The organism is Nocardioides aestuarii (assembly GCF_039527245.1).
Taxonomy (GTDB): Bacteria; Actinomycetota; Actinomycetes; order Propionibacteriales; family Nocardioidaceae; genus Nocardioides; species Nocardioides aestuarii.
This window is the reverse complement of record NZ_BAAAJT010000003.1, coordinates 466622-517893: the sequence shown is the minus strand read 5'-3', so window position 1 is coordinate 517893 and position 51272 is coordinate 466622. Positions and strand designations below refer to the sequence as shown.

48 protein-coding genes and 2 riboswitches (1 of these 50 cut by a window edge) are annotated in these 51272 nt (G+C 72.0%); of the genes, 27 read left to right on the top strand and 21 right to left on the bottom strand.

Annotated elements, in window-relative coordinates:
- Positions 1-59 precede the first annotated feature (59 nt).
- Positions 60-710 (bottom strand): hypothetical protein, encoded by a 651-nt coding sequence (locus ABD091_RS20050; RefSeq protein ID WP_343921807.1) that lies wholly within the window; start codon positions 708-710, stop codon positions 60-62.
- A gap of 443 nt (positions 711-1153) precedes the next feature.
- Between ABD091_RS20050 and ABD091_RS20045 the strand changes: the two genes are divergently transcribed.
- The 3 genes from ABD091_RS20045 to katG all read left to right on the top strand — a co-directional run bounded on the left by ABD091_RS20045 (position 1154) and on the right by katG (position 4410).
- Complete coding sequence (locus ABD091_RS20045; protein ID WP_343921806.1) at positions 1154-1696, top strand: DinB family protein; 543 nt, start codon at positions 1154-1156, stop codon at positions 1694-1696.
- Between the two features lie 69 nt (positions 1697-1765).
- Positions 1766-2158, top strand: coding sequence for a Fur family transcriptional regulator (locus tag ABD091_RS20040; RefSeq protein ID WP_343921850.1), 393 nt, complete (start codon positions 1766-1768; stop codon positions 2156-2158).
- A 62-nt stretch (positions 2159-2220) separates the two neighbouring features.
- A complete protein-coding gene (gene katG / locus ABD091_RS20035; protein WP_343921849.1) occupies positions 2221-4410 on the top strand; it encodes a catalase/peroxidase HPI in 2190 nt (729 codons plus the stop codon).
- A gap of 166 nt (positions 4411-4576) precedes the next feature.
- Here the strand turns inward: katG and ABD091_RS20030 are convergent, their stop codons facing one another.
- The 4 genes from ABD091_RS20030 to ABD091_RS20015 all read right to left on the bottom strand — a co-directional run bounded on the left by ABD091_RS20030 (position 4577) and on the right by ABD091_RS20015 (position 11225).
- A complete protein-coding gene (locus ABD091_RS20030; RefSeq protein WP_343921805.1) occupies positions 4577-5596 on the bottom strand; it encodes a ribonucleotide-diphosphate reductase subunit beta in 1020 nt (339 codons plus the stop codon).
- Entirely contained in the window at positions 5596-7938 is a 2343-nt protein-coding gene (locus ABD091_RS20025) for a ribonucleoside-diphosphate reductase subunit alpha (RefSeq protein ID WP_343921804.1), read from the bottom strand. Before ABD091_RS20025 ends, ABD091_RS20030 begins: the two co-directional genes overlap by 1 nt.
- A gap of 124 nt (positions 7939-8062) precedes the next feature.
- A riboswitch (cobalamin riboswitch) is annotated at positions 8063-8277 on the bottom strand.
- Between the two features lie 234 nt (positions 8278-8511).
- Positions 8512-9759, bottom strand: coding sequence for a DUF1501 domain-containing protein (locus ABD091_RS20020; protein WP_343921848.1), 1248 nt, complete (start codon positions 9757-9759; stop codon positions 8512-8514).
- Between the two features lie 5 nt (positions 9760-9764).
- A complete protein-coding gene (locus ABD091_RS20015; RefSeq protein ID WP_343921803.1) occupies positions 9765-11225 on the bottom strand; it encodes a DUF1800 domain-containing protein in 1461 nt (486 codons plus the stop codon).
- A 203-nt stretch (positions 11226-11428) separates the two neighbouring features.
- Between ABD091_RS20015 and ABD091_RS20010 the strand changes: the two genes are divergently transcribed.
- The 13 genes from ABD091_RS20010 to ABD091_RS19950 all read left to right on the top strand — a co-directional run bounded on the left by ABD091_RS20010 (position 11429) and on the right by ABD091_RS19950 (position 24047).
- Positions 11429-12793, top strand: a complete 1365-nt coding sequence (locus ABD091_RS20010; protein ID WP_343921802.1) for a hemolysin family protein — start codon at positions 11429-11431, stop codon at positions 12791-12793.
- Positions 12790-13839, top strand: a complete 1050-nt coding sequence (locus ABD091_RS20005; protein WP_343921801.1) for a hemolysin family protein — start codon at positions 12790-12792, stop codon at positions 13837-13839. The genes ABD091_RS20010 and ABD091_RS20005 overlap by 4 nt, the downstream gene beginning before the upstream one ends.
- Positions 13840-13925: 86 nt before the next feature.
- Positions 13926-14534, top strand: a complete 609-nt coding sequence (gene clsA / locus ABD091_RS20000; RefSeq protein WP_343921800.1) for a cardiolipin synthase ClsA — start codon at positions 13926-13928, stop codon at positions 14532-14534.
- Positions 14527-15393, top strand: a complete 867-nt coding sequence (locus ABD091_RS19995; RefSeq protein WP_343921799.1) for a DUF881 domain-containing protein — start codon at positions 14527-14529, stop codon at positions 15391-15393. The genes clsA and ABD091_RS19995 overlap by 8 nt, the downstream gene beginning before the upstream one ends.
- Complete coding sequence (locus ABD091_RS19990; RefSeq protein ID WP_343921798.1) at positions 15390-15722, top strand: small basic family protein; 333 nt, start codon at positions 15390-15392, stop codon at positions 15720-15722. Before ABD091_RS19995 ends, ABD091_RS19990 begins: the two co-directional genes overlap by 4 nt.
- Complete coding sequence (locus ABD091_RS19985) at positions 15715-16473, top strand: DUF881 domain-containing protein (RefSeq protein ID WP_343921797.1); 759 nt, start codon at positions 15715-15717, stop codon at positions 16471-16473. Before ABD091_RS19990 ends, ABD091_RS19985 begins: the two co-directional genes overlap by 8 nt.
- Positions 16474-16524: 51 nt before the next feature.
- Positions 16525-16911, top strand: a complete 387-nt coding sequence (gene gcvH, locus ABD091_RS19980; protein WP_343921796.1) for a glycine cleavage system protein GcvH — start codon at positions 16525-16527, stop codon at positions 16909-16911.
- Between the two features lie 141 nt (positions 16912-17052).
- Entirely contained in the window at positions 17053-17574 is a 522-nt protein-coding gene (locus ABD091_RS19975) for an FHA domain-containing protein (protein ID WP_343921795.1), read from the top strand.
- Positions 17575-17621: 47 nt separating this feature from the next.
- Positions 17622-18320 carry a transcriptional regulator FtsR gene (gene ftsR / locus ABD091_RS19970; protein WP_343921794.1) on the top strand — a complete coding sequence of 233 codons (699 nt, stop codon included), beginning with the start codon at positions 17622-17624 and terminating at the stop codon, positions 18318-18320.
- A gap of 41 nt (positions 18321-18361) precedes the next feature.
- On the top strand, positions 18362-18835 hold the full coding sequence (locus ABD091_RS19965; RefSeq protein ID WP_343921793.1) for a bifunctional nuclease family protein: 474 nt from the start codon (positions 18362-18364) through the stop codon (positions 18833-18835).
- Between the two features lie 182 nt (positions 18836-19017).
- Positions 19018-19647 carry a MerR family transcriptional regulator gene (locus ABD091_RS19960; protein ID WP_379190036.1) on the top strand — a complete coding sequence of 210 codons (630 nt, stop codon included), beginning with the start codon at positions 19018-19020 and terminating at the stop codon, positions 19645-19647.
- Between the two features lie 66 nt (positions 19648-19713).
- Positions 19714-19820: riboswitch (glycine riboswitch) on the top strand.
- 137 nt (positions 19821-19957) lie between these two features.
- Positions 19958-22720: an aminomethyl-transferring glycine dehydrogenase gene (gcvP, locus tag ABD091_RS19955; protein ID WP_379190176.1), complete on the top strand. Its 2763-nt coding sequence runs from the start codon at positions 19958-19960 to the stop codon at positions 22718-22720.
- Between the two features lie 40 nt (positions 22721-22760).
- Complete coding sequence (locus ABD091_RS19950) at positions 22761-24047, top strand: serine hydrolase domain-containing protein (protein ID WP_343921791.1); 1287 nt, start codon at positions 22761-22763, stop codon at positions 24045-24047.
- A 3-nt stretch (positions 24048-24050) separates the two neighbouring features.
- On the opposite strand, the gene ABD091_RS19945 is transcribed toward ABD091_RS19950, so the two are convergent.
- From ABD091_RS19945 to ABD091_RS19920, 6 genes are all read right to left on the bottom strand, one after another.
- Positions 24051-25442 carry a metallopeptidase TldD-related protein gene (locus tag ABD091_RS19945; RefSeq protein ID WP_343921790.1) on the bottom strand — a complete coding sequence of 464 codons (1392 nt, stop codon included), beginning with the start codon at positions 25440-25442 and terminating at the stop codon, positions 24051-24053.
- Positions 25439-26962 carry a TldD/PmbA family protein gene (locus tag ABD091_RS19940; protein ID WP_343921789.1) on the bottom strand — a complete coding sequence of 508 codons (1524 nt, stop codon included), beginning with the start codon at positions 26960-26962 and terminating at the stop codon, positions 25439-25441. The genes ABD091_RS19945 and ABD091_RS19940 overlap by 4 nt, the downstream gene beginning before the upstream one ends.
- A gap of 10 nt (positions 26963-26972) precedes the next feature.
- Positions 26973-29975, bottom strand: a complete 3003-nt coding sequence (locus tag ABD091_RS19935) for an AAA family ATPase (protein ID WP_343921788.1) — start codon at positions 29973-29975, stop codon at positions 26973-26975.
- Positions 29972-31120, bottom strand: a complete 1149-nt coding sequence (locus tag ABD091_RS19930) for an exonuclease SbcCD subunit D (RefSeq protein ID WP_343921787.1) — start codon at positions 31118-31120, stop codon at positions 29972-29974. The genes ABD091_RS19935 and ABD091_RS19930 overlap by 4 nt, the downstream gene beginning before the upstream one ends.
- A 60-nt stretch (positions 31121-31180) precedes the next feature.
- Positions 31181-31459, bottom strand: coding sequence for a Fe-S cluster assembly protein HesB (locus ABD091_RS19925; RefSeq protein ID WP_343921786.1), 279 nt, complete (start codon positions 31457-31459; stop codon positions 31181-31183).
- An 85-nt stretch (positions 31460-31544) separates the two neighbouring features.
- Positions 31545-32372 carry a formate dehydrogenase accessory sulfurtransferase FdhD gene (locus ABD091_RS19920; protein WP_343921785.1) on the bottom strand — a complete coding sequence of 276 codons (828 nt, stop codon included), beginning with the start codon at positions 32370-32372 and terminating at the stop codon, positions 31545-31547.
- Between the two features lie 203 nt (positions 32373-32575).
- Here ABD091_RS19920 and ABD091_RS19915 point away from each other — a divergent pair, with 203 nt between their 5' ends.
- From ABD091_RS19915 to ABD091_RS19905, 3 genes are all read left to right on the top strand, one after another.
- Entirely contained in the window at positions 32576-34327 is a 1752-nt protein-coding gene (locus tag ABD091_RS19915; protein WP_343921784.1) for a hypothetical protein, read from the top strand.
- Positions 34328-34539: 212 nt separating this feature from the next.
- Positions 34540-34680, top strand: coding sequence for a hypothetical protein (locus ABD091_RS19910; RefSeq protein WP_343921783.1), 141 nt, complete (start codon positions 34540-34542; stop codon positions 34678-34680).
- Positions 34681-34720: 40 nt separating this feature from the next.
- Positions 34721-35152, top strand: a complete 432-nt coding sequence (locus tag ABD091_RS19905) for an OsmC family protein (RefSeq protein WP_343921782.1) — start codon at positions 34721-34723, stop codon at positions 35150-35152.
- A gap of 9 nt (positions 35153-35161) precedes the next feature.
- On the opposite strand, the gene ABD091_RS19900 is transcribed toward ABD091_RS19905, so the two are convergent.
- Positions 35162-35824, bottom strand: coding sequence for a peptidylprolyl isomerase (locus ABD091_RS19900; RefSeq protein ID WP_343921781.1), 663 nt, complete (start codon positions 35822-35824; stop codon positions 35162-35164).
- A gap of 23 nt (positions 35825-35847) precedes the next feature.
- Complete coding sequence (locus tag ABD091_RS19895; protein ID WP_343921780.1) at positions 35848-36900, bottom strand: alanine racemase; 1053 nt, start codon at positions 36898-36900, stop codon at positions 35848-35850.
- Positions 36901-36918: 18 nt separating this feature from the next.
- Here ABD091_RS19895 and ABD091_RS19890 point away from each other — a divergent pair, with 18 nt between their 5' ends.
- The 3 genes from ABD091_RS19890 to ABD091_RS19880 are packed head-to-tail and all read left to right on the top strand — an operon-like array spanning position 36919 to position 38509.
- Entirely contained in the window at positions 36919-37269 is a 351-nt protein-coding gene (locus ABD091_RS19890; RefSeq protein ID WP_343921779.1) for a VOC family protein, read from the top strand.
- Between the two features lie 2 nt (positions 37270-37271).
- Entirely contained in the window at positions 37272-37994 is a 723-nt protein-coding gene (locus ABD091_RS19885; RefSeq protein WP_343921778.1) for a class E sortase, read from the top strand.
- Positions 37995-38017: 23 nt separating this feature from the next.
- On the top strand, positions 38018-38509 hold the full coding sequence (locus tag ABD091_RS19880) for an inorganic diphosphatase (RefSeq protein WP_343921777.1): 492 nt from the start codon (positions 38018-38020) through the stop codon (positions 38507-38509).
- 215 nt (positions 38510-38724) lie between these two features.
- On the opposite strand, the gene ABD091_RS19875 is transcribed toward ABD091_RS19880, so the two are convergent.
- Genes ABD091_RS19875 through ABD091_RS19860 form a run of 4 tightly spaced genes read right to left on the bottom strand, consistent with a single transcriptional unit; the run spans position 38725 to position 43431 of the window.
- Positions 38725-41091, bottom strand: a complete 2367-nt coding sequence (locus ABD091_RS19875; RefSeq protein WP_343921776.1) for an ATP-binding cassette domain-containing protein — start codon at positions 41089-41091, stop codon at positions 38725-38727.
- Positions 41092-41142: 51 nt separating this feature from the next.
- Positions 41143-41553, bottom strand: coding sequence for a VOC family protein (locus tag ABD091_RS19870; protein WP_343921775.1), 411 nt, complete (start codon positions 41551-41553; stop codon positions 41143-41145).
- A 10-nt stretch (positions 41554-41563) separates the two neighbouring features.
- The gene (locus ABD091_RS19865) at positions 41564-41998 is read right to left on the bottom strand and encodes a helix-turn-helix transcriptional regulator (RefSeq protein WP_343921774.1); all 435 of its coding nucleotides are present in this window, start codon (positions 41996-41998) and stop codon (positions 41564-41566) included.
- Positions 41995-43431: a sensor histidine kinase gene (locus tag ABD091_RS19860; protein WP_343921773.1), complete on the bottom strand. Its 1437-nt coding sequence runs from the start codon at positions 43429-43431 to the stop codon at positions 41995-41997. Before ABD091_RS19860 ends, ABD091_RS19865 begins: the two co-directional genes overlap by 4 nt.
- 51 nt (positions 43432-43482) lie before the next feature.
- On the opposite strand from ABD091_RS19860, the gene ABD091_RS19855 reads away from it, so the two are divergent.
- Positions 43483-44724 (top strand): cysteine desulfurase-like protein, encoded by a 1242-nt coding sequence (locus ABD091_RS19855; RefSeq protein WP_343921772.1) that lies wholly within the window; start codon positions 43483-43485, stop codon positions 44722-44724.
- Here the strand turns inward: ABD091_RS19855 and ABD091_RS19850 are convergent.
- Positions 44721-45212 carry a GNAT family N-acetyltransferase gene (locus ABD091_RS19850; protein WP_343921771.1) on the bottom strand — a complete coding sequence of 164 codons (492 nt, stop codon included), beginning with the start codon at positions 45210-45212 and terminating at the stop codon, positions 44721-44723. The genes ABD091_RS19855 and ABD091_RS19850 overlap by 4 nt on opposite strands.
- A 152-nt stretch (positions 45213-45364) precedes the next feature.
- Here ABD091_RS19850 and ABD091_RS19845 point away from each other — a divergent pair, with 152 nt between their 5' ends.
- Positions 45365-45523: a hypothetical protein gene (locus tag ABD091_RS19845; protein ID WP_343921770.1), complete on the top strand. Its 159-nt coding sequence runs from the start codon at positions 45365-45367 to the stop codon at positions 45521-45523.
- A gap of 3 nt (positions 45524-45526) precedes the next feature.
- Here ABD091_RS19845 and ABD091_RS19840 read toward each other — a convergent pair whose 3' ends face one another.
- Positions 45527-47212, bottom strand: coding sequence for a DUF7800 domain-containing protein (locus ABD091_RS19840; protein ID WP_343921769.1), 1686 nt, complete (start codon positions 47210-47212; stop codon positions 45527-45529).
- Positions 47209-48225 (bottom strand): zinc-dependent alcohol dehydrogenase family protein, encoded by a 1017-nt coding sequence (locus tag ABD091_RS19835; protein ID WP_343921768.1) that lies wholly within the window; start codon positions 48223-48225, stop codon positions 47209-47211. Before ABD091_RS19835 ends, ABD091_RS19840 begins: the two co-directional genes overlap by 4 nt.
- Positions 48226-48309: 84 nt before the next feature.
- Here ABD091_RS19835 and ABD091_RS19830 point away from each other — a divergent pair, with 84 nt between their 5' ends.
- Positions 48310-49836, top strand: a complete 1527-nt coding sequence (locus ABD091_RS19830; protein ID WP_343921767.1) for a helix-turn-helix domain-containing protein — start codon at positions 48310-48312, stop codon at positions 49834-49836.
- A 131-nt stretch (positions 49837-49967) separates the two neighbouring features.
- Here ABD091_RS19830 and ABD091_RS19825 read toward each other — a convergent pair whose 3' ends face one another.
- Positions 49968-50228, bottom strand: coding sequence for a TFIIB-type zinc ribbon-containing protein (locus ABD091_RS19825; RefSeq protein ID WP_343921766.1), 261 nt, complete (start codon positions 50226-50228; stop codon positions 49968-49970).
- A gap of 62 nt (positions 50229-50290) precedes the next feature.
- On the opposite strand from ABD091_RS19825, the gene ABD091_RS19820 reads away from it, so the two are divergent.
- Both ABD091_RS19820 and ABD091_RS19815 read left to right on the top strand, forming a co-directional pair.
- Entirely contained in the window at positions 50291-51085 is a 795-nt protein-coding gene (locus ABD091_RS19820; protein WP_343921765.1) for a glycerophosphodiester phosphodiesterase family protein, read from the top strand.
- A protein-coding gene (locus ABD091_RS19815) for an MFS transporter (protein ID WP_343921764.1) crosses the window boundary here: on the top strand, positions 51082-51272 show its 5' portion. Its footprint extends 1183 nt past the window's final position; 191 of the gene's 1374 nt are visible here — the first part of the coding sequence; it begins with the start codon at positions 51082-51084; the stop codon falls past the right edge of the window. The genes ABD091_RS19820 and ABD091_RS19815 overlap by 4 nt, the downstream gene beginning before the upstream one ends.

The following is a 51272-nucleotide window of genomic DNA, read 5'->3' as shown; positions in this document are numbered from 1 at the left end:
CACGAGGGCCGTCACCGCGACACGCGGTGACGGCCCTCGTGGGTTCTGTGCGGTTGCGCTCAGGCGGCGTCGCTGCAGGTGATGGCCTCCTGGTCGGTCACGCCGTCGACCGTGGCGCGGATGGACCGGGCTCCGTAGACCCCGTCAGCGAGGAAGCTGTAGGGGCTGAGGGTGGCCGCGCCGGTGGCGTCGGTGGTGACCGTCTCGGTGCTGATGTTCTGGTCGAACGTCGTGCCGTCGGGAAAGGAGCCGACGACATCGATGACGACGTCGTAGGTGGTGTCGGGCTCGAAGTCGACCAGCCCGACCAGGACGTTGCAGTAGAGAGGGTCCGAGGTGGGGGTGAAGCTGACCTCGACGGCGGTGGCCAAGGCGGTCAGGGTGCCGCCGTGCGCGGCGTAGCTGACACAGTGACCGGTGTTGCGGAACCGGGTGCCGTCCTCGCGCTTGAGGTCGCGCCAGCCGCCCTTCTGGCAGGCCTTCGCAGCACTGCTGTTGCCCTGCTGCTTGGAGTAGCGGACGCATTGGCCGGCGTTCCGGAAGGTGGACCCGTCGTGGCGGACGAGGTCGCGCCAGCCGCCCTTCCGGCAGTCCTTCGCCGCCGCGGGGCCTTCGGCCCTGCCGGCGCTGGCCGGAGTCGTGGAAGCCAGGACGAGGCCGAGGGCCACGAGGGGTGCGATCAGGCTGGTGATGACGGTGCGCAGGCGCATGTGAGCTCCTCGTCGGGGGGAACGGCGGACACCGGTGAGGAACCGGTGGCCGGGAGCCCGGATATTTGGGGGGTGAAGCCCGAGCTCCATCTGCCTTCCTACCCCCGCGCAGATCGGCCGTCAGCAGAACCCGATGGTGGGTGTCAGCGGTCCAGACCGCGCGGCCGACTGCTCCGGACGTGCGACGGGCCGCCACCGCGACTGCGGTGGCGGCCCGGTCAGCCGGTGCCGGCGGTGCTCAGAAGAGGATCAGCGCGAGCACGATGACGACGAGGATGAGCGCGATGATGGCGATGGTGCGAGTGTTCACGGGGGTTCCCTCCCTACGAGGTCGGCCGTGGTGGCCGACGGCCCGACGACGCTAGCAGCCCGTCGCGCCGGGCCTCCTCACCCCACCGGTATCAGGTCAGGAACTGGCCGGAATTCCACCTACCGTGGCGGTCATGACCACAGACACCGGAAGCCCCGAGGAACGCGCCGACCTGCTGGAGCTGCTGCGCAAGCACCGCGCGCTGTTCCGCCACACCATGACCGGCCTCAGTGACGACCAGGCGGCCAGCACCCCGACCGTGAGCGAGCTGAGCCTGGCGGGCCTGGTCAAGCACGTCGCGGCGACGGAGGCGGGCTGGGCCGACTTCGTCGTCCACGGACCGGCGGACCGACCCGACATCGACTGGGCGAACGTCGACTGGTCGGACCCGCCGCCGGCCGTCGCGGCCTACCGCGACGGGTTCCGCATGGTCGAGGGCGAGACGCTCGAGGGCCTGCTGGCGACGTACGACGACGTGGCGGCTGCCACCGACGAGCTGGTGGGGACCGTCGACCTCGCGGCGCGGCAACCGCTCCCCGAGGCCCCGTGGTTCGAGTCGGGGGCCACGTGGTCGGCGAGGCGGGTCTTCCACCACATCGCCGTGGAGACGGCCCAGCACGCGGGCCACGCCGACATCATCCGGGAGACGATCGACGGGCAGAGGTCGATGGGCTGACCTTTCTTGACTCGTTCAAGAAAGGGTGGAAGGGTCGGGCGCGTGCCCACCACCGACGAGCTGCACGAGATGCTGCGCGGTTCCGACCTGCGTGTGACGCGTCCCCGGCTCGCCGTCCTGGCGGCGGTGCACGCCCACCCCCACGCCGACACCGACGCGATCATCGCCGCGTCGCGCACGGCGCTGGGGGAGGTCTCCCACCAGGCGGTCTACGACGTGCTGCGCGCGCTCACCACCGCCGGGCTCGTGCGCCGGATCCAGCCCTCGGGCTCGGTCGCGCGCTACGAGTCGCGGGTGGGGGACAACCACCACCACGTGGTGTGCCGCTCCTGCGGGGCGATCGCCGACGTCGACTGCGCCGTCGGCGACACCCCGTGCCTGCACGCATCCGACGACCACGGCTTCGCGATCGACGAGGCCGAGGTCGTCTACTGGGGCACCTGCCCCGCCTGCCTGTCCTGATCCCATCCCTGAAAGGTGTGCCCGTGTCTGACCACGACCAGCCCGACGCCAAGGTCGGCGACATGAACGTCGAGGAGGCCGGCGGCTGCCCGGTCTCGGCGGGCAAGCACCCGACCGAGGGTGGCGCCACCAACCGCGGCTGGTGGCCGCAGCAGCTCAACCTCGCGATCCTGCGCAAGCACCCGGACGTCGCCAACCCGATGGGCGGGGAGTTCGACTACGCCGCGGCTTTCGAGGGCCTCGACCTCGCGGCGGTGAAGGCCGACATCACCGAGGTCATGACCACCTCGCAGGACTGGTGGCCGGCCGACTTCGGCCACTACGGCCCGCTGTTCATCCGGATGGCCTGGCACTCCGCTGGCACCTACCGCGTCCAGGACGGGCGCGGCGGCGCGGGTGCCGGCATGCAGCGCTTCGCTCCCCTCAACTCCTGGCCGGACAACGGCAACCTCGACAAGGCGCGCCGGCTGCTGTGGCCGGTGAAGAAGAAGTACGGCAAGTCGATCTCGTGGGCCGACCTCATGGTCCTCGCCGGAAACGTCGCGCTCGAGGACATGGGCTTCGACACCTTCGGCTTCGCCGGTGGCCGCGCCGACGTCTGGGAGCCCGACGAGGACGTCTACTGGGGGCCGGAGGCCGAGTGGCTCGGCGACGAGCGCTACACCGGGGACCGCGACCTCGAGAACCCGCTGGCAGCCGTCCAGATGGGCCTGATCTACGTCAACCCCGAGGGCCCCAACGGCGAGCCCGACCCGCTGGCCGCGGCCCGCGACATCCGCGAGACCTTCCGGCGGATGGCGATGAACGACGAGGAGACCGTCGCCCTCATCGCCGGCGGACACACCTTCGGCAAGACCCACGGCGCTGCCGACCCCGAGCAGCACGTCGGAGCCGAGCCCGAGGGCGCCGGCATCGAGGAGCAGGGCTTCGGCTGGAAGAACTCCTTCGGCTCCGGCAAGGGCCGCGACGCGATCACCAGCGGTCTCGAGGTCACCTGGACCCAGACCCCCACCCGGTGGTCGAACAAGTTCTTCGACAACCTCTTCGGCTTCGAGTGGGAGCTGGAGAAGAGCCCGGCCGGAGCGTGGCAGTGGGTGGCGAAGGACGCCGACGCCACCGTCCCGGGTCCGGAGGAGGGCGACCCTGCCCGCCGTCCCACCATGCTGACGACCGACCTGGCGCTGCGGATGGACCCGGCCTACGAGCAGGTCTCGCGCCGCTTCCACGAGCACCCCGCGGAGTTCGCGGACGCCTTCGCGCGCGCTTGGTACAAGCTGACCCACCGCGACATGGGCCCGATCCAGCGCTACCTCGGGACGGAGGTCCCGCGGGAGGAGCTGCTCTGGCAGGACCCGGTGCCGGCTGTCGACCACGCGCTGGTCGGCGACGCCGAGGTCACCGAGCTCAAGCAGCAGCTGCTCGAGTCCGGGCTCACGGTCGCCGAGCTGGTCTCCACCGCCTGGGCCGCAGCCTCGTCGTTCCGCGTGAGCGACAAGCGAGGCGGCGCCAACGGCGGCCGGATCCGGCTCCAGCCGCAGTCCGGCTGGGAGGTCAACCAGCCCGACCAGCTCGCTCGTGTCGTCTCGGTCCTCGAGGACATCCAGGAGCGCTTCAACGGCGCCCACGGGGACGTCCGCGTGTCCTTCGCGGACCTGGTGGTGCTCGCGGGCACCGCGGGCGTCGAGAAGGCGGCGGCTGACGCGGGGCACCGGGTGACCGTGCCGTTCACGCCCGGCCGCACCGACGCCACCCAGGAGCAGACCGACGTCGAGTCGTTCGCGTGGCTCGAGCCGAGCCACGACGGGTTCCGGAACTTCCTCGGCAAGGGCCACCGGCTCCCCGCGGAGTACCTGCTCGTCGACAAGGCCAACCTCCTCGACCTGAGCGCCCCCGAGCTGACCGTGCTGGTCGGCGGCCTCCGGGTGCTCGGCGCCACCCACGAGGGCTCGACCCACGGGGTGCTGACCGAGCGTGCCGGCACCCTCACGAACGACTTCTTCGTGAACCTGCTCGACGTCGGCACGACCTGGCACTCCACCTCCGACGCCCAGGACGTCTTCGAGGGCCGTGACGCGGCCACCGGCGACGTGCGGTGGACCGGCACCCGCAACGACCTGGTGTTCGGCTCCAACTCCGAGCTGCGCGCCGTCGCGGAGGTCTACGCCAGCGACGACGCCGCCGAGAAGTTCGTGACCGACTTCGTGGCCGCCTGGGACAAGGTGATGATGCTCGACCGCTACGACGTGCGCTGATCTCGGCGCCCGCCGTACGAACAACGGACGGCCGGACCCTTCCCGGGGTCCGGCCGTCCGTCGTTCAGGTCGCCTTCGGGCGACTCCGCGGTTGCCGTGTGGTCACCAACGGCAGTGATCCGGCCCGAAATCTGCCGTTGGGGACCAATCGGCACCGCATCGGCGGCTAGAACTCCTCGTCGAAGCCGACGCTGCCGGACACACCGACCTGGTAGGCGGAGACGCGGCGTTCGAAGAAGTTCGAGAGCTCCTGGACGTCCTGGAGCTCCATGAACGTCAGCGGGTTCGGGCTGCCGTACTCCGGCTCGAGGCCGAGCCGCTGCAGCCGTCGGTCGGCCACGTGCTCGAGGTAGGAGCGCATGTCGGCGGTCGTGAGGCCGGCGACGCCGCCGCCGAGGAGGTCCTCCGCGAACTGGGCCTCGGCGTCCACGCCCTCCCGCAGCATCTGCCGGACCTGCTCGGCCATCTCACCGTCGAACAGGTCGGGCTCCTCCTCACGGACGGTGTCGACGACGTCGAAGGCGAACGCCATGTGCATCGACTCGTCGCGGAAGACCCAGTTGGTCCCGGAGGCGAGCCCGTTGAGGAGGCCGCGCGAGCGGAGGAAGTAGACGTAGGCGAAGGCGCCGTAGAAGAAGAGGCCTTCGATCACCGCGGCGAAGCAGATGAGGTTGAGCAGGAACGCCCGTCGGTCCTCACGCGAGTGCAGCGCGGTGAGCTCGTCGATCGAGTCGATCCACCGGAAGCAGAAGTCGGCCTTGTGCTTGATCGAGGGGATGTTGTCGATCGCGGCGAACGCCTCGTGGCGTTGCCGCTCGTCGGGGACGTAGGTGTCGAGCAGGGTCAGGTAGAACTGCACGTGCACGGCCTCCTCGAACAGCTGCCGCGACAGGTAGAGCCGGCCCTCTGGGCTGTTGACGTGCTGGTAGAGGTTCAGCACCAGGTTGTTGGCGACGATCGTGTCGCCGGTGGCGAAGAACGCGACCAGCCGCGAGACCAGGTGGCGCTCGGCGTCGGTGAGCCGGGCGAGGTCCTTGAGGTCGGAGTGGAGGTCGACCTCCTCGACGGTCCACGTGTTCTTGATGGCGTCGCGGTAGCGGTCGTAGAAGTGGGGGTAGCGCATCGGCCGCAGCGTCAGGTTCATGCCGGGGTCGAGCAGCATCCGGTCGGTCTGGCCGGTGGTCATCACTCGCACGCCTCACAGGTCTCGGGGTTCTCCAGGGAGCACGTGATCGCCTCGGCGGGCTGGATCGACGTGGTCGCCTGCTGGATCCGCGTCGCGGGTCGCGAGCGGAGGTAGTAGGTCGTCTTCAGGCCGGACTTCCACGCGTGGAGGTACATCGAGGAGAGCTTCCCGATCGACGGCCCGGCGATGAAGAGGTTGAGCGACTGGCTCTGGTCGACGTACGGCGCCCGGGCGGACGCCATGTCGATCAACGCCCGCTGGGGCAGCTCCCAGGCGGTCCGGAAGAGCCGTCGCACGTCCTCGGGGATCACGGCGATCCCCTGGACCGATCCCTCGGCACGCTTGATCGCCTCGCGGACCTCGGCGGTCCACAGACCTCGTGACTTCAGCTCGCGCACCAGGGCGTTGTTGACCTGGAGGAACTCGCCGCTCAGCGTCTCCCGCTTGAAGAGGTTGGACACCTGGGGCTCGATGCACTCGTAGCAGCCGGCGATGGAGGCGATGGTCGCCGTGGGGGCGATGGCGACCAGCAGCGAGTTGCGGAGGCCGTGCTCGGCCACCTGCGCGCGCAGGGCGGTCCAGCGCTCGGCCTGGGCACCCGTGACGCCCCAGTGGTCGGGCTGGAGGACGCCCGTCGCCGCCCGCGTCTCGTCGTACGCCGGGTGGGGGCCGTGCTGCCGGGCCAGTGACGCCGACACCTCGAGGGCGGTCAGGTAGACCTCCTCCTGCACCCGGGTCGACAGCTCCCGCGCCTCGTCGGAGTCGAACGGCAGCCCCAGGGCGAAGAACACGTCCTGGAGGCCCATCAGCCCGAGGCCGACCGGGCGCCACCGGGGGTTGGACCGTGCGGCCTCGTCGCTCGGGTAGTAGTTGACGTCGACCACCCGGTCGAGCAACGGCAGCGCCGTGCGCACCGTCGCCCGCAACTTCTCCCAGTCGAGACCGGCGCCGTCGGGTGCCAGGTGCTGGGCGAGGTTGACCGAGCCCAGGTTGCAGACAGCCGTCTCGGTGTCGCTGGAGACCTCGATGATCTCGGTGCAGAGGTTGGAGAGGTGGACCACCGGTCCCCCCGGGGCGTCCTGCGTCTGGTTGCAGGTCCGGTTGCTGGCGTCCTTGAAGGTCATCCAGCCGTTTCCGGTCTGGGCGAGGGTTCGCATCATCCGGCCGTAGAGCTCGCGGGCGCTGACCCGGCGCACGTAGCGACCCTCGGCCTCCGCACGCCGGTAGGCCTCGTCGAAGGCCCCACCCCACAGGTCGGGCAGCTCCGGCGCCTGGTCCGGGTCGATCAGCGACCACGGCTCGTCAGCCTCGACGCGACGCATGAACTCGTCGGGCACCCAGTGGGCGAGGTTGAGGTTGTGGGTGCGGCGGGCCTCCTCCCCGGTGTTGTCGCGCAGCTCGAGGAACTCCTCGACGTCGGGGTGCCACGGCTCGAGGTAGACGCACGCGGCGCCCTTGCGGCGACCGCCCTGGTTGACCGCGGCGACCGACGAGTCCAGGGTGCGCAGGAACGGCACGATCCCGTTGGACTGGCCGTTGGTGCCGCGGATCAGGGCGCCGCGCGACCTGACCCGGCTGAAGGACAGGCCGATGCCCCCGGCGTACTTCGAGAGCTTGGCGACCTGCGCGTAGCGGCTGTAGATCGAGTCGAGGTCGTCGCGCGGGCTGTCGACCAGGTAGCACGACGACATCTGCGTGTGCCGGGTGCCGGAGTTGAACAGGGTCGGGCTGCTGGGCAGGTAGGCCAGCGACGACATGAGGCGGTAGAACTCGATCGCCTCGGCCGGGCTGTGCGCGAGGCCGCAGGCGACGCGCAGCAGGAAGTACTGCGGCGTCTCGAGCACGAGCCGGGTCGTCGGGTGCCGGAGCAGGTAGCGGTCGTAGACCGTGCGCAGCCCGAAGTACTCGAACCGCCGGTCGCCGGCGAGGTCGATCGCCACGTCGAGCTTGCGCGCGTTGTCCTTGACGAAGGCAGCGGTGGCGTCGCCGATCAGGCCCTCGGCGTGGCCGAGGGCGACCGACTGGCTGAAGGACGCCACGCCCTGCCCGCGGACCTCCTTGTCGACGTACGCCGCGAGCAAGCGCGCAGCGAGCCGGGAGTACTGCGGCTCCTCGCCGATCATCTCGGCGGCCGTCTGGATCGACAGCCGGTCGAGCTCGGCGGTGGTGGCGCCGTCGTAGAGCCCGCTGATCGTGCGGGTGGCGACCCGCATCGGGTCGACGTCGCCGAGGTCGTCGCCGACCCGGTCGACGGCCCGCACGATCTTGTTGACGTCGACGGGCTCGGTGTCTCCGTTGCGCTTGCGGACGTGCATCGACGTCCGCGTCTGGGTGACCGTCACTTCTCTCTCCTCGCGAGATCGGTCCTGGACGGTCCGGGGTCGCGAGGGCGACGGGGACGGGGGAGCGGAGCGCAGCACCCGGCCAGCCGTCGGCCGTCCCGCGCGGCCTCGGACCACCGCACCCGGCGGGTGCGGTGCGCTGGCAGGTCTTCGGACTCGTGGGCGTGGCCGGCGTGCCGGCGTTCCTAGTGGCCGTCGCTTCCCGGGACCCGTGGTCCCAGTGCTGATGACGGCGGTCGTTCCCACTCACCGCTGCGGGGCAGTCCCGGAGTCCCACCGGGTTCCCTCTTGCCTCGACGACCCTGGCGGGGCCGCCGAACCAGCTGCGCGACCACCATATGTGGGGGAGGGGCGCCGTCGGTGGCACAAGCGGTGGGGTCGGCGTGTTGCGCCTCGCGACGGCCGGCCCCGAGAGTCGGGTCGCCGGCCGTCGCGTCCCCCGAGCGTGTGGCCGGGGGCCATCGACCCCGGCGCGCCCTTGCGTCGCTACCGGTCTCGGTGGCCCCCGTCAGGTGAGTGTGCGCCTGCCTGTTTGTGATGTGCATCACCCCGCCGGGTGATCCGGTCGGCCGGTCAGACGGCGCGCATCACGCCGAGTGCCTCGGGTTGGAACTGCGGGAAGACGCTCGCCGTGCTCACGCCGAAGCGCGTCGACACCACCTCGGCGAGCACGGACCGGTAGTCGGTCGTCACCAGCACGTCGGAGTCCAGCTCGTTGGTGAGCCCGGGCCAGCGCCCGTGGTAACGACCACCGGCCACGCCCGCGCCGAGGAGCAGCATGACGTTGCCGTAGCCGTGGTCGAGCCCGCGGTTGGCGTTCTCCTGCACGCGACGACCGAACTCGCTGAGCACCACGACGGTGACCTGGTCGCCGCGTTCACCGAGGTCGGTGAAGAACGCGGCCAGCGACGTGCCGAGCTCCTTGGCCAGGCGCTGCATCCGGCCCCACTCCAAGGTGCCGAGGTCCGTGTGCATGTCCCAGTCCCCGTGGTCGAGGGTGATCACCTGCGTACCGACCTCGCCCTTGACGACCCGGGCCGCGGTGCGCAATGCCTTGCCGAGGTCGGAGCTGCCGTAGTCGGCCCCGTTCGCGGGTGTGGCAGGTGTCGCCTTCACCGCCTCGAACTGGCTCGTGGCCTGGAAGGTCGCCCGCATGGCAGGGGACAGGACCGAGGACGCGCCGTCCCACAGCGTGTGGAGGGACCGCAGCCGGCCGCCTGCCTCGTCCCACTGGTCGGCGCCGGCGATCTCGAGGTCGTCGACGGAGCCCGCGGAGAGGTAGTCCTCGGGTCCGACCAGCGAGGTGGGAGCCACGCCGCCACCCACGCTGAAGCCCTGGAGCGGGGAGGTGCCGGGCACTTCGCCCAGCAGCCGGTTGAGCCAGCCGACCCGCGCGGCCGAGCCGGGGTCGGCGTCCTCGACCTCCTCCATCGCCGCGAAGTGGGACCGGTTGGGCGTCGGCAGCCCGGTCGCGTGCACGGCCGCGAGCTTCCCGGACTGCCACAGCGGCAGGAGCGGTGAGAGATCGGGGTGGAGGCCGAAGTACCCGTCCTTCGCGACGAGCTGGGCGGCCGGTACGGCGATGCGCGGCCGCGCGGCGTAGTAGACCGGGTCGCCGTGCGGCACGACGAGCGACAACCCGTCCGCGGCGCCGCGGAGCGACAGCACGACCAGGGTCGGCCCCGTGGTCGCTGCGGCGGCTGGCGAGACGGTGAGCAGCGTGGAGCCGAACACCGTGGTGGTGCCGACGAGCGCTGCCGCTCCGGTCAGGAACCCCCGGCGGGAGATGGCGGCGTACTCGGGGCAGCAGGTCTGGTCCATGGCGGTCACCGGGCGAAGAAGTCGGGAGTGTCGAGGAAGGTGACGAGGAGCCGCGGGAAGCCCCACTTCACGAGCCCGTGGTCACGGGTGATCCGTTCGTCCGGGGAGAGGCCGGTGGCCTGGCTGCAGGCCTGGAGCAGCTCGGCCGTCGCGCGCCGGTGCACGATCCGCCGCGACAGGTGGTCGACCAGGTCGTCGAACCGGATCGGGTAGTCGGGGGCCCACGCGGCCGGCTTGCGGTAGCGGGTGTCGACCTTCGGCCACCACCCGCCGCTCAGCGTGAAGTGCAACCGCATCGACCCCATCATCCGGGCCGGAGTCGCCCACGCACCGTTGGTCTGCGGCAGCCCGTCGGGACGCGGCCACCCGTGCGGGTAGACACCCACGCTGGTGCACTGCCAGAGCACCGCGTTCGCACCGCTCGCGTCCTCGGTGGGCCGGGTGTGCCGTACGCCGAGCGCGCGACAGCTGGCGATCACGTCCTCGACCGGGTTGCGGATCTTCTGCCCGGCCGAGGCCTTGAACTCGGCCGAGTCGACCAGCGCGCGGAGCACCGGCCGGATCTGCGTCCCCTCGTCGAGGTAGACCTGGGCCAGCCGGTCGACCAGCCCCTGCGGCGGGTCGTCGGAGACGAACTTCACCGCGAGCTTGCGGGCCACGCGCTGCGCGGTGGCCGGGTGGTGCGCGAGGTAGGACAGGAGCCGGCCGGTGACCGCCTGGCCGTCGGTGCTGGCGTTCGGGTCGGTGAACTCGAGCACCGTGACCGGCCCGGTCCAGTGCCAGGACCGCTGGTAGGACGCCTCCCAGGTGTTCCAGAGGTCGATCCGGTAGCCCGTCAGCACCCGGGCACAGTTCTTGACGTCGTCCTCGGTGTGGTGGCCGCGGCCGACGGTGTGGAGCTCGAGCAGCTCACGGCCGAGGTTCTCGTTGGGGTGCTCCTTCGTCGACACCGCCTGGCTGAGGTAGATCAGCATCGACGGGTGGGTGACGACGGCCTTGAGGAGCTCCTCGAACGAGCCGAGCGCGCGCTTGCGGATGGTGTCTCCGTAGGCCTTGCGGTAGACGAACTGCGGGTCGCCGTTCGCCGGGACGTTGAAGTGGTGCTCCCACAGCTCGGTCATGACCTCGAGCAGCTGGCGGCGACTGCGCAACCGGCGCTGGATCAGCCACCGCTGGTAGTTCGCGGTGTGGACCCAGCCGGGCTCGACCTGGTCGACGTTGCGCTTCCAGGCCTGCGCACCGGAGAAGCGCAGGCCGGGCCACCAGTCGTCGAGGCCCCGGAGGCCGGGGTCACGGACCTTGCCGGGCGACAGCTGCCACTCGAACCAGGCACGGGCGCCCCCGCGGGCGGCCACCTGGCGGGCGAGCTCGGGGGTGATCCCGTAGGAGAACCGGCCGACGAGCAGGCGCTCGGAGGCCCCGAGCAGGCGGGCTCGGGCGCGGGGGGACGCGGTGGCGACAGGCATGGGGGGCTCCTGGCTCCACGACCCGGGGGGAGTGGCCGTGGTGGGCCCAGCCTAGGACCGCCGGCGTCGGCTCGCGGACGAACGGGACAACTCAGTAGAGTGACCCCGCCCGACCCCGATCGAAGGATCCCGCGAGTACCCATGGACGGCCCTCAAAGTCGTTGCCTGCCCCCTGACCACCGTCCTCCCCGGGGACGCCGCCGATGACCGAGTGGTTGCTCCTCGCCGGGTCGCTCCTGCTGGTGCTGGCCTGTGGCATGTTCGTCGCCGCCGAGTTCGCCTTCGTCACCGTCGACCGCAGCCAGGTCGACAAGGCGGCTGCCGCTGGTGGCGACGCGGGGGCCGAAGGACTCCAGCGCGCGCTGCGGAGCCTGTCCACCCAGCTCTCGGGCGCCCAGGTCGGCATCACCGTCACCAACCTCGCCATCGGCTACCTCGCCGAGCCGGCGATCGCCCGGCTCGTCGACGGCCCGCTCGAGGCCGCGGGCACGCCGGAGGGGCTGGTCCGTCCGGTCAGCATCGCGCTGGCACTGCTGCTCAGCACCGTGCTCACCATGCTCTTCGGCGAGCTGGTGCCCAAGAACGTCGCCATCGCCCGGCCGATGGCCACCGCGCGGGCCACCCAGCGGTTCATGCGGGTCTTCACCGGTGCCTGCCGCGGACTCATCCGGTTGCTCAACGGCTCCGCCAACGCGCTCGTACGCCGACTCGGCATCGAGCCGCAGGAGGAGCTGCGCTCGGCCCGCAGCTCGACCGAGCTGGCGTCGCTGGTCCAGCGCTCGGCCGATCAGGGCACCCTCGACGTCGAGACCGCCGACCTGATGGAGCGGTCCGTGGAGTTCGGCAGCCGGACGGCGGGGGAGATCATGACCCCCCGCGTGCGCACGACGACGCTGGAGGACTCCGAGCGCGCGGCCGCCGTGATCGAGCTGGCGCGGCAGAGCGGTCACTCCAGGTTCCCGGTCCTCGACGACGAGGACACCGTCGTCGGCACCGTCCACGTCAAGCACGCCGTGGCGCTGCCGCTCCACGAGCGCGCGACGACCCGGGTCAAGCACATCATGGTGCGCCCGATCGTCGTGCCCGACACGATGCGGCTCGACCCGCTGCTCGCGCTGCTGCGGCAGGACGGCTTCCAGATGGCGGTCGTGCTCGACGAGTACGGCGGGCACGCCGGGATCGTGACCCTCGAGGACGTCGTCGAGGAGATCGTGGGCGACATCAGCGACGAGCACGACCGGCTCGGGTCCCGCGCCCGGCAGCGCCGCGACGGCAGCTGGATCCTCTCCGGCCTGCTGCGCCCGGACGAGGTCGAGGACGTCACGGGCATCGAGCTCCCCGAGGACGAGAACTACGACACCATCGCCGGCCTCGTGCTCCAGGCGCTGGGCAGGGTCCCGGGCTCCGGGGACGTCGCCGAGGTCAACGTCCCCGACCGCAGCGACCCCGACGAGCCGAGGGAGCGGCTGGCCTCCCTCACCGTCCTCCACATGGACGGTCTGCGTATCGACCGGCTCGCCCTCCGGCTCCACGACGGCGCCGAGCACCAGGCAGGTGATCGCTCGTGAGCGACCTGACCGCACTGCTGGTGGCCGTCGTGCTGCTGGCCGCGAACGCCTTCTTCGTCGGCGCCGAGTTCGCGCTGATCTCGGCCCGGCGCAGCCAGATCGAGCCGCGCGCCCAGGAGGGGTCGCGGATGGCCCGGACGACGCTGCGTGCGATGGAGCGGGTCAGCCTCGTCATGGCGGGGGCCCAGCTCGGCATCACCATCTGCTCGCTCGGGCTCGGCGCGGTCGGCGAGCCCGCCGTCGCCCACCTGCTCGAGCCGGCCTTCCACGCCCTCGGTGTCCCCGACGGGCTGCTCCACCCGGTCGCGTTCGTCGTGGCCCTCGGCATCGTGGTCTACCTCCACGTGGTCCTCGGCGAGATGGTCCCGAAGAACATCGCGATCGCCGGGCCCGAGCAGGCGGCCCTGTTGCTCGGCCCGCCGATGATGGGCATCGTCACGGTGCTGAGCCCGATCATCCGGGTGCTCAACGCCGTGGCGAACGCCACGCTCCGCCTGATCGGGGTCGAGCCGCGCGACGAGGTCAGCTCGGCGTTCACGCGCGAGGAGGTCGCGGCGCTCGTCGAGGAGTCGCGGGGCGAGGGGCTGCTCGCGGAGGAGGAGTACGGCCGCCTGGCCGGCGCCCTCGGCTTCACCGAGAAGACGGTGAAGGGGGTGCTGATGCCCATCGACGGCCTCACGACCGTACGGCGGGGGTCGACCGCGGCGGACGTCGAGGCGTTGTGCGCCGCCACGGGGTTCAGCCGGTTCCCGGTCGTCTCCGAGTCCGACGACCTGCTGGGCTACCTCCACATCAAGGACGTCCTCGAGACCGACGAGGGGCGCCGTGACCGCGTCGTCGACGACAAGTGGTTCCGTCCCTTCGCGCCGGTGCGCGACACCGACCTCCTCCACGACGCCCTCACCGGGTTGCGTGCCCGGGGGGCCCACATGGCCGTGGTCGTCGGGGAGGACGGCGAGGTGAGCGGGGTGGCGACCCTCGAGGACGTGATCGAGGAGCTCGTCGGCGAGATCCGCGACGCCGCACACGCCGACGAACCGGCCTGACGGGTCCGCGCACCACGACGGATAGGGTGGCCGCGACCGGACCCGGCTCGGGCCGGCTGGGCGAGGCAGAACACAGGGGACGAGAGTTGGCGGACGACACGACGCGCACCGACGACGGGCGTGTGTGGACCGTGCCCAACCTGCTGAGCATGGCGCGGCTCGCCGGGGTGCCGCTGTTCCTGTGGCTGGTGCTCGGTCCCGAGGCCGACGGCTGGGCGCTGCTGCTGCTCGCCGTCTCCGGCGTGACCGACTACCTCGACGGCTACCTCGCCCGGAAGCTCGACCAGTTCTCGCGGTTCGGGCAGGTGCTCGACCCGGTCGCCGACCGGCTCTACATCCTCGCCGTGGTCGTCGGGCTGGCGTTCCGCGACATCATCCCGTGGTGGGTCGCGGTCATCCTGCCGCTGCGCGACGCCCTCCTCTGGATCCTGGTCCCCATCCTGCGCACCCGCGGCTACAGCGCGCTGCCCGTGCACTTCCTCGGCAAGGCCGCCACCTTCAACCTGCTCTACGCCTTCCCGCTGCTGCTCCTCGGTGACGGTGAGGGCACGATGGCCACGCTGGCCGACGTCTTCGGCTGGGCCTTCGCCGGCTGGGGGATCGGCCTCTACTGGTGGGCCGGCATCCTCTACGCCTACCAGGTCTACCGCTTCGTGCAGGCGACCCCGAGGCGAGCGGACGGGCCCGATGGCTGAGACCCGTGAGCGTCCGCTGCCCGACCACGTCACCACGCCGCTGCTGACGCTGATCACCCAGCAGGCGCTCGAGGAGGACTACCGCTCGGTCGCGCAGCGCCGCTCGCTGCGACCCGGCGCCGAGCCGCCCCGGACCCGGATGCTCGCCGTGGCCGCGCTGCTCGTGCTGGGCCTGCTCGTGGGTGTGGCCGCGGTCCAGAACTCCCGCAACGCCGCGATCCAGGACGCGGGCCGGGCGACCCTGGTGGCCCAGATCGAGCAGTCCCGCGAGGAGCTCTCCGACACCCAGGCGGCGATCGCCGACACCACCCGCGAGAACCGGGGCCTCACCGACCGCCTGACCGGGCTCACCACCACCCGCGAGGCGACGACCAGCCGGCTGCGGCGGCTCCAGGTGGCGACCGGCTACCTCCCTGTCACCGGGCCCGGCGTGCGCATCGTGGTGGAGGACAAGCCCGACGCGGGTGAGCGCGAGCTGGTCCAGGACGCCGACCTGGCCAAGCTGGTCGACGGGCTCTGGGAGGCCGGGGCCGAGGCGATCGCCATCAACGACCAGCGGCTGAACCCCCTCGGCGCCATCCGCAACGTCGGCACCGCCGTCCACGTCAACACGGTGCCGCTGTCGCCGCCCTACACGGTCCGCGCCGTTGGTGACACCCGGACCCTGCAGGCCGACCTGGCAGCGACGACGCACGGCGCGGAGTTCTTCGCGCTGGCCCAGCAGATCGGGTGGGGCGTCGACGTGGACAATGTGGGCGAGCTCTCGTTGCCGGCCGCCCGGCAGCGCCGGCTCCAGCACGTCGAGACCGGTACCGCGGAGCAGCGGTCCGGCGGAGGGGTCGAGGAGGGGCAACCGTGATCGCCGCACTGGGACTGCTGATCGGGATCGTGCTCGGCCTGATCTTCCAGCCCGACGTCCCGCTGGGTCTCGAGCCCTACCTGCCGATCGCCGTGGTCGCCGCGCTCGACGCGGTCTTCGGCGGGCTGCGTGCCTACCTCGACGGCATCTTCGACGACAAGGTCTTCGTCGTGTCGTTCCTCAGCAACGTCGTGATCGCGGCGGCGATCGTCTACCTCGGCGACCAGCTCGGCGTGGGCGGCCAGCTCTCCACCGGCGTCATCGTGGTCCTCGGCATCCGGATCTTCTCCAACGTCGCGGCCATCCGCCGCCACCTCTTCCATGCCTGAGCAGGAGCCGACCCCCGACGAGCGGGCGCAGGAGGGTGGGCGCCGGCGGCTGCTGAGCGCGCTGCGCACGCCGAGCCGTGCGCAGGTCGTGGTCGGGGTGCTGCTGGCCGCGCTGGGGTTCGCGGCCGTGACCCAGATGCGCTCCTACGAGGTCAACGACTCCTACGAGGGCTACCGCGAGCAGGCGCTCATCGACGTCCTCAACGGCCTGGCCGGCAGCACCCAGCGTGCGGAGGCCGAGCTCCAGCGGCTCGAGGAGACGCGGTCGCGCCTCCAGAGCGACACCAGTGCCGCCCAGGCGGCGGTCGAGCAGGCCCGCACCGAGATCGACAACCTGGAGGTGCTCGCCGGCACCGTCCCGGTCACCGGACCGGGGATCCGGATCACCATCACCGAGGAGACCGGCGAGGTCGACATCGGGTCGATGCTCGACACGGTCCAGGAGATGCGTGCCGCCTTCGCCGAGGCCATGCAGGTCAACGGCCAGGTCCGGGTGGTGGCATCCACGTCGTTCGAGGACGGGATCGGCGGGATCTACGTGGACGGCCAGCTGCTCGAGCCCCCCTACGTCATCGACGTGATCGGCGACCCGGCCACCCTGCACGGTGGCATGACCTTCCCCGACGGCCCGAACGATCAGCTGCGTGCCGACGGCGCGACCGTCGTGGTCGAGGAGCTGCAGAGCCTCGACATCGAGTCGGTCGTGGAGCCGGCGCGACCGCAGTTCGCGCAGCCGGGCAGCAACGGATGACCCGGGCTGGGTAGCCTGCCTCCGTCCCGCACCACGAGCAGAGGAGCCTCCGTGTACCCCGACGACCTGAAGTACACCGCCGAGCACGAGTGGGTCCGTGTCCCCGGCGAGAGCGAGGGCTCGATCCGCATCGGCATCACCCAGTTCGCCCAGGACGCCCTCGGCGACATCGTCTACGTCTCGCTGCCCGAGGTCGGGGACTCCGTCGACGCGGGTGCGCCGTGCGGCGAGCTCGAGAGCACCAAGTCGGTCAGCGACATCTTCGCCCCCGTCTCCGGCGAGGTCGTGGCTCGCAACGACGCGCTCGACGCCACTCCCGAGCTGGTGAACAACGACCCCTACGGCGGTGGCTGGCTCTTCGAGCTGGCGCCGTCGGAGGCGACCGACGTCGACGGCCTGCTCGACGCGACGGCCTACCAGGCCGGGCTCGACGCCTGACCCGGGCCGCAGCCTCTCGGGAGTGTCCGGGATCCGGGTTGCCCGGCGACACCGGGCTGATAGGTTCGGGCTCACCGGGTAACCGTCACCCTCAACCTCACGCACAGGGTCACCCCCACTGCCTCTGCGGAAGGAGCTCCGATGCCGTACTGCACCAACTGCGGGCGTCAGAACCCCGACGACGCCAAGTTCTGCGCCCAGTGCGGGACGCGGCTCGTCGCGGCCGACGCCTCGGCAGGCGGTGAGCCCACGGGGGAGGCCACGGCCACCATCACCTTCGGGGTGTCGAAGGAGAAGACCGACACCTCCGACCGTCAGCTCAGCCCGGTCGACGCGGCCGCGGTCGACGCGCTGCCCCCGGGACACGCGCTGCTCGTCGTGCAGCGCGGTCCGGGTGCGGGCAGCCGGTTCCTGCTCGACGCCGACGCCATCGATGCCGGTCGCCACCCCGACAGCGAGATCTTCCTCGACGACGTGACGGTCTCGCGCCGTCACGCCGAGTTCCGGCGTGAGGCGGACCGGTTCACCGTCGCCGACGCCGGCAGCCTCAACGGCACCTACGTCAACCGTGACCGCATCGACAAGGTGCAGCTCAACGACGGCGACGAGGTACAGATCGGCAAGTACCGGCTGGTGTTCTTCTCGGGCCACCCGGGGGAGTGATGGCGCCGGCCCGAGGAGTGCACCAGGCCGACGCCCCCGGAACGCGGATGAACATCGGGGAGGTCCTCGAGCGCCTGCGCCCCGACTTCCCCGGCGTCACCATCCCCAAGATCCGGTTCCTCGAGGCCGAGGGGCTGATCAAGCCCGAGCGCACGCCGGCCGGCTATCGCAAGTTCACCGGGGCCGACGTCGACCGGCTGCGCTACATCCTCACGATGCAGCGCGACCACTACCTCCCCCTCAAGGTCATCGGCGAGCACCTCGACGCGATCGACCGCGGCCTCGAGCCGCCCCCGATCGAGTCGGTCGTGCCGACCGTCCCGCGGGTCTCGCTCGCCGCCGACGGTCTGCCGAGCACCCAGAGCTTCAGCCGCACCGACGACGTGCGGCTCTCCCGCAAGGAGCTGCTCAAGATCGCCGAGGTCGAGGAGCCGCTGCTCGACCAGCTCGAGCAGTTCGGCCTCATCGTCCCCCGCACCGGCACGGGGCACTACGACACCGATGCGCTGGTGATCGCCACGACGGCGCGCGAGCTGGCGGCCTACGGCTTCGAGCCGCGCCACCTGCGCGCCTTCAAGACCGCTGCCGACCGCGAGGTCGGCCTGGTCGAGCAGGTCGTGGCGCCCCACAAGCGGGGCCGCGACGCCGCGGCCAAGGCGCGTGCGGAGGAGACGGTGAGCGAGATCGCGGCGCTGTCGGTCCGGCTCCACGCCACGCTGGTCAAGGCCGGGCTGCGCTCCTCCTGAGGGGCGGTGGCCCGTGCCCGCGCCGGGAGTAGGGTGATCGCGTGCGCGAAGTCGACGTGATGGGTGTCCGGGTAGAGATGCCGTCCAACAACCCGATCGTGCTGCTGCGCGAGGTCGCCGGCGACCGCTACGTGCCGATCTGGATCGGTGCCGTCGAGGCCACCGCGATCGCCTTCGCCCAGCAGGGAGTGGTCCCGCCGCGGCCGCTGACGCACGACCTGCTCAAGGACGTGCTGGCCGCGACCGGCGACGGACTGAGCGAGGTGCGCATCACCGACGTCAAGGACGGCGTCTACTTCGCGACCCTGGTGCTGTCCTCGGGAGCCGAGGTGAGCGCCCGGCCCTCCGACTCGATCGCGCTCGCGCTCCGGACAGGTGCCCGGATCGTGTGCAGCGAGGAGGTCCTCGACGAGGTCGGCCTCGCCGTGCCCGCCGAGCAGGAGGACGAGGTCGAGCGGTTCCGCGAGTTCCTCGACCAGGTCACGCCCGAGGACTTCGAGGCACCGGAGTCCTGATCTGGGTCACCCTCAACCTGAGGTTGAGGGTTGCGACACGCCGACGCCCTCGTTGACCCGCTCGCGGGTGGGACCTACGGTGAGTGTCTTCGTTGTAACTCCACCGTTGTGCTCAGCTGGGCACGCGGTCCGGCTCTTCCCCCGGGAGTTACGCTCAGCGGAGGAGATGCCAGGAGGACGGCGTGGCCGGAAATGAGCACGACCAGGACGCGGTGAAAGCACGCGGCGCCGACGTCGAGGCAGCCCTGGAGGCTGCCGAGAGCGCGGAGGAGCAGGGGCTCCTCTTCACCGACGACGTCTCGCCGCTGCCGAGCGACACCGGCTACCGCGGTCCGACGGCGTGCAACGCCGCCGGCATCACCTACCGCCAGCTCGACTACTGGGCCCGCACCGGCCTGGTCGAGCCGAGCGTGCGCGGCGCGGCGGGCTCCGGCTCCCAGCGCCTCTACTCCTTCCGCGACATCCTGATCCTCAAGATCGTCAAGCGGCTGCTCGACGCCGGCATCTCGCTCCAGCAGATCCGTACCGCCGTCCACCACCTCCGGGAGCGCGGCACCGACGACCTGACGCGGGTCACGCTCATGAGTGACGGCATCTCGGTCTACGAGTGCACCAGCAACGACGAGGTCATCGACCTGCTGCAGGGCGGTCAGGGCGTCTTCGGCATCGCCATCGGCGGTGTCTGGCGCGAGATCGAGGGCACGCTGGCGGAGCTGCCCAGCGAGCGCACCGCCGACGCGGACGGCTCCGACGGGGCTCCGGTCGCCGGCGACGAGCTCGCCGCGCGTCGCGCCGCCCGCCGTACGGGCTGACCCACCCGCGTCTCCTCCGCACGTCCCGGCGGCCCCGACCTGCAGTGATAGGTTGGGGCCGCTGACTCATCCCGTGCGGGAGAGTCTCCGAGCCCCGCCACCGCGGGGCCGCGGAGCGCCGAAGGGGCAAATCCTCCCCGGAACCTCTCAGGCGCCCGGACCGCGCGGGCCAGGCAACTCTGGAGCCTCTCGGGCGACAGAGGGGGAGGGTGATCCGACCGACACCACCCCTTGTCGTTCCGAGGAGCCACCCGTGACCGAACCCTTCGTCGATCGCCACGTCGGACCCCGTCCCGACCACGTCGCCACCATGCTCGAGCGGCTGGGCTACGACTCGCTCGAGGCGCTGATGGCCGACGCGGTCCCGCCGGCCATCAGGTCCACAGCGACCCTCGACCTGCCACCGGCCGCCGACGAGGCGACCGTCGCCCACGAGCTGCGCGAGCTCGCGGCCCGCAACCAGCCCGCCGAGGCGATGATCGGCCTGGGCTACCACCCCACGCGGACTCCGGCGGTGATCCGCCGCAACGTGCTCGAGGACCCCAGCTGGTACACCGCCTACACCCCGTACCAGCCGGAGATCTCCCAGGGCCGGCTCGAGGCGCTGATCAACTTCCAGACCGTCGTCGGTGACCTCACGGGCCTGCCGACCGCCAACGCCTCCCTGCTCGACGAGGGGACCGCGGCCGCCGAGGCCATGACGCTCGTACGCCGCGCCAACCGGAAGGCCGAGGGCCCCTTCGTCGTCGACGCCGACGCGCTGCCCCAGACGATCGAGGTCGTGCGCACCCGCGCCGACGCCATGGGCATCGACGTGGTCGTCGCCGACCTGGCGGACGGACTGCCGGAGGGCCCGGCGTGCGGCGTGCTGGTCCAGTACCCCGGGGCCAGCGGGCACGTGCTGGACCCCCGGCCGGTGATCGAGCAGGTGCACGAGCGCGGGGGCCTGGCCGTTGTCGCCGCCGACCTGCTCGCCCTCACGCTCCTGGAGTCGCCCGGGGAGCTCGGCGCCGACGTCGTGGTCGGGTCGTCCCAGCGCTTCGGCGTCCCGCTGTTCTACGGCGGTCCCCACGCCGGCTACATCGCCGTCGCAGCCGGGCTCGAGCGCCACCTGCCGGGTCGCCTGGTCGGCGTCTCGGTCGACGCCGAGGGCCGCCCGGCCTACCGGCTGGCCCTCCAGACCCGCGAGCAGCACATCCGCCGCGACAAGGCGACCTCGAACATCTGCACCGCGCAGGTCCTGCTGGCCGTGGTCTCGTCGATGTACGCCGTCTACCACGGACCCGAGGGGCTGCGGGCCATCGCCCGGCGCACCCACGAGCTCGCGGCCCGCGCTGCCGCCTCGCTCGAGCAGGCAGGTCACGAGGTCGGCACCCACCGGTTCTTCGACACCTTCACCGTGTCGGCACCCGGGCGTGCCGCGGAGGTCGTGAAGCGCGCGCGCGAGGGCGGGCTGCACCTGAGGCTGGTCGACGCCGACACCGTCGGGCTGTCCTTCTCCGAGGTCAGCGGCCCGCACACGCTGCGGGCGCTGCACGACGCCTTCGGGGTCTCGCCCCACGCGACCGAGCCGCTCGACGCGCTCCCGCCCGAGCTCGCGCGCACGACCGACTTCCTCACCCACCCCGTGTTCCACACCCATCGCAGCGAGACCCAGATGCTGCGCTACCTCCGGCGGCTCTCCGACCGCGACTACGCGCTCGACCGCGGCATGATCCCCCTGGGCTCGTGCACGATGAAGCTCAACGCGACCACCGAGATGGAGCCGGTCTCGCTGCCGGGCTTCGCCGACCTCCACCCCTTCGCCCCGGCCGAGGACGCCGTCGGCTACCAGGTGTTGGTCTCCCAGCTCGAGGCGTGGCTCGCCACGGTCACCGGCTACGACCGGGTGTCGATCCAGCCCAACGCGGGCTCCCAGGGCGAGCTGGCCGGGCTGCTGGCGATCCGTGGCTACCACCGGGCGCGCGGCGAGGAGCAGCGCGACGTCTGCCTGATCCCGTCGTCGGCCCACGGCACCAACGCGGCGTCGGCAGTCATGGCGGGCATGCGCGTCGTCGTGGTGAAGGCGGCCGAGGACGGCTCGGTCGACCTCGACGACCTCCGCGCGCAGTGCAAGGCGCACGCCGACGACCTCGCCGCGATCATGGTCACCTACCCCTCGACCCACGGCGCCTACGAGGACGGGATCGTCACGCTGTGCGAGGTCGTGCACGACCACGGGGGCCAGGTCTACGTCGACGGGGCCAACCTCAACGCACTGCTCGGCCACGCGCGTCCCGGCGAGTTCGGCGGCGACGTCTCCCACCTCAACCTCCACAAGACCTTCTGCATCCCCCACGGTGGCGGCGGTCCGGGGGTCGGACCGGTCGCGGTGCGCGAGCACCTCGCGCCCTACCTCCCCTCCCACCCGTTCCACCCGGAGGCCGGCAAGCGTGAGGGCATCGGCCCCATCAGCGCGGCGCCCTACGGTTCCGCGGGCGTGCTGCCGATCTCCTGGGCCTACGTCCGGCTCATGGGTGCGGCGGGGCTCACGACGGCGACCTCGGTCGCGGTGCTCTCCGCCAACTACGTCGCCTCGCGGCTCGACGAGCACTTCCCGGTGCTCTACCGCGGTCACGGTGGGCTGGTCGCCCACGAGTGCATCCTCGACCTGCGCCCGATGACCAAGGCCACCGGTGTCACCGTCGACGACGTCGCCAAGCGCCTCGTCGACTACGGCTTCCACGCCCCGACGATGTCCTTCCCGGTGGCCGGCACCCTGATGGTCGAGCCGACGGAGTCGGAGGACATCGAGGAGCTCGACCGCTTCTGCGAGGCGATGATCGCCATCAAGGCCGAGATCGACCGGGTCGCGGCGGGGGAGTGGAGCGCTGAGGAGTCGCCCCTCCGGCACGCACCCCACACGGCGCAGGTGCTCGTCGAGGACTGGGACCGTCCCTACGACCGTGCGCTCGCGGTGTTCCCCACCGGACCCGACCCGGACAAGTACTGGCCGCCGGTCGCGCGGATCGACCAGGCCTACGGCGACCGCAACCTGGTCTGTGCCTGCCCGCCGCCCGAGGCATTCGCCTGATCTGCCCGGTGGACGCGCCACCGCGGTCTAGGGTCGCTCCATGACCGAGCCCGTGGTGGAGCGCCGCCAGGTGTGTCTCGACGTCGCGCAGGCCGCCGGTCGCCTGACCTCGGTGGTCGGCGCGGTGTTCGATCGCTACGGCGTGGTGTGGGAGGGCGCCTCCGGTCGCGGCGGTGGGCTGGCCGGGCAGTACCGCATCGGCTCGATCACCAAGACGTTCACGGCGGTGCTCGTGATGCAGGCCCGAGACGCGGGTCTCGTCGACCTCGATGCGCCCGTCGGTCGCTACCTCGGTGACATCGGATACTCCGACGTCACGTCACGTCAGCTGCTCAGCCACACGTCGGGGATGCAGAGCGAGCCATCAGGGCCGTGGTGGGAGCGGTCGCGCGGTGGTGACTACGACGCTCTCGTGGCCGCCAACGACGGCAGCGGCCGCGTGGCGCCGCCTGGTGGCTACTTCCACTACTCGAACCTCGGCTACGGCCTCCTCGGCGAGGTCGTGGCCCGGGTGACCGGCCGACCCTGGCGGCAGCTGGTCACCGACGTGCTGATCACGCCGCTCGGGCTCGCCCAGACGTCCTACCTGCCCCGTCCCCACGCCCAGCCGGGCTGGAGCGTCGACCACTTCACCGGCGTGCGGTGCCTCGAGCCGCTGACGAGCACCGGGGCCATGGCGCCCGCGGGCCAGCTGTGGTCGACGATCGGTGACCTCGTCACCTGGGGACAGTTCCTGGCCGGCAGCCGGCCCGACCTCCTCGACCCGTCCACCCTGCACGAGATGTCGCTCCCAGTGCGCGACGACTACGGGCTCGGGCTCCAGGTCTCGGCGAACGCCGGGGGACTGCTCGTCGGCCACGGCGGGTCGATGCCGGGCTTCATGGCGCGGCTGGTGGTCGACCCGGGGTCCGGTATCGGCGCGGCCGTCCTCACGAACGCGACCACCGGCATCGACACCCACCAGCTGGCCCTCGACCTCATCGACGGCGACTTCATCGACGACGTCCCCGCACCGTGGGTGCCGACGGTGACGGTGCCCCCGGAGGCCGCGGGCCTGCCGGGCCTGTGGTTCTGGGGCAACAGCGCCCACGAGGTGCGCTGGCACAACGACGGGCTCGACGTGGTCGCGCTCGCCGGCACCATGCGTGACCGCTTCGTGCTCGTGGGGTCCCACCTCGTCGGTGTCTCCGGCTATCACCGGGGTGAGACGCTCCAGGTGCACAGACGCCCGGACGGGAGCGTCAGCCACCTCGAGTGCGCGACGTGGGTCTACACGCGGACGCCCTACGACCCGGACGTGGAGATCCCCGGCGGCCACCCCCGGTGAGGGTCAGCGGGCCTGCGAGACGCTGGACATGTTGAAGTCGGGGATCCGCAGCGCCGGGGTGGCGGTGCGGGAGAAGTAGTCGTCGCCCCACTCGCGGCTGAAGCTCGGCACCGTGGCGCTGGCGTGGGTGAACCGGTTGAGGAGGTCGACCGGGCTCTCGTTCCAGCGGAAGTTGTTGCCCTCGCCGACGATCTCACCGTCCTTGACGACATAGACCCCGTCGCGGGTCAGCCCGGTGAGCAGCAGGGACTGCGGATCGACCTCGCGGATGTACCAGAGGCAGGTCAGCAGCAGCCCGTCGTCCATCCCGGCGACCAGGTCCTCGATGCCACCGGTCGCGCCGTCGACGGTGAGGGCGAGGTTGTCGACGTAGGGCGTCAGCGGCAGCCCGGTCAGGCCGGCCGAGTGCCGGGTCTGGAGGAGCGAGGCCAGGGTGCCGTCGGCGATCCACTCGGTGCGGGCGAGGGGCAGGCCGTTGTCGAAGACCGACTGCTCGTTGTCGGAGCTGGCAGCGGTGGCGAACGGCTGGCACTCCAGACCAGGCAGGGCCGGGTCGGAGAAGAGGGTCACGCCCTGCCGGGCGATCTGCTCGCCCACGCGGGTGCCGCCGCCACGACGGCTGTAGACCGACTGTCCCTCGTGGGCCGTGCGGCCGCCGGCGTACCAGTAGGCGTCGATCATCACGTCGGCGACAGCACTGGGCGGCATGATCGTGTCGTAGCGGCCGGCGGGGAGGTCGATCTGTCGCTGGGCCCAGCCCAGACGTGTGGCGAGGGTCTCGTCGACAGCGAGCGCGTCGACGTCGGCGAAGTCGCGAGTCGCGCCCCCCACCCACGCGGAGCGGGTCAGGGAGGTGTCCTTGCCGGTGCAGCCGTAGTGGCCCGTCGGCTGCACGTGGCGCAGCCGCAGGCCCGTGGAGGACCCCAGGTAGGTCGTGACGTGGGAGTGGCTCACGAAGCCGTAGAGCACGCGGCCGGCGTCCCCGGCCCGTCCGAAGGCCTCGCCGAGCGCCGGGGCGAACGTGTCGAAGACGTGGATGTCGGTCGGGACCGGAGCGTCGTCCCAGTCGGGTGCCGCGTCCCCGGTCACCAGGTCGGCGGCGTCCTCGGCCGGGGATCCGTCACGCGCACCGGCGTCCGCCGCGGCGACCAGGTCCGCCACCTGCTCAGGCGTGGACGCGCTGCCGCTCGCCGAGCCCGAGGACGTGCCGTCGGCGCCGCGGACGACCGAGACGACGGTGACGTCGATGCCGTGCATCACGCCGTTGGTGGTGAGGGTGTTGTTGGCCCACCGCAGGTTGGCGTGGGTCGAGTCGCGCACGATGGCGACACAGCCGTCGGCTGTCGAGGTGGCGAGCGCGTGCTCGACCAGGGACTGCGGGGTGTGGGTGGTCATCGCTCGCCTGCCTCGTCGGTGGTGTTGAGGATCCGGACGCCGCGGAACAGCGCGGTGGGGCAGCCGTGGCTGACGGCGGCGACCTGACCCGGTTGGGCCTTGCCGCAGTTGAACGCGCCGCCCAGGACCCACGTGTCGCGGCCCCCGACGGCCTCCATGGACCCCCAGAAGTCGGTGGTGGTCGCCTGGTAGGCCACGTCGCGGAGCTGGCCCGCGAGCCGGCCCTCCTCGATCAGGAAGAACCGCTGGCCGGTGAACTGGAAGTTGAAGCGTTGCATGTCGATCGACCAGGACTTGTCGCCGACGACGTAGATGCCGCGCTCGACCCGGCTGATCAGGTCGTCGGTGGAGACGTCGTCGGGCGAGGGTTGGAGCGACACGTTGGCCATCCGCTGGATCGGCACGTGGCCGGGGGAGTCGGCGTAGGCGCATCCGTTGGACCGTCCGCCGTTGAGCTCCGCCTTCATGCGTCCCATGGCCCGGTCGAGCTGGTAGCCGACGAGGACCCCGTCGCGCACGATGTCCCACGACTGCGTCTCGACACCCTCGTCGTCGAAGCCGACCGTCGCGAGTCCGTGCTCGACGGTGCGGTCGCCGGTCACGTTCATGACCGTCGTGCCGTACTGGAGCGTGTTGAGCTTGTCGTAGGTGGCGAAGGACGTGCCGGCGTAGTTGGCCTCGTAGCCCAGCGCACGGTCGAGCTCGGTGGCGTGACCGATCGACTCGTGGATGGTGAGCCACAGGTTGGAGGGGTGGACCACGAGGTCGTAGGTACCGGCCTCGACGGAGGGCGCGGCGAGCTTGTCGGCCAGCAGCCCGGGCACCTCGGCAAGCTCGGCGTCCCAGTCCCACAGGTCACCGGTGACGTACTCCCATCCGCGCCCCACCGGGGGAGCGATGGAGGCCATCGAGTCGAAGGTGCCGCTGGTGGCGTCGGTGCCCATCGCCTCGAAGTGCGGCTGGAGACGCACGCGCTGCTGGGTGGTACGGGTCCCGGTCAGGTCGGCGTAGTACTTGTTCTCCTGCACCTGCTGGAGGGAGGCGGTGGCGTGCTCGACGACCGGGTGCTCACGGAGGCGGTCCGTCCACCCGGTCAGCACCGCTGCCTTGTCCTTCACCGGCACGCTCAGCGGGTTGACGTCGTAGGCCGAGACCCACGTGACGTCGTCGTGCACCGGCTCGTCGGCGATCTCGACGCTCGTGGTCGTCATCTCGGCTGCCACGCCGGCGACCGCGACGGCCCGCTCGGCGACGGCGACGGCCTCCTCGCGGGTGAGGATCACCCCGGCCGCGAACCCCCACGCCCCGCGATGGATCACACGGACGGCGAAACCGAGGTCCTCGGAGTCGGCCGCGCCCTGGAGGACGCCGTCGCGGACGCCCAGGCGCTGGTAGCGCACCCGCTCGAACCTGAAGTCGGCATGGCTGGCCCCCAGCTCGCGGGCGCGTGAGAGGGCCACGTCGCCGAGGTCGCGGTAGGGGAGCGCGAGGAAGGACGGATCGAGCTCGGCTCCGGTCATGGGCGCGACGCTAACGCATGGGTGCCGGGGCGCTCGCCTGACGTGTCCTGGAGCCTGCGCGTCGCTTCTCGACGTGCAGCTGCGCGGGGATCCGGTCGCGCAGCTCGGGGACGTGGCTGACCACGCCGACGACGCGGCCGCCGTCGCGGAGCGAGTCGAGCATGTCCATGACGTGGTCGAGGCTGTCTGCGTCGAGGGTGCCGAAGCCCTCGTCGACGAAGAGGGTGTCGAGCTCTGCGCCTCCGGCCTCGTGGCTGATGACGTCGGAGAGCCCGAGGGCGAGGGCGAGGGAGACGACGAACGTCTCGCCGCCGGACAGCGTGACCGGGTCACGCGACTCGCCGGACCACTCGTCGCGCACCCGGAGGCTCAAGCCGCCCCGCGTCTCGCCCGCTCCGCGGTCGTCGGAGTGCTCGAGCTGGTAGCGGCCGTCGAGCATGGCCGACAGCCGCTCGTTCGCGGCGGCGACGACCTGGGCCAGCCGTGCGGCGAGGACATAGCCGGAGAGCCGCATCCGGAGCCGGTTGTCGGGTGAGGAGCCGTCGGCGAGTGACGCCAGCCGATCAGCGAGGGCGTGACGGGCGCGCACCGGCGACCAGGCTGCGAGGTGCTCGTGGAGATCGGCGACCAGTCCGTCGAGACGCGCGGTGCGTCGACGCGCGGTGGCCTCGGCGTCGTGGGCGGCACGGAGTGCTGCCTGTGCCGCCTCGTGGTCGCCGACCAGGGTGGGAAGGTCCGGCTCCGCGGCTGCCGCTGCCGCACGGACGTCGGGGTCGGCCAGGGTCGCCTCGGCCGCGGCCCGCCGCTGCCGGTGGCGGTCGACCAGGGCCTGCAGCTCGTCCAGGTCACCTGCCGCCTCCGCCGCCTCCTGGGCGGCGGCCGGGTCGTCGAATCCCTGCTGGGTCGCGGCGGCGGCTGCCCTCGCGGAGACCTCGTCGAGCTGCTGCTCCTCCCGGACGGCGTCCTCGTGGGACCGGTGTGCGGTCCGAGCCGCGACCAGGCGCCGCTCGAGGCTCTCGGCGAGCGCAGGCAGGGTGTCGTGACCGGTGCCGTCGACCAGCGTGTCCAGCTCGTCGGTCAGGACCGTGAGGCGTTGCTCGCGCTGGGCCAGCGCCGAGGCGGTGCTGGCCCGGTCGCCGTGGAGGTGGTGGACCCGGAGCCGGACCTCGGCGAGCCGCTCGTCGGCCCGCTCGCGCCGAGCGGCGAGGCCGGGCAGCCGGGTGGCCCGGGCGCGGAGCCGCGAGGCCCGGCCCTCGCGGTCGGCCAGCTCGCGCTCGAGCACCGGGATGGTCGCGCCGCGGGTCCGCTCGCGCGCCGCCGTGGTCCGGGCGTCGAGGTCGGCCAGCGCGAGCTGGCGCGCATGGCGCACCACCTCGGCGTCGTCGACGTCGCTGCGCGCCCGACGGACCGCCTCGGCGTCGGGGGACCCCGGGAGGGCCTGGGCCGGGTGGGGATGGTCGGCACTGCCGCACACGGGACAGTCGTGGCCCGATGCGAGGCCGAGGGCGATCTCCGCGGCCATGCCGGAGAGCCGACGCTCCTGGAGGTCGAGCCAGTGCTCCTTGCGGGCGTGGACGTCGTCGACGGCTGCGCGCAGCAAGGTCTCGGCGTCGGTGCGCCGGCGCAGGAGTGAGACCACCTCGCGCCCGGCTGCCAGCCGCTCCCGCGCGACGCCGACCTCGTCCTCCGCCGCCGCCAGGCTGTCCGCAGCACGCTGGGCGTCGAGCTCGGCCGCCGCGTGGTCGGCGAGCGCGGCGGGCAGCGACGCGAGCTCGTCGTCGAGGGCCCCCAGCTCGTCGGCGAGGGAGCGCAGGCGCTCCTGGTCGCCGGCAACGGCGAGGCGGACGTCGTCGAGCTCGGCCAGGCGGGGCAGGGCAGCGTGGACGGTGGCCAGCGAGCGTGTCGTGTCGTCGATCACGGCGCCGAGGTCGTCGGGTCGGACCTGGTCGAGGAGCTCCCGGAGGCGGCCGAGGTCGCGAGCGGCGAGGGTCCGGGCGGCGTCGCTGCGGCGGGTCGCGCGGTGGACCGACTCGACGTGGCCCAGCACCGGGACGGCCCGTCGTCCGGCTCGCAGCCGGGCGAGGTCGAGGGCGAGGTCGCCCGCGGCGGCGTCGAGCGCGCCGAGCTCGGCCAGGGCTGCGCGGTGGCGCTGCTGCACCCCCGCGAGCGCGCGGGCGTCGTCGAGGGCCGCGCGCGCGTCGGCCTCCGCACCCACCGCCTGGTCGAGCCGGGTCACGGTCGAGGAGTGGAGCTCGTCGGCCTCCCGGCTCAGCGCGTCGGCCCACGGGGAGATCTCGTCGGCCACCTCGGCCAGGTGGGGGAGCGTCCAGGAGGAGGGTGTCTCGCGCCGCGCCGCCTCGCTGGTCCGGTTGACCAGGGCCGCGACCCCGGCCTCGTGGCGGGCGGCCTCGCGCCCCAGGCTCCGCCGGTGGTCGCGGAGCCAGGCCTCGACCGCTTCGAACCGGCTGGTCCGGAAGAGCTGGTGGAGGAGTCGCTGGCGGTCGTCGGACCCTGCCCGCAGGAACGCCTGGAAGCGGCCCTGGGGAAGCATCTGCACCTGGCAGAACTGCGTCTGCGTCATGCCGAGGAGACCACTCAGCAGGTGGCCCGCCTCGTCGAGGCGGGAGGACCGGGGCACCCAGGTCCCGTCGACCCGTTCCTGCACCAGCACCGACGCCTGCGCGGTCGTGGTGCCGTCGCCCCGCTTCTTCGGGCGCTGCCAGGACGGTGACCGGTCGATGCGGAGGCGACGCCCCGCGAGGGTCAGCTCGAGCGTCACCTCGGGTGCCACTCCGGGTGCGGCGTGGTCGGAGCGCAGCCGCTTCGCGATCTGGCGGTCCCCGGGCACGGCGCCGTAGAGCGCGAAGCAGATCGCGTCGAGCACGCTGGTCTTGCCGGCGCCCGTGGCGCCGGTGAGCAGGAAGAGCCCGGCGTCGCTCAGGGTGTCGAGGTCCACCTCCACCTCACCGGCGAACGGGCCGAAGGCCTGGATCCGCAGCCGGTGGATCCTCACGAGGCCGCCTCGGGATCGAGGCAGCAGGCCTCGACGGCCTGACGCAGCAGGGTGGCCTCCGCGTCGGTGGCCGGGACGCCCCGGAGGTCGCCGACGAAGTCGAGGACCACCTCGTGGTCGCTACGACCCGAGGTGCGAGCGGCGGGTGAGGAGACGGGGGAGGCGCCCTCGGGGTCGAAGTGGAGCGACAGGGTGTGGGGGAAGCGGCGGCGCAGCCGGGCCATTGCCTGCGTCGGGCGCAGCGCGTCGGTGAGCGTGACCTGCAGCCAGGAGCCCTCGTGGGGCTGGAGGCCCGGGTCGTCGAGCAGGGCGTCGATGTGCCCGCGGAGCACGGCCATCGGCCGCGGGACCGGGGCGTCGACGAACTCGGCGGAGACCCGCCCCCTTGCGGCGAGGTCCACCAGCCAGGTGCCCTTGCGCTGGCCGGCCTCGGAGAACGAGTAGGCCAGCGGTGACCCGCTGTAGCGCACCCGGTCGGTCACGGTGCTCGGCCCGTGGAGGTGGCCGAGCGCGGCGTAGTCGACCCCCTCGAAGACGTCGGCCGAGACCATGGAGACACCGCCGACGCTGATGTCGCGCTCGGAGTCGCTCGGCGCGCACCCGGCGACGAAGGCGTGGGCCAGCACCACCGAGCGGGTGCCGGACGGTCGGCCGGCGAGGTCGACGCGCACCCGGCGCATCGCCTCGGCGAGCGCGGCCTCGTGGGAGCGGGCCGGGAGCTGCCACGGCTCGCGCAGCAGCTGGGGGTCGAGGTAGGGCAGGCCGTAGACGGCCACGTCGCCGTCGTCGGCGCCGACGACCACGGGCGTGCCGACCGAGGCGGCGTCGGTCCGGACGTGGACGCCGGCTGCGTCCATCAGGCGCGATCCGAAGCCGAGGCGCTGGGCGCTGTCGTGGTTGCCGCTGGTCACGACCACCCGGGCGCGGGACGCGGCGAGCCGGGCGAAGGTCTCGTCGGCGAGCGCCACGGCGTCGACCCCGGGGAGCGCCCGGTCGTAGACGTCGCCCGCCACGACGACCAGGTCGACCGACTCGGACTCGACGACGTCGAGCAGGTGGTCGACGAAGCCGGCCTGGGCCGGCAGCATCCCCTCACGGTGGAAGGACCGGCCGAGATGCCAGTCGGAGGTGTGGAGGATGCGCACGGGACGACGGTAGGCGGCAGCGCCGACAGGCCTGCGGCCCCACGCCGCCCCGCGCGGGGCTCAGGCCTGCTGGCCCAGCCCGAACTCCACGTTGCCCTCGGCGTCGACGCGGGCGTCGAGCACCTTGTCGTCGAGGAGGGTGGTGGCGCTCTCGTCGAGGAACACCGTCGCGCCGTCCTGCTCCACGACGGAGTCACCCGGCTCGGCACTGTTCGCCGGGGTCACGGCGAGCGACGGCTCGTCGCTGGTGCCGCTGGTGATGCGCAGGCCCTCGGCCTCGGGGATCTGGTCCGCGAAGCCCTTCACGACGGCCGTGGCGTTGTCGGTGAGGATGAGCATGTCTGCCTTCCGGTGGGGTGCTGGTGGTCTCAGACCCCTCCACCGTGGCAAACCTCGCGGCGCAGGCCAAGTCGGGCCCCGCGGGTCAGGCGTAGCGCACCGTCCGTGAGCGGCCGGTGAAGCCGTAGAGCGCGAGGCCCGACTGGGTCGCCAGCGACACCGACAAGGAGGTCGGGGCGCCCACCGCCACCAGGGCACCGACGCCGGCGGCCACCGCCTTCTGCACCAGCTCGAAGCCGGCACGCCCGCTGACGACGAGGGCGGCGGCGCCCGGGTCGAGCCCGGCGAGCAGCCGGGCGCCGGTCACCTTGTCGACGGCGTTGTGGCGCCCGACGTCCTCCCGCACGACGAGCATGGACCCGCTGCCGTCGACGAGCCCAGCCGCGTGCGCACCGCCGGTCGACTCGAAGGTGCGCTGGTGGAGCCGGAGCAGGTCGGGGAGCGAGCGCACGACGTCCGGCTCGAGAGCCGGCCCGGCGTACGGCGTGCCGCGGAAGACCGCGAGTGCCTCCTCGATGCTGTCCTTGCCGCAGACGCCGCACGCCGAGGAGCCCGTGGTGTGCCCTGCGTGGCGCGTCCCGGGGGCCCGCGCGGGGGCTGCCGCGAGCGTGACGGTCACGACGTTGAACTCCTGCTGCGGCGTCAGGTCCTCGTCGGTGCAGTAGGCGACGGAGGACACGCCGTGCCTCCCGGTGAGTCCCTCGTGGAGCACCCAGCCCGCGGCCAGCTCGAAGTCGTGGCCGGGCGAACGCATCGTCACCCAGGAGCGGTGGGCCGGGGTGCCGGGCCAGGCCAGCCGGAGCTCGAGCGGCTCCTCGGCGACGACCCGGTCCTCGCGGCGTCGTCCCTCGTCCCCGACGTGCTCGACCACCTCGACGCGGGCCGTCGGTCCGGGCCTCTCCACCGTGCTCACGACTGCGAGCCTAGGCCCTCGCTCCGCGTCCGGGATCGTGACCATTCCGTGACCTGATCCGGGCCCTCGTACCCATCCGCCGGCGCCGTTGCGGGATCAGAATCAACCGCCGGTGTGACGCAGGCAACCTTTTGCCTCCATCCGACGTCCTACCGGTCGACAACGGGGGCCCACGGGCTCATCTCGGAGAGGGAGAGACACCAATGAAGATCACCACCTCACGCAGTCGCGGCGCGGCTGCGTTCGTGGCGAGCCTGACGCTGCTCGGAGGGGCAGCGTCGGTCGTCGCCACCCCGGCTTCGGCCGAGCCCGGCAACTGCGACACCACGTTCGACATGGCCGACTTCGCCTCGCTCGAGGAGGGGGACGGCGCCACCGTCACCACGAAGACCGTCGTGCGCGGCACCGAGCCCAAGGAGTTCGTCGGCACCGTGCTCGGCAAGATCGACGGCGGCATCGCGCCGGGCGTCGACATGATCATGGTCGACTTCTCGTCGGCCGCGGGCGACACCGCCATCGACGAGAACGGGATCTGGGCCGGCATGTCCGGCTCGCCGGTCTACACGGAGTCGGGCGAGCTCCTCGGCGCCGTCGCCTACGGCCTCGCGTGGGGCCCGTCGCCCATCGCGGGCGTGACGCCCTACGAGGACATGGACGACTACGCCCCGGCCGCTCCGGCCCGTGAGGTCCAGGTCGGCGCGAAGGCAGCCCGCGCCATCGCCGCCGACAGCGACGTCTCACGCAGCCAGGCCCAGCAGGGCTTCGCGCAGCTGCCGATGTCGATGGGCTTCTCCGGCCTGAGCCAGCAGCGCGTCAAGCAGCTGAAGAAGAAGGGCCCGGACTACCTCCACACGCGGGGAATGCGTGCGACCGGTGCCGCGTCGGCGGCCGTCGACGCGGGTCCCGCCGACCTCGTGGCCGGTGGCAACCTCGGTGCCGCGATCTCCTACGGCGACATCACCGCCGGTGGGGTCGGGACCGTGACCAGCGTCTGCGACGACTGGCTGATCGGCTTCGGCCACCCGATGACCTACGGCGGCAAGACCAGCCTCGGGCTCATGCCGGCCGACGCGATCTACGTCCAGAAGGACCTGATCGCCAGCTTCAAGGTCGCCAACATGGGCACCCCGGCCGGCACGATCCTCCAGGACCGCCTCACCGGGATCAGCGGGACCGTCGGGCAGACCCCCGACGAGACCGACGTGACCTCGACGGTCGTCTACGGCAACCGTGACCGCACCGGCAGCAGCGCCTCGCTCGTGCAGGACTACAACGCCGACATCACCTTCTCCCAGATCCTGGCCAACCACGACGTCGTGGTCGACGCGATCCAGGGCGGCACCGAGGCGGCGACCTTCACCGTCGAGGGCACCGACGCCGACGGCGCGCCGTTCACCATCGAGTTCGGCGACCGCTACACCTCGGAGTGGGACATCTCCTTCGAGAGCATCTGGGACATCGCCGACGTGATGTGGGTGATGTCGTCGATGCAGGACGTCCAGGTCACGAGCGTCGACGCGACCGCGGACGTCACCGACGACACGGCGATGTACCGGATGAAGAAGGTCGAGCAGAAGCGCGGCGGGTCGTGGACCACGGTCAACCGCCGACGTCCCGCGGTCGTCAAGCAGGGCGGCACGCTCCAGCTGCGGGCCACCATCGCCAACGCCGACGGCAGCAAGAGGGTCCCGCTGGTGGTCGAGGTGCCCAAGCGCACCAGCCGTGGCGGTTTCCTCGAGGTCACGGGCGGCGCGTCGATGTGGAGCGGCGACGTCTACGACGCCGAGACCCCGGCCGAGATGGAGGCGGCGCTCGAGGGGATGGCGCGCAACGACGAGGTCGTCGCCCTGCTCCACGTCACCCGCGGCGACGCCGGTCCGGCCCAGGCCGTGTCGGCTCCGCAGGACCTCGTGGTCCGCGGTGGCAAGTTCATCGACGTGAGGATCCGGCGCTGACCGACGGGGCCTCCTGAGACGCGACACCGCAGGGGCGGGTCGGGTGCCTGCGGGCACCCGGCCCGCCCCTCGGCGTACGGCGGGTACGGGTGGGGGAGATCACGTGCGTCGCGATGCCGGACGGACGCGGACGTACCCCTAGAATGTAAGAGGCGCCTGAGGCGTCTTAGTCATTACTCTTCTCCCCACCCTGATCAGGAGGATCGACCACCATGAGCACGCAGTACCTGTCCTACGGGATCGTCGACGGACGGACTCACACGGATCGGGAGATCGCCCTGCTGCGGACCGTGGAGCTCGACCGCCCCCGCCAGCGACGGCTCCGCGTCTGGCGGCGCGCGCCGGGGGAGTGACCCCCGCGGGTCGGCGCCGCTCCGTGGCAGGCTGAGGCCCATGACCTCAGAGAGCCACCGTGCCGTCGAGCTGACCAAGATCGGCGCCCAGCGCTTCCAGGCCACCAACGCCCGCGGCGGACAGGTCGTCTTCGGCAGCGGGGGAGAGGACCCCGACTTCACGCCCGTGGAGATGCTGCTGGCGGCGATCGCCGGGTGCAGCGCGATCGACGTGGAGCTGATCACGGGCAAGCGCTCCGACGCCGACTCCTTCCGGGTCACCGCGTCCGGGGAGAAGGTCCGCGACGCGCAGGGCAACCACCTCGTCGACCTGAGGGTGGCCTTCGACGTGACCTTCCCCGAGGGGGAGCAGGGCGACGCCGCCCGCGCCGTCCTCGCACGATCGATCCGCCAGTCGCGTGACCGGCTGTGCACCGTGTCGCGCACCGTCGCGATCGGGGAACCCGTCGTCTACGACGGCGCCGACGACTGAGGTCCGCGGTCAGCCGACGTCGGCCGACTCGATGTCGACGGGCGTGTTGGGCGCGCCGTCGTTCGGCGGCGTCGAGCCGTCGGCGGCCACCTCCTCGATCGCGGCGACGGTGTCCTCGGACACCGTGCCGAAGACGGTGTACTGCGGCGGGAGCGGGGTCTCGCCGTAGACGATGAAGAACTGCGAGCCGTTGGTGTCCGGGCCGGCGTTGGCCATCGCCAGCGTCCCGGCCGGATAGGTCTCTTCGCCGGAGAGCTCGTCGGCGAACGAGTAGCCGGGCCCGCCGCTCCCGGTGCCGCTCGGGTCGCCGCACTGGAGGACCTGGATGCCGCTGGTGACCAGCCGGTGGCAGGTCGTGCCGTCGAAGTAGCCCTGCTCGGCGAGGGAGGCGAAGGAGTGAGCGGTGCACGGGGTCGCCGCGTCGTCGAGGGTCAGCTCGAAGGTGCCGGCCGAGGTCTCCAGCGTCACGGGCGTCTCGCCCTCGGCCGGCGCATCGGCCGACGGGGCGTCGACCTCCTTGGCCGGGGGCGCACCACCCTCGACGTACTCGCACTGCGTCGTCTCGACGTCGGAGGCCGGCTCGGTGGCGGTGGACGTGCCGTCCTCGCTGCACGCGGCCAGGCCGAGCGGGAGGAGCAGGACGGGAACGGCTGCGAGGGCGCGGAGCGACATGCGCGTGATCGTAGGCGGCCCGTTCAGGAGTTGCGCCCCCGGGCCGCCACGCGCCACGGGCTCGGCGCACTCGCCGGACCGGTTGCCCACAGCTCGTCGACGAGGTTCACGGCGTTGCAGACGTGGTTGGGGACGACCCGCACGGTGGAGCCGAGGGGCGGCAGCGGCTGCTCGGTCTCGACCACCGCGTGGTGCTCCGACAGCAGCACGACCCGGGCGTCGGGGTCGTCCAGGAGCCGGCCGTGCCCCGAGCTGTACGCCGCGCGGTCCGCGCCGAGCACCTTGCTGCCCGCGTCGAGCACCATCCGGCCGTTCGCGTGGCTCACGACGGTCGACCGGCAGGTCAGCGCGATCTCGTCGGGGGAGCAGGAGCCGAGCTCCCACTGCTGGGCGTCGCCGAAGACGTAGACGCCGGGCCGCAGCTCGGAGGCGACGTCGGTGTCGGCCTCGGCCAGGCTGGGGGTCGAGCCCCCGCTGAGCACCAGGGGCTCGATGCCCGCCCCTCGGAGTGAGGCCGCCGCCGTCGTCAGCGCGGCCGCCTCCTGCCGGGCGACGTCGGCCCCGGCACCGGGTGCATAGCTGTGGCCGGGGAACGTGAAGGCGCCGACGACAGCGAGGCTGCCGCGGGCCGCACGCGCGACCGCACCCGCGTGCTCGGGCGGGACGCCGGTGCGGTGGTGGCCGGAGTCGACCTCGACGAGCAGCCTGACGTCCGATCCCGCGAGCAGGTCGGCCGCGCGGGCAGCCCCGGTCACGCTGTCGACACCGATGGTGAGGACCGCCTGCTCCGTCAGGGCCCTCACCCGGGCGGCGGCGTCGTCGGTGAGCCACAGGGGATAGGCGACGAGCACGTCGGTGACGCCAGCCCTGACGAAGACCTCGGCCTCACCGACGGTGGCGACGGTGACACCGACGGCGCCGGCCGCGAGCTGGCGGTGGGCGATGTCGGGGGACTTGTGGGTCTTCACGTGCGGCCGCAGGGCGACACCCGCCGTGGCGGCTTCGGCCGCCACCCGCTCGATGTTGCGGTCGAGCCGGCCGATGTCGACCTCGAGGTAGGGCGTCGCGGGACTCACGCGTGCCATTGTGGCGGGATGGACCTCGGGGGCGTCGACCTCTTCGCCGGCATCGCGGTGTCGGACGCCCACGCCGCAGCCGCGTGGTACGAGCAGCTGCTGGGCCTCGCACCCACCTTCTGGGCTCATTCCCGCGAGGCGGTGTGGATCCTCGCCGAGCACCGGGCGCTCTACGTCCTGGAGGACGCGCCTCGCGCGGGGCAGTCACTGGCGACCCTCATGGTGACGTCGCTCGACGACTTCCTCGCCGCGGCCGGTGGGCGTGGCGTCGTACCGGCGCGGGTGGAGGAGTACGACGGCGGCGTGCGCAAGGCGGTCTTCCACGACGCCGACGGCAACGAGGTCGGGGTCGGCGACGTACCGTCGTGAGCATGCTGCGGCCGTTCGTCCTCGCCCTCGCCTCCGTGGCGCTCGCGGGGTGCGGGGGAGGCCCGGCGGAGGTCCGGGAGGCCCCGCGCCCGGGCCCGTCGGACCAGCCACGTTCCGTCGAGCCGTCGTCGTCGAGCCCATCGTCGGCGCCGTCCTCGACCCCGTCGTCCGAGCCGTCCGAGCGGTCGGACCGACCCCGACCCTCCGAGGGCACGCCGGCAGCAGCGACCCTGACCGTGCCGAGGCTGGGGCTGCGTCAGCTCGACGTCGTGGCCTACCGCGGCCGGACGGACGACGCGCGGGGAACCGCGATCCAGAACGGTGGCGACCTCGCGAGCCCGCACGGTCCCGGGGGTGGCACGGGCCCCGGCGGGATCGGGAACTACCAGGTCACCGGCCACCGGCTCTCGTCGACGGCCCCGTTCCGCTACCTGCCGCGACTCGCACGGGGCGACGTGGTCCACGTCGAGAGCGGGGGATCACGTTATGTCTACCGGATCGTCGCGACCCGGGAGACGTCGTTCCGCTCGGCTGCGTCATTGCGCGAGCAGCGGGCGGCGGTCCCCGGACGTCCGGGTGCCGAGCCGACGCGGGCGATGCTGACGCTCTCGACCTGCGCGACGCTCGAGGACCATGCCGCGGGCAACTACTGGGCCGATCGGTTCGACAACCCGGAGCATCGGATCGACAAGATCGGTGTCCTGGTGCGGGTTCGACGGGCGTGAGGGCCGGTCGCTAGCGTCGCTGGATGAGCAACGACAGGATGGCCAGGCACCGTGACGGACGGTGCGACGTCGTGGTGGAGATCCCGCGGGGCAGCCGCAACAAGTACGAGGCCTCGGACGACGGCACGATCTGGTTCGATCGCCGCCTCGGCGGTCCGGCCGGCTTCCCGGGTGAGTACGGCTACATCGTCGGCGCCGACGGTGAGGACGGCGACGCACTCGACGCCCTGGTGCTCATCGACGAGCCGACGTTCCCGGGCGTTCACGTCCCGGTCCGGGTGATCGGCGGCTACTTGCTCCAGGTGGGCGACATCGAGGAGACCAAGCTGCTCGTCGTGCCGGAGCGGGATCACCACAGCGACCATCTCTCGGACGTCTCCGACCTGCCGTCGGCGTTCCTCGAGGAGCTCGATGCCTTCTTCACCGCCTACCGGATGCTGGAGTCCCCGGAGGTGAAGGTGCTCGACCACCTCGACCGGTCCACCGCCGTCGAGACCCTGGTCAGCGGCTCCTGAGGGGAGCGGCCCCTCGCGTAAATTGACATAATGTCGCTTATCGGCGATATGGGTCGAGAGGGCGAGCGGGGTGGCGGGAACCCGGTGGCAGCCCTGCTGGCGTGCCGATTGGTCCCCAACGGCAGTGCTGAGGGCGCACATCTGTCGTTGGTGACCAATCGGCAACGCATCGCGGCCGCACCGCGGCGCTGAGGATGCGTCTGGGAGAACTGTCGTCAGCCGCCGACGTACGCCGCGAGGTGCTGACCGGTCAGCGTCGACCGTGAGGCGACCAGGTCGGCGGGCGTGCCCTCGAAGACGATCGTCCCGCCGTCGTGGCCGGCGCCGGGTCCGAGGTCGATGATCCAGTCGGCGTGGGCCATGACGGCCTGGTGGTGCTCGATCACGATGGCCGACTTGCCGGAGTCGACCAGTCGGTCGAGCAGCGCCAGCAGGTTCTCGACGTCGGCGAGGTGGAGGCCCGTCGTGGGCTCGTCGAGGATGTAGACCTCACCCTTCTCACCCATCTGGACGGCGAGCTTGAGGCGCTGGCGCTCACCCCCGGACAGCGTCGTCAGCGGCTGGCCCAGGGTGACATAACCGAGGCCGACGTCGGCGAGCCGGTCGAGGATCTTCATGGCAGCCGGGATCCTGGCCTCGCCCTCGCCGAACAGGGCCTGGGCCTCGACCACCGACATCTCGTGGACCTCGGCGATGTCCTTGCCACCGAGCGTGTGCTCGAGGACCTCGGCCTTGAACCGGCGGCCCTCGCACTCCTCGCACGGCGACTCCACGGTCGCCATCGGACCGAGCTCGGTGAAGATCACACCGGCGCCGTTGCAGGTCGAGCAGGCCCCCTCGGAGTTGGAGCTGAAGAGCGCAGGCTTGACCCCGTTGGCCTTCGCGAACGCCTTGCGGATCGGCTCGAGGAGCCCGGTGTAGGTCGCCGGGTTGCTGCGACGCGACCCCTTGATCGCGCCCTGGTCGATCACGATGACGTCGTCGTGGCCGGCCAGCGAGCCGTGGATGAGCGAGCTCTTGCCGGAGCCTGCGACGCCGGTGACGACGGTGAGCAGTCCCAACGGGACGTCGACGTCGACGTCGCGGAGGTTGTGGGTGCCGGCGCCCCGCACCGCGATCGTGCCGCTGGCCTCGCGGACGGTGTCCTTGAGGCGCGCCCGGTCGTCGAGGTGCCTGCCGGTGATGGTGTCGCTCCCCCGCAGCCCGTCGACGTCCCCCTCGAAGCAGATCTCGCCGCCGCCCGCGCCGGCCGCGGGCCCGATGTCGACGACGTGGTCGGCGATCTGGATCGTCTCAGGCTTGTGCTCGACGACGAGCACCGTGTTGCCCTTGTCGCGCAGCTGGAGCAGCAGCGTGTTCATCCGCTCGATGTCGTGGGGGTGCAGCCCGATCGTCGGCTCGTCGAAGACGTAGGTGACGTCGGTCAGCGACGATCCGAGGTGGCGGATCATCTTGGTGCGCTGGGCCTCGCCGCCGGAGAGCGTGCCGGCGGGGCGGTCGAGCGAGAGGTAGCCCAGGCCGATCTCGGAGAAGGAGTCGAGCAGGTGCTGGAGGCCGGTGAGCAGCGGCGCGACGGACGGTTCGTCGAGGTCGCGGATCCACTCGGCGAGGTCGCTGATCTGCATCTCGCACAGGTCGGCGATGGACTTGCCGTTGATCTTCGACGCCCGCGCCTCGGGGGTGAGCCGGCTCCCCTCGCAGTCGGGACAGGTCTGGAAGGTCACCGCGCGGTCGACGAAGCGCCGGATGTGGGGCTGCATCGCCTCGGGGTCCTTGGAGAGGATCGACTTCTGGATCTGGGGGATCATGCCGGTGAAGGTCAGGTTGACGCCCTCGACCTTCAGCTTGGTCGGCTCCGACCAGAGCATCGTCTCGAGCTGCTTCTTCGTGAAGGACTTGATCGGCTTGTCCATCGGCAGGCCCATGCCCTCGAAGAGTCGGCCGTACCACCCGTCCATCGAGTAGCCGGGCACGGTCAGGGCGCCGTCCCTGAGCGACTTCTCGTCGTCGTAGAGGGCGGTCAGGTCGATGTCGTTGACCTTGCCCATGCCCTCGCAGCGCGGGCACATGCCGCCGAGGTAGACCTCCTGCCGCGCGACCCTGCGCTCGGTACGGCCGCCCTTCTCGGTCGTCATCATCCCGCTCGCCTTGCGGGTCGGGACGTTGAAGGAGTAGGCGGTCGGTGGCCCGACGTAGGGGTCGCCGATCCGGCTGAACAGGATGCGGAGCATGGCGTTGGCGTCGGTCGCCGTCCCGACCGTCGAGCGCGGGTTGGCGCCCATCCGCTCCTGGTCGACGATGATCGCGGTCGTCAGGCCCTCGAGGTGGTCGACCTCCGGTCGGGCCAACGCCGGCATGAAGCCCTGGACGAAGGCGCTGTAGGTCTCGTTGATGAGTCGCTGCGACTCGGCCGCGATGGTCGCGAAGACCAGGGAGCTCTTCCCGGACCCGGAGACCCCGGTGAACGCCGTGAGGCGTCGCTTGGGGATGTCGACGCTGACGTCGCGCAGGTTGTTGACGCGGGCGCCGTGGACGCGGATCAGGTCGTGGGTGTCGGCGGCGTGGGCAGCGGCGTCGGTCATGCAGGAGCTCCCTCGTTCAGCGGTGTCGGCGGATTCTCAACGGGCAACCGGTCAGCGGAGTTCCTGGATCCGCACCATGTTGCCGGCGGGGTCGCGCACGGCGCAGTCGCGCACGCCCCACGGCTGCTCGGTCGGCTCCTGCACGACGTCGACGTCGCCGGCCTGGAGACGCTCGAAGGTGTCGTCGAGGTCGGAGGTCGCGAGCAGCACGCTGCCGTAGGTGCCCTTGGCCATCATCTCGGCGATCGTGCGCCGCTCGTCAGCGGTGATGCCCGGGTCGGCGCCCGGCGGGTGGAGCACGATGCTGGTGCCGGGCTGGCCGACCGGACCGACCGTCAGCCACCGCATGCCCTCGTAGCCGACGTCGAGCCGCAGCTCCCACCCGAGCGTGTCGCGGTAGAAGGCCAGCGCCGCCTCCGGGTCGTCGTGCGGGAGGAAGCTGGAGTGGATGGTGATGTCCATGGCGCTCACGCTAGGCGTCGCCGCCGACCGGCGCTTCTCGATTCCTGACCGGTCTGGTGACCTTGCTCGTCTCGCAGGTCGGTACGCCGAGCATCTGGCCGGCGTGCTCGCGCCGGTAGGTGCTGGGCGAGACGCCGACGAGCTCGCTGAACCGGGTCGAGAACGTGCCGAGCGACCCGAAGCCCACGGCGAAGCAGACGTCGGTGACGCTGAGGTCGCCCCGGCGCAGCAGCGCCATGGCGCGCTCGACCCGCCGGGTCATGAGGTAGCCGTAGGGCGGCTCGCCGTACGCCGCGCGGAACTGTCGCGACAGGTGGCCGGCCGACATGCCGACGCCGCGCGCGAGCGCCTCGACGTCGAGCGGCTCGGCGAAGTCGCGGTCGATCCGGTCCCGTACCCGCCGCAGGAGGCGCAGGTCGGCGAGCTGCTGCTCGTGGGTGGTCACGTCGTCTCCGCCGCGGGCAGGCTGAGCTCGAAGACGGCGCCGTGGGGACGGGCGTCGCGGTGGACCACCTCTCCCCCGTTGGCACGCGCCAGCTCGCGCGTGATGAAGAGGCCGAGACCCGTCCCGGGGCGGTGGCGGGCGTCGTCGGCGCGGCTGAACCGTTCGAAGAGCCGGTCCCGCAGGTCAGCGGGGATCCCGGGCCCGTGGTCGGTGACGCTGATGGTCACGGTCGGGCCGACCGCCTCGATCCGCACGACGTCGGCGCCCCCGGCGTACTTCACGGCGTTGCCGAGGAGGTTGGCCAACATCTGGTCGAGGTGGAGCGGCTGCACCAGGACCGTGGCGTCGCCGGCACCCTCCACGCGGGGTCGGCCGGCGGCGGGCAACGACGCGACGGCGGCGAGGACCGCCGGCTGCACCGCGTACGGCTCCGGCCGCGCCACGAGCTCGCCGGACTCGCTGGCCACGAGCGTCAGGACGTCGGTCAGGACGTAGCGCATCAGGTGGGCGTTGCGGTCGACCACGGCGAGGCTGCGCGCGGCCTGCTCGGTGTCACCCTCGTCGAGCGCCTCGGCGCCCACCTGGGCGTGCCCCATGACCGAGGTCAGCGGGTTGCCGAGCTCGTGCCCGAGCATCCCCATCAGGTCGATCTTGAAGCGGTTGGCCTGCTCGAGACCTTCGTTGCGCTCGCTCACGAGGTCGTGGAGCGAGGCGCGCTGGGCGAGGACGTAGATCGGGACGAAGAGCAGCACGAACCAGCCGCCACCGGTCCACACCGCGCTCAGCAGACCGCCGATCATCAGCATCCCGACCTCGGTCAGGTAGAACCACGGGCTGCGCAGCAGCGCACGCAGCCACCGCTCGTCCTCGGCGTGGTTGAGCCAGGCGCTGGCGTGGAAGAGCACCGTCTCCACCGCCAGGAAGGCGACGCCGCCGGCCGCGATCGCGACCAGGCCGTGGCCGCCGTTGCCGTCCATCCAGTTGGCGGGGTCGGGCCGGGTGCCGAGCACGGCGTGGGCGGTGACGCCGGCCGCCAGGCCCGCGAGCACGACGTACGCCGCGGAGCCGGTCCACTTCCACACGGGCACGCGCATGCCGCGCCACCAGGTGTGGGCGTAGGCGATCGGCACCACCACCAGCAGCCACGGCGGTGGCAGGAGCAGCGCACAGGCGAACGCCCAGGCCGAGAGGGCCTTGTGCGCCTGCTGGGTGAACGCGACGCCCCGCGAGATCAGGCGAGACATCTCGACGTTGACCACCGAGACGCCGAGCAGCAGCACCACGGTCAGCAGCTCCGGCCGGATCGGGACGGGGGCGCCGACGTCGCGCAGGAGGAACGGCAGGAGGACCGCGGCGGCCCCCACCAGCAGCAGGTGGGCCTGCATCGCGCGCGGGGCTCCGGCGAACGTGCCGATCCCCCTGGCCTCACGCATGCCGGGATGGTCCCACATCCGTCCCGTGCCCGTGGGTGCTACCAATGCTCCATGGCACTCGACCCGATCCAGCCGACGACCTACGACGTGGCGGCCGTGCGGGCCCGCTACCCCGCGCTGTCCGGCGGCGAGGCCTTCTTCGACGGTCCAGGCGGGACCCAGGTCCCGTCGGCGGTGGTGGACGCGGTCGCCGCGACCCTCGCCGGACCGATCTCCAACCGCGGCCCCCACTCGCGGCCCCAGCGGGCGGCGGAGGAGGTCGTGGTCGCGTGCCGAACCGCCCTCGGCGACCTGCTCGGGGCCGACCCGTCCGGCGTTGTGGTCGGCCGCAGCATGACCGACCTGACCTACGACGTGGCCCGCACGCTGGCGCGGACGTGGCAGGCCGGCGACGAGGTCGTCGTCTCGCGGTTGGACCACGACGCCAACGTCCGACCGTGGGTGCAGGCGGCCGAGGCGGTGGGCGCCGTGGTGCGCTGGGTCGACTTCGACCCCGGGAGCGGCGAGCTGGAGCCCGACCACCTCGCCGCCGCCCTCGGGCCCCGGACCCGCCTGGTCGCGCTCACCGCAGCCTCGAACGTCCTCGGCACCCGGCCGGACGTCCCGGCCCTCACCGCGCTCGCGCACGAGGCGGGGGCGCTCACCTACGTCGACGGCGTCCACCACGCCGCCCACGTGCTGCCCGACGTGGCCGCCCTCGGCGCCGACTTCTACGCCTGCTCCCCCTACAAGTTCGGCGGCCCCCACTGCGGTGCCGTGGCGGCCGACCCGGCCCTGCTCGAGGAGCTGCGTCCCGACAAGCTCCTGCCCTCGACCGACCGGGTGCCGGAGCGGTTCGAGCTCGGCACCCTCCCCTACGAGCTGATGGCCGGGGTGACGGCGGCGGTCGACGTCCTCGCGTCGCTCGACCCGGCAGCGGCCAGCGACCGGCGTACGGCGCTCACCGGTGCCTATGCCGCGGTGGAGGAGCACGAGGATCGGTTGCGCGCCCGGATCGAGGTGGCGCTGCTGGCACGACCGGACGTCACGCTGTGGTCGCGGGCCGCTCGACGTACGTCGACGCTCTACTTCAGCCTCGCCGGTCGTGCTCCGGCCGAGGTCCACGCCTTCCTCGGCGAGCGCGGCGTCAGCATCTCCTCGGGCCACTGCTACGCCTGGGAGCCGTGCCGGCGGCTCGGCCTCGGCGAGACCGGCGCGGTCCGGGTCGGGCTCGCGCCCTACACCGACGACGGCGACGTCGACCGGCTGCTCGAGGGCCTCGAGGCCCTGGCGCCGCACCTCGGGTCCGACTAGACGAGCCGCTTCTGGAACCACCGGACGTCGCACCAGCGGTCCTGCTTGAAGCCCACGTCGCGGAACGTGCCCACGACCTCGAACCCGAGGGCCCGGTGGAGCCGCTCGCTCGCCTCGTTGGGCATCGTCGCGCCGCCGACGGCGAGCCGCATCCCGAGGCCGGTCATGCGGTCGAGGAGGGCGGTGTAGAGCGCCCGCCCCACTCCCCTGCCCCGACGATCGGCGTCGACATAGACGCTCACCTCGCAGGTGTGCCGGTAGGCCGCCCGCGACCGGAAGGTGCCGGCGTAGGCATAACCGAGGACACCGTCGGCGTCCTCGGCCACCAGCCACGCGTGCTCGGCCTGCGACGCGGCGATGCGGTGGGCCATCTCCTCGGGCCCCGGCGGCTCCTCCTCGAAGCTCACCGTGGTGCCGGCGACGTAGGGCGCGTAGATCGCCGCGCAGGCCGAGGCATCGTCGGGAGTGGCGTCGCGGACCCGGAACACGTCCTCGAGGTTAGTGGTCTGGTACGAGGGGGCCATCGGTGACTAGTCACCTCGAGTCAACTTTCGGCGGGTCTGCCACGCGGGGCACGACACCGTTCCTACCGTGGACGGAGTCCGCCCCCGAGGACGCCCGTCAGAAGAAGGTACGCATCATGTGGGACACCGTAGAGACCAGCCGACCCGGCGCGGTCCACCTCACGCACGACCTCCCCTGCTCGCGGTGCGGCCACGCCGCCCACAGCTATCTCGCGTGCTCCGACACGTGCAGCTGCGAGCCCGCGGCGCTCCCCGGGCAGGTCCTCGCCAGCTGAGGCTCAGCGCGCCTCCGGCGCGGTGATCCCGACCTCGGCCACGGTGCGCAGCACCGGGCGCTCGGGGTCCCGTCCCTCGACGTCGCCGGCGTACCAGGTCATGGCCAGGCCACCGTCGCGCTGGACCTCGAGGACCGCGAGGTTGTTGTCGTACCAGGGACCGCGGTCGATCCGCCAGGTCAGCGGCGGCGGCGGCACCTTGCCCAGCCGGGCCACCCGGCGTACGACGCGCCCGAGCCGGGGTCGGGTGCCCCAGGTCGTCACACGCTGCATCGCCGCGGGGAGCGGGTTGCGGATCGGTGAGCACACCGCCTGCACGATCCGGCTCGTGGTGCGCAGGTCCGTGACGTCCCCGTTCGGCCCGGCCGTCGCGACATAGCTGTGGTGGACGTCGCCGGAGAGGAACGTGACCGAGCGGGGTGGCTCACCGCGGCCACCGGAGGCCACGTCGAGCACCATCCGGGCGACCCGCTGGAAGCCCTGCTGGAAGGCGCCCCAGTGCTCGAGGTCGATCGCCTGGCGAAGGTGCTCCCCCGCCCGGGCGACCGTCCTGCCCCAGACGCCGTTGCAGAGCGCCTCGCTGAAGGACTCGGCGTGGTGGAGGCCCGGCGCCATGAGGAACGGCAGGGAGGTGCCGATGAGCAGGTGGTCGACGTCCCCGCGGAGCTGCCCGTCGAGCCACGACATCTCGGCGTCGTCGATGATCGAGCGCCGGTCGGGCTCCAGCACGCGGGCAGCGCGCGAGTCGACGACGACCAGGCGGGCCTGGGTGTCGAACTCGCGCGCATAGCTCCAGCGGTAGGAGTCGGGGTGCTGGTCGGCCCGGTCCGCGAAGGCGTCGAGCTCGTCGGTGAGGTCGAGCTCGTCGGACCCGTCGTGACCGGCGATCCGCTGCCACAACGGGTCCGCCGCGCGCTCGGACCGGTCGAGGTTGCCGAGGTGCTGGTAGACCCAGTAGGACCCGAGCCCCCCGACGATGCGGTCGTGCCACCACTCGGTGGCCTCCATCTGCCGCCGCCACGTCCAGCTGGTGTTCCAGTCGTCGCGGACGTCGTGGTCGTCGAAGATCATGGCGCTCGGCAGCGTCGACAGCAGCCAGCGGTTGGCGGGGTCGGACCACGCGATGGAGTAGAGGCCGGCGTACTCCTCGTAGTCCTTGATCTCCTCCCCCGGTGGCTCGTCGAGGGAGCGACGCGAGGCGATGAAGTCGCGCACCTCGTCGGTCGTCTCGTCGGCGTAGACCTGGTCGCCGAGGAAGAGGACGAGGTCCGGCCAACGGGTGTCCCCCTCCCCGGCCATGTGGAGCGCATAGGCGCGCAGCGCGTCGACGCCGAACTCCTCGGTCGCCTCGGCGTCGTGGGGCACGCTCACGCGGCACGAGCCGAAGGCGAGCCGGAGCGGCTTGCCGGGCTTCATCGTGGGGATCACCGAGGGCGGGTAGGCCGAGCCGGGCTCGGGCCACACCAGCTCGCCGTCGACGTGCACCTCGTAGCGGGTGTGGGTCCCGGGCTCGAGACCGGTCACCTCCACCAGGGCGTAGTGGTGGCCGTGGGCGGCGAAGGTGCGGGCGGCCCCGCGGCGCTCGCCGGCGGTCACCACCACCTCCGCGGCACCGGAGGTCTCGACCCAGATCGTGGCCGAGTCGCTGTCGACGTAGCGCAGGAGCGGCCCCAGGACGAGGGCGCTCATGGGCGGAGCATGACCTTGATCGCGCGCCGCTCGTCCATCGCCCGGTAGCCGTCGGCGACCTCCTCCAGCGGCAGGGTCAGGTCGAACACCTTCCCCGGATCGATGGTGCGGGCGAGGACGAGGTCGAGCAGCTCGGGCAGATAGCGGCGCACCGGCGCGATCCCGCCGGCGAGCCCGACGTTCTTCTGGAACATCCGGCGCACCGGGAGCTCGACCCCGTGGGGCACCCCCACGAAGCCCACGGTCGAGCCCGGGCGTGCGATCGCGAACGCGGTGTCCATCGACGCGCCCGTGCCGACGCACTCGAGGACCGCGTCGGCGCCCACGCCCCCGGTCAGCTCGAGGACGGCCTGCTCCCCCGCCTCGCCGCGCTCGGCGACGACGTCGGTCGCGCCGAACTCGCGGGCGAGCCGCTGGCGGCTCTCGTGTCGCGACATGGCGACGATCCGCTCCGCCCCGAGCTGCTGGGCCGCGATGACGCCGCACAACCCGACGGCGCCGTCACCCACGACGACCGCGGTGCTGCCCTTCTCGACGCCGGCCGAGACCGCGGCGTGCCAGCCCGTGGCCATGACGTCGGCGAGCGAGAGCAGCGACGGGAGGAGGTCGTCGTCGGGCGGGCCGTCGGTCTTCACGAGGCTGCCGTCGGCGTGGGTGACGTGGCTGTACTCCGCCTGCCCGCTCTCGGTCCAGCCCTGCTCCATGCAGGCGGACTGGGCGCCGTGGCGGCAGTGGGCGCAGGTGTTGTCGCAGTGGACGAAGGGCACCACGACGAAGTCGCCCTCACGGAAGCGCCGCACCTCGCTGCCCGTCTCCACGACGACGCCGATGCACTCGTGGCCGATCGTCGAGCCCTCGTCGATCGGGTTCTCGCCGCGGTAGGGCCAGAGGTCGGAGCCGCAGATGCAGCCCGCGACCACCTTCACGATCGCGTCGGTGGGAGCCGCGATGGCCGGGGCAGGGACCTCGGAGAGCCGGATGTCACGGGGTCCGTGGATGGTCGTGGCACGCATGTCGCCATCCTTGCAGCAGCCGGGTCGGTCTCGTCCACAGCACGTCGTCTTGCCATATCTCATATCTGAGATAGCGTGGTCGGCATGAGCGAGGACTACAAGGGCCGCATCGGCAACCTGATCCGCGACGCCCGCAAGCACCGTGGGCTCACCCAGCAGCAGCTGGCGGACCGGCTGTCGACCAGCCAGTCTGCCATCAACCGGATCGAGAAGGGGCACCAGAACCTCTCCCTGGAGATGCTCGCCCGCATCGGCAGCGCCCTCGACTCCGAGATCGTGGCCCTGGGCGCCGGCCCGACCCACCTCCGCGTGACCGGGCCGACCACGCTCTCGGGGACCATCGAGGTCAAGACGTCGAAGAACGCCGGCGTCGCGCTGCTGTGTGCCTCCCTGCTCAACCGGGGCCGGACGACGCTGCGCAAGGTCGCCCGTATCGAGGAGGTCAACCGCCTGCTCGAGGTCCTCGACAGCCTCGGTGTCCAGACCCGCTGGCTCAACGACGACAACGACCTCGAGATCGTGCCGCCGGCCGAGCTGCGCCTCGACGCCATCGACGAGGAGGCGGCCCGGCGTACCCGCTCGGTCATCATGTTCCTCGGCCCGCTGCTCCACCGCAGCGAGCGCTTCGAGCTGCCCTACGCCGGTGGCTGCAACCTGGGCACCCGCACCGTCGAGCCCCACATGTCGGCGCTGCGTCCCTTCGGCCTCGAGGTGAAGGCCACCGAAGGCAGCTACCACGCCCAGGTCGACCAGAAGATCGTCCCGGGACGTCCGATCGTGCTCACCGAGCGCGGCGACACCGTGACCGAGAACGCGCTGATGGCGGCGGCCCTCCACCCGGGCACCACCGTCATCCGCAACGCGTCGTCGAACTACATGGTCCAGGACCTCTGCTTCTTCCTCCAGCGCCTCGGCGTGGAGGTCGAGGGGATCGGGACCACGACGCTGACGGTGACCGGGCGCAGCACCATCGACGTCGACGTCGACTACGCGCCCAGCGAGGACCCGATCGAGGCCATGTCGCTGCTCGCGGCCGCGATCGTGACCGGCTCGTCCATCACCATCGAGCGGGTGCCGATCGAGTTCCTCGAGATCGAGCTCGCGCTGCTCGAGGAGATGGGCTTCCACTACACGCGCTCGGAGGAGTACGTCGCCCGCAACGGCCACACCCGCCTGGTCGACCTCACGACCCACCCGAGCGTGCTCCACGCGCCGCTCGACAAGATCCACCCGATGCCGTTCCCGGGCCTCAACATCGACAACCTGCCGTTCTTCGCGGTGATCGCGGCCGTGGCGCAGGGCCAGACGCTGCTCCACGACTGGGTCTACGAGAACCGGGCGATCTACCTCACCGACCTCACCAAGCTCGGCGGGCAGGTCAAGCTGCTCGACCCGCACCGGGTCATGATCGAGGGCCCCAGCAGCTTCACCGGCACCGAGATGATGTGCCCGCCGGCGCTGCGACCGGCCGTGGTGCTGCTGCTGGCCATGCTCGCCGCCAAGGGCACGTCGGTGCTGCGCTCGACCTACGTCATCCACCGCGGCTACGAGGACCTCGCCGAGCGTCTCAACCAGCTCGGCGCCCAGATCGAGACGTTCCGCGACATCTGAGACGGCCAGCGCCGATCGAGGTACGAGGTCGGCGCGTGGGGCCGGCCAGATTGAGCAAGCCCCGCGACTGACGAAGGAAGTCGTGACGGGCGCGTCGAAATCGGAGCAGTCAACTCAGCGCAGCGACCAGCTCAGCGGAAGAGCGTCTCCACCCACGCACGCGCCGGGGCCTTCGAGGCCGGCGGGGCGGTCATGTCGGGAGTGATCTTCGGCAACGGCGCGGTGTGCTGGCCGGCGTTGCGGTGCCAGTCGGTCTCGGCCTCGACGAGGTTGCCGAGCTCGATGCGCTCGAGGAACACCCCGTGCCCGTCCGGGCACACCAGCGCACGGCCGTGGCCGAGGGTCTTGGGGTCCATCTCCTGGTCGCAGCGGGGGCAGGTCATCGCGTCCATGTGGCGACGGTACTCCCCGACCTTCGACGCGTCCTCGGGACGCGCGGTGGATACTGCGGGGCGTGACGGAGCCCACGGGACACGCCTACCTCGACGCCGTCCCCCCTCCCCTGGCCTTCGCCCACCGGGGCGGGGCGACCCACCCCGACCTGCTCGGGCTGGAGAACACCATGACGGCGTTCCGCCACGCCCACGCGCTGGGCTACACCCACCTCGAGACCGACGTCCACGCCACCCGTGACGGGGTGCTCCTCGCCTTCCACGACAGCGTCCTGGACCGGGTCACCGACCAGCGCGGCTCGGTCGAGGACCTCATCCTCGCGGACGTACGCCGCGCGCGGATCGGACCGTCCGAGCAGGTCCCGACCCTCGCGGAGCTCTTCGACGCGCTGCCGGCGGCCCGCTTCAACATCGACCTCAAGTCCGACGCCGCGGTCCCGCTCCTGGCCCGGTTCGTCGACGAGCGCGAGGTGCACGAGCGGCTGCTGGTCGGCTCGTTCTCCCACCGGCGGCTGAGACGCTTCCGGCGCCTCACCGGCGGCCGGGTCGCCACCTCCGCCAGCCCGGTGGAGGTGGCGGCCTACCTGGCCCTCCCCGTGGCGGTGGCCGAGCGGGTCACGGGTGGCGAGTTCGCCGCCTTCCAGGTGCCGCACCGTCGCGGCCCGCTCGTGGTGAGCGGGCGCCGCCTGGTCCGTCGCGCCCACGCCGCGGACAAGCACGTGCACTCATGGACCATCGACGACCCCGCCGAGATGATCGAGCTGCTCGACCGTGGTGTCGACGGCCTGATGACCGATCGCACCGACATACTCAAGGACGTGCTCGCGGCTCGCGGGCAGTGGAGGGGACGACCATGAGCACACCGACGGGACCTCAGGCCGGATCAGGCGGGATCGCCGACCTCGCTCCCCTCGAACGGGCCCGCGAGCAGCGGTCGTGGTACTTCTACGACTGGGCCAACAGCGCCTTCTCGACGACCGTGGCCGGCGTCCTCTTCGGCCCCTACCTGATCGAGATCGCGAAGGCCGACGCCGTCGACGGGCG

What these genes read in the sequence shown, in the direction of transcription:
- ABD091_RS20045 (WP_343921806.1), top strand. Translation starts at nt 1,154, where the DNA reads ATGACCACAGACACCGGAAGCCCCGAGGAACGCGCCGACCTGCTGGAG.
- ABD091_RS19880 (WP_343921777.1), top strand. Translation starts at nt 38,018, where the DNA reads ATGAGCAACGACAGGATGGCCAGGCACCGTGACGGACGGTGCGACGTC.
- ABD091_RS19915 (WP_343921784.1), top strand. Translation starts at nt 32,576, where the DNA reads ATGAAGATCACCACCTCACGCAGTCGCGGCGCGGCTGCGTTCGTGGCG.
- ABD091_RS20015 (WP_343921803.1), bottom strand. Translation starts at nt 11,225, where the DNA reads ATGCCTGTCGCCACCGCGTCCCCCCGCGCCCGAGCCCGCCTGCTCGGG.
- ABD091_RS19875 (WP_343921776.1), bottom strand. Translation starts at nt 41,091, where the DNA reads ATGACCGACGCCGCTGCCCACGCCGCCGACACCCACGACCTGATCCGC.
- ABD091_RS19995 (WP_343921799.1), top strand. Translation starts at nt 14,527, where the DNA reads ATGGCTGAGACCCGTGAGCGTCCGCTGCCCGACCACGTCACCACGCCG.
- ABD091_RS19830 (WP_343921767.1), top strand. Translation starts at nt 48,310, where the DNA reads ATGAGCGAGGACTACAAGGGCCGCATCGGCAACCTGATCCGCGACGCC.
- ftsR (WP_343921794.1), top strand. Translation starts at nt 17,622, where the DNA reads ATGAACATCGGGGAGGTCCTCGAGCGCCTGCGCCCCGACTTCCCCGGC.
- ABD091_RS19925 (WP_343921786.1), bottom strand. Translation starts at nt 31,459, where the DNA reads ATGCTCATCCTCACCGACAACGCCACGGCCGTCGTGAAGGGCTTCGCG.
- ABD091_RS20040 (WP_343921850.1), top strand. Translation starts at nt 1,766, where the DNA reads ATGCTGCGCGGTTCCGACCTGCGTGTGACGCGTCCCCGGCTCGCCGTC.
- ABD091_RS19840 (WP_343921769.1), bottom strand. Translation starts at nt 47,212, where the DNA reads ATGAGCGCCCTCGTCCTGGGGCCGCTCCTGCGCTACGTCGACAGCGAC.
- ABD091_RS19910 (WP_343921783.1), top strand. Translation starts at nt 34,540, where the DNA reads ATGAGCACGCAGTACCTGTCCTACGGGATCGTCGACGGACGGACTCAC.
- katG (WP_343921849.1), top strand. Translation starts at nt 2,221, where the DNA reads ATGAACGTCGAGGAGGCCGGCGGCTGCCCGGTCTCGGCGGGCAAGCAC.
- ABD091_RS19845 (WP_343921770.1), top strand. Translation starts at nt 45,365, where the DNA reads ATGTGGGACACCGTAGAGACCAGCCGACCCGGCGCGGTCCACCTCACG.
- ABD091_RS19975 (WP_343921795.1), top strand. Translation starts at nt 17,053, where the DNA reads ATGCCGTACTGCACCAACTGCGGGCGTCAGAACCCCGACGACGCCAAG.
- ABD091_RS20020 (WP_343921848.1), bottom strand. Translation starts at nt 9,759, where the DNA reads ATGGACCAGACCTGCTGCCCCGAGTACGCCGCCATCTCCCGCCGGGGG.
- ABD091_RS19860 (WP_343921773.1), bottom strand. Translation starts at nt 43,431, where the DNA reads ATGCGTGAGGCCAGGGGGATCGGCACGTTCGCCGGAGCCCCGCGCGCG.
- ABD091_RS20010 (WP_343921802.1), top strand. Translation starts at nt 11,429, where the DNA reads ATGACCGAGTGGTTGCTCCTCGCCGGGTCGCTCCTGCTGGTGCTGGCC.
- gcvP (WP_379190176.1), top strand. Translation starts at nt 19,958, where the DNA reads ATGCTCGAGCGGCTGGGCTACGACTCGCTCGAGGCGCTGATGGCCGAC.
- ABD091_RS19950 (WP_343921791.1), top strand. Translation starts at nt 22,761, where the DNA reads ATGACCGAGCCCGTGGTGGAGCGCCGCCAGGTGTGTCTCGACGTCGCG.
- ABD091_RS19835 (WP_343921768.1), bottom strand. Translation starts at nt 48,225, where the DNA reads ATGCGTGCCACGACCATCCACGGACCCCGTGACATCCGGCTCTCCGAG.
- ABD091_RS19985 (WP_343921797.1), top strand. Translation starts at nt 15,715, where the DNA reads ATGCCTGAGCAGGAGCCGACCCCCGACGAGCGGGCGCAGGAGGGTGGG.
- ABD091_RS19945 (WP_343921790.1), bottom strand. Translation starts at nt 25,442, where the DNA reads ATGACCACCCACACCCCGCAGTCCCTGGTCGAGCACGCGCTCGCCACC.
- ABD091_RS19855 (WP_343921772.1), top strand. Translation starts at nt 43,483, where the DNA reads ATGGCACTCGACCCGATCCAGCCGACGACCTACGACGTGGCGGCCGTG.
- ABD091_RS19885 (WP_343921778.1), top strand. Translation starts at nt 37,272, where the DNA reads ATGCTGCGGCCGTTCGTCCTCGCCCTCGCCTCCGTGGCGCTCGCGGGG.
- ABD091_RS19870 (WP_343921775.1), bottom strand. Translation starts at nt 41,553, where the DNA reads ATGGACATCACCATCCACTCCAGCTTCCTCCCGCACGACGACCCGGAG.
- ABD091_RS19940 (WP_343921789.1), bottom strand. Translation starts at nt 26,962, where the DNA reads ATGACCGGAGCCGAGCTCGATCCGTCCTTCCTCGCGCTCCCCTACCGC.
- ABD091_RS20030 (WP_343921805.1), bottom strand. Translation starts at nt 5,596, where the DNA reads ATGACCACCGGCCAGACCGACCGGATGCTGCTCGACCCCGGCATGAAC.
- ABD091_RS19900 (WP_343921781.1), bottom strand. Translation starts at nt 35,824, where the DNA reads ATGTCGCTCCGCGCCCTCGCAGCCGTTCCCGTCCTGCTCCTCCCGCTC.
- ABD091_RS19825 (WP_343921766.1), bottom strand. Translation starts at nt 50,228, where the DNA reads ATGGACGCGATGACCTGCCCCCGCTGCGACCAGGAGATGGACCCCAAG.
- ABD091_RS20050 (WP_343921807.1), bottom strand. Translation starts at nt 710, where the DNA reads ATGCGCCTGCGCACCGTCATCACCAGCCTGATCGCACCCCTCGTGGCC.
- ABD091_RS19890 (WP_343921779.1), top strand. Translation starts at nt 36,919, where the DNA reads ATGGACCTCGGGGGCGTCGACCTCTTCGCCGGCATCGCGGTGTCGGAC.
- ABD091_RS19905 (WP_343921782.1), top strand. Translation starts at nt 34,721, where the DNA reads ATGACCTCAGAGAGCCACCGTGCCGTCGAGCTGACCAAGATCGGCGCC.